Origin of the sequence: Streptomyces sp. NPDC057565, assembly GCF_042801455.1 — a bacterium.
Taxonomy (GTDB): Bacteria; Actinomycetota; Actinomycetes; order Streptomycetales; family Streptomycetaceae; genus Streptomyces; species Streptomyces yanii.
This window is the reverse complement of sequence record NZ_JBHVFU010000001.1, coordinates 1-57671: the sequence shown is the minus strand read 5'-3', so window position 1 is coordinate 57671 and position 57671 is coordinate 1. Positions and strand designations below refer to the sequence as shown.

Here is a 57671-nt window from a genome sequence, read left to right as displayed (position 1 = left end):
CCAGCTATACGTATCTGTCGCGCCTGCGGTACTGAGCGGACCGGCGCGCGCAGCGGCCCCGGGGAGCATTCCGCCTCCCCGGGGCCGCTGCGTGCTCAGTGGGCGGCGAGCAACTGCCCGTACCGGGTGAGGGTCGTGTCCACGGTGGCCGGGAGAGGTTTGTCGGAGGTCGTAGGCCTGCTCGACGCCGGCGTTCGCTCTCACCCGGATCGTCGAGGACATGGGCATCTCGGTCCCGGCGCTCCGCCGCTGCTTCGCCGGCCGCGACGACTTGCTCAACGACCTGATCAGGGACGCGTACGACGGTGCTGCGAGGGCCATGGCGGAAACGGTGGCCCACTCCGCGGCCGCATCGGAGAGCCCCCGTGCACGCCTGCGCTCCCTGGGAGGAGCTCACAAAATGAGCGCTCGGCACGCGACGCCCGGCACGGCACCTCGCTGCGTTGTCGCCTCACCCGAGTACGTCCGGTACGAGGGCGATCCTCCGCCTTGCGATGCACCGCACCGGCCCCCGACACGCTGGAGCGGCCCGAGCGGTACTCGGGCCGCTCCTGCCGGTCTTCACCGACGGGTCAGCAGGGCCGGGGGCGGCCGGCTGGGTGGCCGCCCATGTACCGGCCGCCGCCGGCGACGCCGGGATGTCGCGGCGGGCGCCGGCAGGTACGGTGCTCGCCCGGGCGCAGCTGCACGGCTCGGCCGATCGTGAGGCGGCCGGTCAGTTCGCGGGCATGGGGCACACCGGCAACCCGCTGCCGGCCACGCAGACCGAGATGCCGGCGGACGCGTTCGCGCCGGTGTGACGCCGGGGCCCGCACCGGGCGCCTTGCCGTGCGGGCCCCGGCACCCTCGCGTGGTGACGGGGCGGACCGCCCCGATCAGTCGTGGGCGGACGCCGCGCCGAGCAGATCGCGGATGTGGGCCGCCGCGTCCCGGAATTCCGGGCGGCCCACCGTCTCGCCGTACTCCCGTTCCGCTTCCAGCCCCACCTCGATGATCTCGGTGATGGTGCCGGGCCGTGGGCTCATCACCACCACCCGGTCGGCCAGATAGACCGCCTCCGAGATCGAGTGGGTGACCAGCAGCACGGTGGTGCCGGTCTCCCGCCAGATGCGGTTCAGTTCCATGTTCATCTGCTCACGCGTGAGGGCGTCGAGCGCACCGAACGGCTCGTCCATCAGCAGCACCGGCGGTTCGTGCAGCAACGCGCGGCACAGCGCGACCCGTTGCTGCATCCCGCCGGACAGCTCGTGCGGATACGCGTCCTCGAAGCCGCCGAGCCCGGTCATCCGGATCAGCGCGTCGGCCCGGTCGCGCGCCCTGGCCGCCGGCATCTTCCGGATCTCCGCCTGCAGAAGGATGTTGCGGCGCGCGGAACGCCACTCCAGGAGGGCGGCGCGCTGGAACACGTAACCGATGTCGTGCCGTGGGCCCGTGACCCGTTCGCCGCCGAGCCGCACCTCGCCCGAGGACGGCTTCAGCAGTCCGGCGACCAGCTTCAGCAGCGTCGACTTGCCGCATCCGGACGGTCCGACCAGGGCGACGAACTCGCCCGGAGCCACATCGAGCGAGACCTCGCTCAGGGCGGTGACATCGCGGTTCTTGCCACGGAACCGGACCGAGACGTCCGACACGCCGACGGCCGGGGTGACGGCGCCACGGCCGCTCGCACCGAGCGGGTCCCGGGGCTTCGCGTCCTGCTTCGGCATCGTCATCCCTTCAGCGCCGTCTTCGCGTCCCAGTACTCCGCCACGGACTTGGGCTTGCTGACCATTCCGGCCTCGGCGAAGACGTCGATGGTCTGCTGCCAGTCCGCCTCGTCGTTGACGCCGGGCGCCTTGCCCTCGGTCGACGTGGTGTGCAGCAGCGTGAGCGTCGTCTTGAACTGCTCTGCCAGCACGGTCTTCGGCGGCAGTTGCTCCGACGCCCCGTCCATGGCCGCGACCGCAGGCTCGGGCGCCTTCGCCGCGGCGGCCCATGCCTCGCTGACCGCCTGCGCCATGCGACCCGCCAGCTCGGACTTGGAGGCGAGAAGCTTCTGCCCGGCGAGCAGACCGTTGGAGTAGAAGTTCAGCCCGTTCTCGGAGAAGCGCAGATACGAGACGGGCTTCTTGGCCTTCTCCTGCATGGTCGGGCCCTGGTCGCTCGCGTAGCCGAGCAGTCCGTCCGTCTTCCCGGAGATCACCGCGGCGATCTTGCCCGCCGGGTCGGTGTTCTGGACCTTCACCTCCGACTCGTCGATGTTGTTCTTCTTCAGGAAGATCGGGAACGTCTTGGAGAGCGCGTCACCGGCCGTCCCGGCGATCGTCTTGCCCTTCAGATCGGCGGGCGACCCGATGCCCTTGGCGTCGAAGGACTGCACGGACGCGGGGGTCGTCTGCAGGAAGACGCCGAGGCTCTTGACCTGCACCCCCTGGTCGACCGCGGCCAGCAGCGCCGGGGTGTCGGCCCAGCCGAAGTCGGTCTGCCCGGCGGCGGTCGCCTGCACCGTCTTCTGCGAGCCCTGGCCGGCCTGGATCGTCAGGTCGATGCCGTGCTTCTCGAAGATCTTCTGCTGCTTGCCGTAGTAGAACGGCGCGTGTTCGCCGTACGGATACCAGTTGAGCGTCAGCGTGACCTTGTCCAGCTTCTTGCCCGAGTCATCGGTGGATTTCGACGCGTCGTTCCCGCCGCAGGCCGTGGCCAGCAGGACAAGAGGTACGACACCGATCAGGAGTCTGCGCGCGTGCATGGGCTGGCCCTTCTGGCGACGGGGTCCGTGACAGCAATCAATGGGTGGCGCTCGGTACGGGACAAAGTGGCGATCAGTACGAGGTGGTGGCCGGCGCATCGCGGCGGCTGGCGTGCCAGGGGAGCAGGAGCCGCTCGGCGATCTCGACCACAACGAAGAGGACGACGCCGATCAGAGACATCACCAGCAGCCCGGCGAAGAGCATCGGGGTGTCGAGGTTGCCGTTGGCCTGCAGGATCACATAGCCCAGCCCCTCGTTGGCACCCACGAACTCGCCGACGACGGCACCGGTCACGGCCAGGGTGACCGCGACCTTGAGACCGGAGAAGAGATGTGGAAGGGACGCAGGGAAACGGATCTTCAGGAAGGTCTGCCAGGGCTTGGCACCCATCGTCGCCGACAGCTGAAGCATCTCCGGGTCGACCGCTTTGAGTCCCGTGACCATGGAGATCACCACCGGGAAGAAGGCGATCAGAACGGCGATGAGGATCTTCGGCGCGATACCGAAGCCGAGCCAGACCACGAACAGCGGCGCGATCGCGATCTTCGGTACGACCTGCGCGAACAGCAGAATGGGGTAGAGCGTGCGCTCGACGGTGGAGGAGTACACCATGACCACGGCCGCCAGCACGCCGACGGCCACGGCGATCACGAAACCGAGCAGCGTCTCGTACGTGGTCACCCAGCTGTGCTGCCAGAGATAACTCGTCTTCCCCGTGAGGACATCGAGTGTCGCACCGGGCGACGGCACGAGATACGACTCCACCAGCTCGGCCGCCGAGATCACCCACCAGACGACGAAGCAGGCCAGCAGCAGGGCCACCGGGCGCCAGCTCTGCTCGGCCGCCCGCGCCAGCCGCTCCCCCGCGGACGGCCCAGCCCGCCGGGCAACTCCCGCCACTTCGGCGGGACTTCTGGTCAAGGCACTCTGGCTCACGGTGAACTCCCTGCACTTCGGGGGCCAGTTGTCGAGAGTTGTGCGATCCTGCAATGACGGAGAAGGCGCTTTCAGAAAGCGCTTTCTGGTAAGGTGCCGCCACGCTAATGACTGCCTGCATGCACGGTCAATAGGTCGTCCTGAAGTTTCGGAAGCCTGCCGCCACCGCGCCCTTGGGGGTCGAGTTGAGTGAACGCGTGACCAGCGGACGGACGACGCGGGACCGTCCGGGAGCACGCCGCGCCGTCGCGGCCACGGCCCATGTCACGCTCGACGCCGTGGCCCGGGAGGCCGGGGTCTCACCGGCCACCGCTTCACGGGCGCTCAACGGTACGGCCACGGTCCGCGACAATCTGCGACAACGGGTGCACGCGGCGGCGGAACGGCTCGGCTACATCCCCAACGCACATGCCCAGGCGCTCGCCAGTGCCGCCAACAACCGCACGGTGGGGGTCATCTGTCATGACGTCAGCGATCCTTACTTCGCGGCGATCTCCAGCGGTGTGATGCGGGCGGCTGCGGAACGGGGGCTGCTCGTCATGCTGGCCTCCACGTTCCGGGAGCCGGCGCGGGAGATCAGTTACGTCTCCATGCTGCGGGCTCAGCGCGCGCGGGCGATCCTGCTGATCGGCTCGGGCTTCCAGGACCGCGCATGGGAGCGGGCCATGGATACCGAACTGGAGCCGTATGTCAGGGCCGGCGGGCGGGTGGCGGTCGTCAGCCGACACCGCAGCCTGCGGGTGGACACCGTACAACCGGAGAACCAGGCGGGGGCGGCTGCGCTGGCCCGGGCACTGGTGGGGCTGGGCCATCGGAGGTTCGCGGTACTCAGCGGGCCGCCCGAGCTGACGACGGTCTCCGACCGGTTGGCCGGGTTCCGGGAGGGGCTCGCCGAGGCGGGCATCGGGCTCGACCAGGTGGTGGAGGGGGCGTTCACCCGTGACGGCGGGTACGAGGCGGCGCGGCGCCTGCTGCTCTCCGCGGCGCGGTCGCCGTCCCGGGCCCGGCCCACGTGTGTCTTCGCGGTGACCGATGTGATGGCGGTCGGGGCGCTGGCGGCGCTGCGGGAGGCGGGGTCGCGGGTGCCGGAGGATGTGTCGCTGGCCGGGTTCGACGACATCCCGCTGGTACGGGAGTTGTCGCCGCCGCTCACGACGGTGGCGCTGCCCCTGACATCGATGGGCGAGAACGCGATCGCGCTGGCGCTGCAGGAGGTGGGGGCCGGGAGGCGGGCCCGGGTGGTGCGGGTGGAGGGTGAGGTGGTGTTGCGGGGCAGTACGGGAGTGCCGGGACGTGGGTTGCGGTGACCGGGCGCGTCGGGGGCCGCTCCGTTCCCCTTCACCGGACGGGCTTGATCGTGCCGTACTGGCGCAGGGCTCTTGTTCCGTTGCTGCGGTATTCGTGGGTTGCCGGGGCCGGGCGGGCTTGCCGGAGGTCCTGGGCGGGAGGGCCTGCTCCGTGTCAAAGTGCTGTGATGACCACAGTGACGGTGGAGCCTTTCCTGCCGAGGCGCGCGGATGCCGCTGACCTTGCCGGTTGGTGTGCGGTGTTCAGTGACGGCCAAAGGGATCTGTCCGGCAGCTCGGTCACGCGGTCCGCTCTGGCCGGGCGGCTCCTGGCCGAGGAGCCACCGGCGATGCGCTGGGCCGCTCGCAGCGGTTCCGGCGAGGCGGTCATCGGGGTCGCGGAGCTGCGGCCGCAGCCGCACCGGCCTCCAGGTACCGGTTTCCTCCGCCTGTTCGTTGCGCCACCGAATCGGCGCGGCGGCGTCGGCTCCGCGCTGCTCTTCGAGATCATGCGGAGTGCCGGTGAGGTCGGGATGGACCGGCTGCAGGGCACGGTGCTGGCCGGCCCGCCCGGAGAGTCCTTCGCTCGCACCGTTCCCGGTTTACGCGTTGTGCTGCGCCTGGAACTTCAGGAACAGCGGCTCGACCGGGATTGGGTGGTGGCCCGGTGCCGGGAACTGGCGGCGTGCTCGCCTTCCGCCTACCGCCTGGTTCACTGGATCGGGCCGGCCCCCGAGCAGCTGACTGCCTCTCTGGGGCGGGTGATGGGCCATGTGCTGGATGCCCCGGGCGCCGCGCTGCAGATGCCGCCCCGGACGTGGGACTCCGCTGCGGTACGCGTATGGGAGGCGAAGATGACCGCTGGTGGTGACCAGTTGATGGTGAGCACCGCGGTGCACACGCCTTCTGGCGAGGTCGTCGCTGCCACCGTCGCCACCGTCCCGGCGGGCGGCGGCCCCGTGGCCGACCAGCATGACACCGCGGTCCTCCCCGAGCATCGACGCCGAGGACTGGCTCGATGGATCAAGGCTGAACAAGCCATCCGGCTCCGTGGACACTTCCCCGCAGTGCGCGCCGTCACCTCGACCGTCAACCAGGAGAACCTGCCCATGACGACGGTGAATCGATCGCTGGGATACCGGCCGATTCACGGAAGACTGCTGGTGGAGGCGCCGGTGGTGGCCGGGCATGCCGGCCCGTAACACTGGCGCAGAGCACATGCTCCGTGGGTGCTGCGTGCCGGAGGTCAGGCGTCTTGACTGTCTCCTTGCGACGGCTGCAATACGGCCCGTTCGACGGGCTTGAACTCCCGCGCGTCACGCTGCGGACAGCGCCGGCCCCGGACCGTCCGGCGGTCGCGGGCCGGGGGCAACCACCAGGAGTCCATCAGGACCGGGGAGAACGCAGGCATGAAGATGCCGGACGGGCCAGGGCCCGTCCGGCGGGGTGGATCACCTGCGGTGAATCGCAGGCCTACGGGTGGATCAGGACCTGGGACAGAGCCACGCGGCCCGTTCCCGACAGGGCGATCTTCACCGTACGGGTCCTGCTGTCCACGTTCAGGACCGTCGGGCGCAGTGCCTTGCCGCTGACGTGGACCGTGCCGTCGTCCGTGATGACGTCGAAGTCAGCTGTCGTGGTCGACGAGTTGTTCCAGATCTCGATCTGGCGGACATGCTTCGTCGCGCCCAGGTCGACCTGCCACCAGGCACCCGCCTCGGACAGCGTCCGGGTATCCGTGTTGGTGTCGGCGTCGAGGGCGAGCGCCGCACCCGCCGTGCCCTCGGTCGAGGACTGGGTTGCGGTGCCCGTGCGTGCCAGGTCGGTGCGGAGCTGTTCGACGGGGCCGCCGTGGGCGCCGGCCCGGGCGGCGACGGCGAGGGCGTCGGCCGGCAGCCGGTCCAGGCCGGTCCAGTTGTCCGTCATGACGGACCCCGTTCCACCGAGCGTGGGCGCCGCGGTGTCGGTCCAGTTGCCGCGGGCGGTGTTCTGGATGCCGTAGTCCGCCCAGTTGGAGACCCACTTGTAGCCGATACGGGTGATGACGTTGTTCTCGACGGTGATGTACGAGGACTGCTCGTCGAGGTAGATGCCGTTGCCGTCGCGCTCGGTGTTGCCGAAGGCGGAGCGGTTGATGTAGTTGCCGGAAACGACGGTGCCGGGCTGGGCGCCCTGGGTGTAGATCGCGCCGCCGTCGTGCTGCTGGTGGGCGACCTCCATGACGTTCGTGATCCGGTTGTTCGTCACCTTGTTGTCGCGCAGCACGGACTTCCGCGACTCGGGCTGGTTCCAGCCCCAGCCGACCGAGATCCCGGAGTACGGCAGGTGGTCGATGCTGTTGTGGTCGACGGTCAGCTCGGCCTCGTAACCGGCCCAGATGCCGACCGCGTCGGTGTACTCGACTCCGGAGCGGGTGATCGTGTTGTACGCGATCGTGTTCCGCTCCCCCGCGAGTGCCGCCGAGGGCATCGGCTCGGTGTCTCCCACGTACACCGCACCCGAGGAGAGGTCGGTGAACGTGGAACGGGTCAGGGAGCTGTCCTTGGTGCCTGCTTCGAGCGTCGCGCCCGCCCCGCCGAGGTGGCTGAATCGCGCGTTCTCGATGGAGATGTGCTGTCCGCCGCGGACGGTGACCGCGGCGGACGGCTTGGTGTAGAAGCGGCCCGCATGGTCGACGGGGCCGGTGGCTCCGGTCAGGGTGAGACCGGCCTGCATGCCCGCGTAGCCCTCGTCGGTGCCGGGCTGGCGGTACGCCGCATACGCGAAGCCGATCCCGCTGACGGTGACGTCGTGGGCACCGTCGACGACGAGCAGCTGTTCGGTGTGCGGAGTGATGGCCTGCGCGCGGCGCATGTCCTCGCCCTTGCGCGGCAGGTAGGTGACGGTGCGGGCCTCCGAGTTCCAGACGAACTCGCCCGGTTGGTCGAGGAGTTCGGGGGCGTTCTCGAAGAAGGCGACGCCGCTGTAACGAGTGGAGTCGACCGTCGTGGTGTCCCAGGCGGGTCCGGTGCGGTTGGTACCGCTCGCGGAGTTCGTCCAGCAGGGCTGGGCGAAGGTGAGCAGGTCGCCGCTGACGCCCGCGATCCGGCAGTGGTAGTTGCGCCAGCGGACCCGGATGACGGCCTCGGCGTCCGTGGGGCGCTGCCAGTCGGCGATGCCGGTGGCCTTCGCACCTGTCATGCCGGTCTTCGTGGCGTCACAGACGCTCGCCGCGCAGGCCTCGCCCCGGGCGCGGGTGGCACGCTTGCCGTCGACGAAGAGCTGACGCGGGGTGACACCGGCCGGGACTTCGGCGGTCCAGGTGCCGTCGGTGTTCTGCGTCCATCCGGTGAGGGTGCGGCCGCCGGACAGGATGGGGCGCGCGTCGGGCGCCGCGGTCCAGGTGACGGTGTGTCCGTCCGTGCCGGAGTCGTCGGCGCCCAGCCGCAGCGGGGCGTCGAGGTGGTACGTGCCGCCCTTGAGGAGAATGCGGATGTCACGGCCGGTCTCGGTGCGTGCCTGGTCGCGGGCACCTTCCGGTGAACACGGGCGGGCGACGGTGCACGAGGTGCCGTGGCCGTCGGGTGCCGCGTACAGGGTGCGGACACCGGGTGCGGCCTGGGCGGTCGGGGCGGCGACGAGGGCGGCGAGAGCCGCGGCGGTGATGGCTGCGGCGGTTCCTCGTATGGCGTTCATCGGGCGGTTCATGCGGCGGCCTTCCAGTCGGGGTGTCCGGGCATGGGCGGGTTCACGGCTCCGAAGAGCCAGTCGCGCAGGAACGGGTCGAGGGACGCGTCGCCGGTGATCTTGACGGTGTGGGCGATGAACTCCTCGCTGGTGTAGGTGGAGTCCTTGAACCGCTTGACCCACTCCCGCATGACCTGGTCGAACTTCTGCTGACCGATGTGGAGGTTGAGGGCGTACAGGACGAGCGCGCCGCCGTCGTAGATGTTGGTGCCGCCGAGCGCTTTGGGCCGTCCGGGCGGGCCGTCGGCGGCGCGGACCGCGTCGAGCTTCTCGTACGTGGTCTTCATCTTGTCCGCGAAGACCGACCAGCCGCGCTCCTCGCCGTACAGCCCGGCGTAGTACACGGCGGGGCCCTCGTTGAGCCATGCCTGCTGCCAGTCGTTCGGAGTGACGGAGTCGCCGAACCACTGGTGGGTGAGCTCGTGGACCATGGTGGTCTCGTAGCCCGGCTGGCCGTTGGCGTTGAGCTTGAACCAGTTGGTGGAGAAGAGGGAGAGGGTCTGGTTCTCCAGGGCGTCGGTGTAGCCGTCGTAGATGTGGAGGCCGTACACGGAGAAGGGATAGCGGCCGAACTTCTCCTCCAGCCAGGCCAGATGGTCGGCGGTACGGGCGACGATCGGGCCGTACTTCTCCTCCTGCCCCTGCGGGACGATGTGCCGCAGCGGCAGTCCACGGTGGCTGGTGCCGTACAGATAGGTGCCCTTGACGACGGCGATGCCGATGAGTTCGGTCGCCATCCGCTCGCGCAGGGCGAAGTGCCAGACGGTGGAGCCGTCGGCGCGCGAGGTCCTGTCGAGCAGTTCGCCGTTGGCGGTCGCGACATAGCCCTGCGGCGCGCTGATGTGGAAGGTCCAGGTGGCCTTGTCGGACGGGGTGTCGTTGCAGGGCAGGAACGTGTCGGCGCGGGAGGACTGGGCGGCCGAGGCGAAACCGCCGTCGGTGCCGAACTTCCAGCCGGTGAGGCCGAGTCGGGTTGCCTTGCCGTTGCCGTGGTACCGGATCTCGACGGTGAACGGCTGCCCGTCGTGCAACGCTTGGGCGGGGGTGACGGTGAGTTCCTGGCCGCTCTTGCCGGCCGACAGCGCCCAGGTCGCGGTGCGCCCGGCGACGGTGACGGAGTCGATGGTGTGCCCGTCGGTGTCCAGGTTGAACGCGGACAGGTCCTGGGTCGCCCTGGCATTGATCTTCACGACGGCGGTGAAGTCGTACGTCACCGGGGTGAAATCGAAGGTCAGGTCGTAGTGGACGACCTGGTAGCCGCCGTTGCCGAGGGTCGGGAAGAGCGGGTCGCCGACGCCGTCGGAGCCGGGGGCGGGATCGAAGCCGAGGCTGCGGGCACTGGCGGGCGAGCCGAGGACGGGTACGGCGACCGCTGCCGCGACGGCCGCGCCGCCGAGCCGGAGCGCAGACCGCCTGCTGGTGGGAGAGCTCATCACTTCTTGCCCTTCTGGAAGGCCTCTTCGAATTCGCCACGGGCCTGCTCGCCGCCCTTGGCCAGGTAGTCCTTGACCAGCTGGTCGTAGGCCGACATCGGCTTGCGACCGGCGATGATGTCCTTCAGGGCGTCGCCCTTCAGCGTGCCGAGGCTGCCGGAGCCCTTGGAATCCCACGTGGGCGAGGAGTACTGGAGGGTCGGGTCCGGCACCATCATCGGGATCATCTTGGTGAACGCGTCGTGGACGTGGCGGACGCCCTGCTCGGAATCGGCGCTGAAGATCGCGGGGACGGCGGAGGCCGCGAACTTCCAGGGCACGGTGACATCCTGGGTGCCCTGCTTGGTGAGGGCCGGGTTGCCCTTGTCGTCACGGGTGAAGTCGGTGCCCTCGACGCCGTAGTTGATCAGCGTGTACTCCTCGCTGCCGAACGGGGAGGCGGCGAAGTCGGCGAAGGCGAGGATCTGCTTGACGCGGTCCCCGGACGCCTTCTTGATGTGCGTGTTCTGCAGGGCGACGTTGTCCATCCACGTGACGGCGTCCTTGCCGAACGGGACGAACGGGCGTGGGTCGTACGTCGTGTCGATCGCCTTCATCGCGGCGATGTAGCCGACGCCGGGCGCCAGATAGGTGGGCATGCCGTCATAGACGTACGCGCCCTTGCCGTTCTTGAACATGTCCGTGTACTGGGCCTTCTGTGCCCCGGACATCTGGAGGGTGCCGGGGTAGTAACAGCCCGCCTTGTACAGGTTCCGGGCGGTTTCGACGGCCTGCCGGTACTCGGGAGTCTCCAGGTCCACGGTGAACTTGCCGGTCTTGGCGTCCAGCCGCCAGCCGCCCGGCGCGCCCGCGGACATCGCGAGCATCGTGGTGGCACCCGCGATGATCGCGTACTGGTCCTTCTTGGGCCGGGTGAGCTCCTTGCAGAGCTCGATGAACCGGTCGAGGTCCGTGATCTGATCCAGGTCCGTGACGCCCGCCTCCGCGAAGAGGTCGTGGCGGTAGAAGCCGGCGCCGCCGGTGCCGGTACGGGCGATCGGCAGACCGTAGAGCTTGCCGCCGAAGATGGCGGCCTGCCAGGCACCCTTCGGGATCGCGGCCAGGTTCGGGTAGTCCTTGATCTTGTCCCCGGCGAGGAAGGGCGTCAGGTCGGCACATGTGGCCTGGAGGAAGGCGGCCTTGTTGTCGACGCCACCGGACTCCGGGTACATGAACAGGTCCGGCAGGCTGTCGCTCGCGACCATTGTGGAGAACTTGGTGCCGTAGTCGTCGGCGGGGACGGCGGTGATGTCCACCCGGCCGCCGAGGAGCTTCTCGATCTGCTGCCAGGCGGCGTTCTTGCCGCGTGCGGGCGGCGGTGGGGAGAACGTCTCCATCGTCGCGCTGATCGGCTTGGCCCCCTTCAGCGGGGTGCCCTTCGTGGCCCGCAACGGCTTGGCCGGGTAGCTGAAGAAGCCCTGCGGGACACCGGTGGTGGTGCCCTGGAGGTCGGGCTTGAGGCCGATGTTGCGGACCGCGGAGTTCGGGAGCAGCGAGGCGCTCTTGGCCTCCGCCTTGGCGGCCGTGCCACCGTCGCCGCAGGCGGCGAGCAGCGGAGCGGCGGCCAGACCGAGACCGACGCCCGCACCCAGGCGGAACAGCGATCTGCGGTTGATGGGGGTGGAGCTCGACACCTGGAATCTCCTTGGGAGAGAGGGGAAGGGAAGTGCAGGGGGTGGCGGAGTGGCGGTCAGCCCTTGATGGCGCCGGTGAGCACGCCCTTGGTGAAGTAGCGCTGGAGGAACGGGTAGACGCAGAGGATCGGTACGACAGCGATCACCAGGACCGCCATCTGGACGGCCTGCTGCGGGGCGAGGACCTCGCCGGCCGAGGCGGCGTTCAGGCTCTGGCCCTGAAGGACATAGGTGCGCAGGACCATGGGCAGCGGCCACTTGTCGGAGTCGCCCAGGTACAGGAGCGAGTTGAAGAAGGCGTTCCAGTACGTCACCGCGTAGAAGAGGCTGATCACGGCGAGGACGGCCTTGGAGAGTGGCAGGACGATCCGTACGAGGACGCGGAAGTCGCCGGCCCCGTCGACCTTCGCCGCGTCGTACAGCTCTTCGGGCAGGTTCATGAAGAAGGACCGCAGGACGACCAGGTTGAAGGCGCTGACCAGGGTGGGCATGACGAGCGCCGCGTACGTGTCGTACAGCCCGAGTCCTTTGACCAGGAGGAAGTTGGGGATGATGCCCGCGTTGAAGAGCATGGTGAACAGGGCCGTCATCAGGATGAAGCGGGATCCGGTGACATCGCGGCGGGAGAGGCCGTACGCCATGCCCACGGTGACGAGCAGGCTGGCGAGGGTGCCGAACACCGTGATGCCGAGGCTGACCACGAGCGCCCGGGTGACGACTCCACCGGTGAAGATGGTGCGGTAGGCGTCCAGGGTGGGGTGATCGGGCCACAGGACCAGTCCGGAACTGCGGATGATGTCGGTCTGCGAGGCGAAGCTCGTGCCGATGACGCCGAGCAGCGGATAGGCGACGGCGGCGACCACGACGACAATGGCGAGGCCCTTGGCGGCCTGCCCGACGCGGGTCGGCTTCTCCATCCACGGCGGACGGCCGTCGGACTGCTTCTTGCTACGGGGAGTCTTCTTCGCCGGCGCCGTGCTGGGTGCGGACGTGGCGGGCGGCTTCTCAACGGTCAGCACCGCGGTACACCCCTTCGTGGCCGAGGCGGTGGGCGAACTTGTTCGCGCCCAGGACGAGTGCGGTGCCGATGACCGCCTTGACGAGTCCGACGGCGGCGGCGACGCCCCAGTCGTTGTCCTTGATGCCGTGGTAGTAGACGTATGTGTCGAGGACCTCACCGGCGTCCGGGCCGACCGCGTCGCGCTGGAGCAGGATCTGCTCGAAACCGACGGAGAGGATCTGCCCGAGGTTGAGGATCAGGAGAAGGATCAGGACCGGTGCGATGCCGGGAAGAGTGACGTGCCACAGGCGGCGCCTGGGACCGGCGCCGTCGATCGCCGCGGCCTCGTACTGGCCCTTGTCGATGCCGAGCAGCGCCGCGAGGATGATGATCGTGCCCCAGCCGGCGTCCTTCCAGGCCACCTGAAGGGTCAGCAGCCAGGGGAAGGCGTCGGGGTCGCTCATCATGTCGTAGCGCGGCAGCCCCATGCCCCCGAGGACATCGGGCAACAGCCCGGCCCCGCCCAGGATCTGTTGGAAGATCGAGACGATGATGACCCAGCCGATGAAGTGCGGCAGGTAGACGACGCTCTGCACGAAGCGCCGGATCCGTTCGCTGACGATGCTGTTGAGCAGCAGGGCGAGGGCCACCGGGATCGGGAAGAAGAACACCAGCTGGATGAGGGCGATCTCCAGGGTGTTGAGGGTCGCGGACCAGAAGGCCGGCTCGCCGAACGCGGTGGTGAAGTTGGCGAAGCCCACCCAGGCGCTGTGCATGTAGCCGAGGTACGGCTGGTAGTCCTGGAACGCCACGACATAGCCGAGCAGCGGAACGTAGTGGAAGACGATGAAGTACAGCAGGCCCGGAAGGGTCAGCAGCAGCATCACACGGTCCCGCTTGATCCGCTGCCAGACGGTCAGCCTGCTCTGCGGGAGAACGGCACGGGTCGACGAAGACGACGACGTCGCCGTCATCTGTTGCCGTTTTGACCGCTTTTCCCGAGGCAGCGGGGGTGCTGTTTCAGCCATGGTGCGTCCTGTTCGGCCGGTTGGCGCGTGGTGAGCCTTCTGCGGCGGCAAGTTAGTAAGCGGTTAATCCCAGCGTCAAGAGATCCGGAGAAACGGCTGCATTACGTGGAGCCTTCACGATCAAATCCTGGGGGATGAACCGGCAAATCAACCACGAAACGGGATAGTTGACCGACGGTCATGCTTGACGGTCGGGCCTCGATGTACCTAGCGTGCCGGTCATTCCATAGAACACGCTTACTGTCCGGAGGCAGGGTGCGAACCACCGAAGAGGCACCGGCTCATTCCGCTACCGTCGCTGCGGAACTGCCCCCGAGGCGGCCGCGCACGGTCCTGGTCATGAGCCCCGGACTGCTCGACGACGTCTTCCCACCGCCCGTACGGACCCAGCTGGAGGAAGCCGCTGATCTCCTCGTCCCGTCCGCGGTCAGAGATTTCGACACGCCGGAGGCCGCCGCGGCGCTGGCCTCGGCCGAGGTCCTGCTCACCGGCTGGGGCTGCCCGCCCGTCGACACGGCCCTGCTGGGCCGGGCCCCACAGCTCCGCGCCGTGATCCACGCGGCCGGCACGGTGAAGACATTTCTGTCGCAGACGGCGTTCGACCGCGGGATCGTGGTCTCCTCGGCCGCGGCGGCCAACGCCGTACCGGTCGCCGAGTACACCCTGGCCGCGATCATCATGGGCGCGAAGCGGGTGTTCCCGCTGGCCGATCTCTTCCGCACCCGCCGGACCCACCGCACCGGCGCCGACCTCGACCGGCAGCACTGGCTCGGTACACACGGACTGACCATCGGCGTCATCGGCGCGTCCCGGATCGGCCGCCGGGTCATCGAACTGCTCGGGATCCTCGATGCCGAGGTACTGCTCTACGACCCGTACGTCGACGCCGACGAGGCCGGACGGCTCGGGGTCACCCCGACCGATCTGGACACCCTGGTGGCGACCAGCGATGTCGTCACCGTGCACGCGCCCGACACCCCCGAGACCCGCGGGCTGCTCGACGCGCGCAGGATCGGCCTGATGCGCCCCGGCACCCTGCTCGTCAACACCGCGCGCGGCCCCCTCGTGGACACCGAGGCACTGACCGAGCACCTGGTCAGCGGGCGGCTGGACGCGGTTCTGGACGTCACATTCCCCGAGCCCCTGCCGGACGGTCACCCCCTGTGGGACCTGCCGAACGTCTTCCTCACCCCACACCTGGCGGGCGCGCAGGGCAATGAGGTGGGGCGGCTCGGCGCGCTCGCCGTCGACGAGCTGGTGCGGTACGCACAGGGCACGCCGTTCACCCATCCGGTCCACCGGGCCGACCTGGGGAGGATCGCGTGAACCCCACCCGCGCCCAGGCTCTAGGCTCGGCGTCACACAACAGTCACCAGGGGGTGAGCCGGATGCGCCGGCAGAGCACGGCCGCGGACGGACCGCGCAGGGCGACCGTCACGGATGTGGCCCGGCGGGCGGGCGTCTCCACCGCCACGGTCTCGCGCGTCATGAACCGCAACTACCCGGTCGCGGAGGCGACCAGGGAGCGGGTCGAGGCCGCGATGCGCGAGCTCGGCTATGTCGTGAACGCGCACGCCCGCGCCCTTGCCGGTGCCTCCGGCCGCACCGTCGGCATCATCGTCAACGAGCTCATCGACCCGTTCTACGCGTACATCGCCCGCGGTGTGGAGCGGGAGGCCGCGCTCGGCGGGCGGCTCTGCCTGGTGTGCTGCGCCCAGGGCGACCCCCAGCGCGAACTGGCCTTCGTCGAGCTGATGCACGAGCGCAGGGCCGACGCGGTGATCGTGGTGGGCGGCAGCGTCGCCGACCGCGGCTACACCTCGGAGCTGGCCCGCCGGGCCCGCGAGCTGGACGCCGGCGGATCGAAGCTCGTGCTGTGCGGCAGGCCGCCGCTGGGCGAGCAGGCACCGACGGCCGCGGTCGAGTACGACAACGAGGGCGGCGCCTTCGCCATCACCGACCATCTGCTGATGCAGGGGCACGAACGGATCCTCTACCTGGGCGGCCCGCCGAAGCTCTCCACCACCCGAGACCGGCTGGCCGGGCACCGGCGGGCCCTGGAGCTGCGCGGGGTGACACCGGACCCGGAGCTGGCCCAGCCCGGCACCTTCAGCCGGAACTTCGGCTACCGGAGGATGGCGGAACTGCTGCGGGACGGGCCGGACTTCACCGCCGTCTTCGCCGCCAACGACATCGTGGCGGCGGGCGCCGCCCAGGCTCTGGAGGAGGCCGGGGTGCGGGTACCCGAGGACATCTCCCTGGTGGGGTACGACGACATTCCGGTCGCCCAGGAGCTACGACCGCGGCTGACCACCGTTCATGTGCCGCTGGAGGAGATGGGACGGCAGGCCGTGCGGCTGGCCGTCGGCGGTGGGGACGAGGACGACTGGCGGGAGCCGACCACGGGCGCCCTGCGGCTCGGCACGCACATCGTGGTACGCGATTCCGTCGCGCCCCGGTCCGGTCGGTCCACCCGGATGTGACCGGTTACTGCGCCACTGCCCGTAGTTGACCATAGTAAATAACAGTAACTTCCTGAGCCCTCTTGCGGCTTGATAGCAACCGCTTACATGCTGACGGCGAGCTTCACCCGTTCCGCACGCTTCCGCCCCTCAATTGTTTCTGCAGGGAGAGTTCCGCATGCGTCAGTCCCCTTTCTCCGCCGTCACGCCTCCGGCCGTCGCCTCCGCCCCCGTCGGCCGCCGTTCGGTTCTCGCCGCCGCGGCCGGCGTGGGAGCAGCGGTCGCGCTCGGCACCACCGCCCCCTCCGCCCGGGCAGCCGGTACCGCTGCCGCGGACACCGCACAGCCCGTCAAGGTGAGCGTGAGCGCGCGGCCCGCCGCCGAGGCGGAGCGGCTGCGGCTCGGACAGGCCCTGCGCGGCTCCGAGTTCCAGCCCACCGGCCTGTACGTCCCGGCCGCCACCCCGCTCTCGTTCACCGTCCAGCCGAACGACGGCCTGGTACCCACGCTCTGGATCGGTGCGTGGGACTACTACGGCGAGATCACCGAGCCCCGCAGCTACCCGCTGACGGCCGGCGCGAACACCGTGACCGACCCGCACGGCGGCCCCGTCTATCTGACCCTGACGGGGGACGGCGAGCGTGCCGGTGTGGTCTTCCGCTCCGGCGCCGTCCCGATGCCGGTCTTCACACTGGGCCGCACCTCCGAGGCCGACTACCAGCACCAGCTCGACACGCTTACCGCCTCACCGTACGTCGAACTCCACGCCCCGCACACGATCATGACGCTCACCCGCGACGGCGCGCTTCTGTACCGCAGTGAGGACCATGCGGCGCTGCTCGAACTGGTCGAGACGATCATCGACTCGCACGCCCGGATCAGCGGGCTCGACGGTTCGAAGCCGGTACACCGGCGCAAGGCGGGGCCGTACCACTTCACCGAGGTCAGCAAGGTGCCGACCGGCGTCGGCGCCTACGCCACGCACGGCTACAACGGCTTCCCCCGCGCCTATCTCGACCGGGCCACCACGGTGGAGGGGCTGCGGACCCGCGGCTGGGGGCTGTATCACGAACTCGGCCATCTTCACCAGCAGATGGCGTACAAGCCCGGTGGTCTGACCGAGGTCACGGTCAACATCTACTCGCTTGCCGCGCAGCGCACCCTGAAGCAGCCGTCCAACCTCCTCACGGTCGATCCGAAGACCGGGCTCACCTATTTCCGGTCCGCGCAGCTCAAGTTCGGCACGGCGGGGCTGACGTACGAGAAGTCCTTCGGCGCGTACGAGAAGCTCGTCCCGCTCCGCCAGCTGGAACTCGCCTTCGGTGACGACTTCTGGCCGCGCATGCACAAGCTGGTGCGCGAGGAGAACCCGCAGTCGGACTACACGGAGACCGACAAGCGCTACCGGGCGCTCGCCACGTATTCCAGCCGGGTCTCCGGCTACGACCTCACGGACTTCTTCGTGAACACCTGGGCGTTCCCGATCGACGCCGTCGGCAAGGCGGAACTGGCCGCGCTGAACCTGCCGAAGCCGCCCGTCGACCCGAGCACGCTCACGGACTGACCGCAGCGAAAGGAGACACCATGAACCTCAGCAGACGCACCCTGCTCGCCGCGACGGGCGCCACCGCGGCCGTCGCGGCCACCTCCGCCACGACACTCGTCGCCACGGCCGGCGCCGCGCAGGCGCAGCCCGTGGTGGCCGGCGAGACCGCCGGCACCGTGGGTTTCGACGAACTCCTCCAGCGCGCCGAAACCCTCCTGACCGGCGGCGCGTTCGACCCGTCCGACCCCGACGTCGTCGCGGCGGTCGCCGCTCTGGACACCACGGCGAAGGGGCTCTGGGAGACCCTCGACCGCAGCGCCGGGCGGACCGCCCTCTGGCCGGATCTCTCCCCGGTCACCGACCCGGGCAACTTCGGCCAGAGCTACACCCGGCTCCGTACGCTCGCGACCGCCTGGGCCACCCCCGGCACCTCACTGGCCGGCAGCGCCGAAACGGCGGACGCCCTCGTCGCCGCGCTGCGCTTCACGTACGACACCGCGTACAACCCGGCCAAGCGTGAGACCGGCAACTGGTGGTTCTGGGAGATCGGCGCCCCACGGGCGCTGATGGACTGCTCCGTCCTGCTGCGTGGGCGCCTGCCCGCCACCGATCTGACGGACTATCTGGCAGTGGTCGACCGGTTCTGCCCGAACGCGGACCGTCGCACCAACTCCCCCACGCTCGCCGAGACCGGCGCCAACCGCACCGACAAGGCCGTCATCGTCGCGCTGCGCGGACTGCTGGGACAGGACGCGGCCAAGCTGGCATCGGCCCGTGACGCGCTCTCCGACGTGCGCGACTCCGGACGCAACAGCCTGTTCCGGTACACGGGTTCGGGTGACGGCTTCTACGAGGACGGGTCGTTCGTCCAGCACGACGTGGTCGCGTACACGGGTACGTACGGCACGGTTCTGCTCGGCGGCACCGCCTATCTGCTGTCCCTGCTCGCCGGCTCCGAGTGGGCGGTCGCCGACCCCCAGGTCTCCGTGATGTACGAGGCGGTCGAGCGAACCTTCTCGCCGGTGGTCTTCGACGGGCTGATGATGGACGCGGTACGTGGCCGGGCGATATCCCGGGAGCGCGCCGGTGACCACCGGGACGGTGCGGCGACCGTCGCAGCGATCCTGCTCCTGGCGACCGGCGCACCCGCCGCGTACGCGGACCGCTGGCGCGCGCTGGCCAAGGGCTGGCTGACCCGCAACCGCACCACCCCGTTCACGGCTCTCGCCACCCTTCCCCAACTGGCCCTCGCCAAGGCCGTGCTGAGTGACCGGAGCATTCCCGCCGGGGCGCGCACGACCGGTCACTTCGTCTTCGCCGACATGGACCGGGTGGTGCACCGCCAGCCCCGCTGGGCCTGCACACTGTCGTTGTCGTCGAAGCGGATCTCGGCCTACGAGGCCGGCAACGGCGAGAATCTGCACGGCTGGTACACCGGCGACGGCATGACATATCTGTACGACGGCGACGACCTGGGGCAGTTCAACAACGGCTTCTGGCCGACCGTCGACCCGTACCGGCTGCCCGGCACCACGGTCGACACCAGGAAGCGCACCGATCTCGGCACGGGCGCCGGCACATCCACCTACCGTCCGACGAACGCCGTCGCGGGCGGAGCGGTGCTCCACGACCGGTACGGTGCTTCGGCGATGGAGCTCATCGGTCCCTCGGGCAGCACCCTGCGGGCCAGAAAATCCTGGTTCCTGCTCGACAATGCGGTGATCGCGCTCGGCGCGGGTATCACCGCGAGCGACGGGCGCACGATCGAAACGGTCGTCGAGAACCGCAATCTCGGCACCGACGGGGCTCAGCGGCTGACGGTCGACGGCGTCCGACAGCCGGCGGACCAGGGCTGGACCAAGGAGTTCGACCACGCCCGGTGGGCGCATGTCGACGGCGTCGGCGGCTATGTCTTCCCCGACCCCACTGCCCTCCAGGCGCTGCGCGAGGAGCGGACCGGAACCTGGCGGGCGCTCAACACCGGGGCGGACACCGGCGGCAGCACCGATCCGGTCACCCGCCGCTATGTGACACTCTGGGTCGATCACGGTGTCTCCCCCACCGATGCGGGCTACGCCTATGTCCTGCTGCCCGGCGCGTCCGCGGCCGCGACAGCCGTCTGGTCGCAGTCGCGTCCGGTCCGCATCGTCGCCAACGACGCCACCGCGCAGGCCGTGGAGGTTCGCAGGCAGGGGCTGACCGCGGTGAACTTCTGGGCAGCGGCCACCGCCGCCGGGATCACCGCATCCGGACCGGCCTCGGTGCTGGTCCAGCGCAGGGACGAGCAACTCACCGTCGCCGTCGCCGACCCGAGCCGCACGCAGACCACGGTCACGGTGGAACTGCCCTTCCCGGTGAGCAGGGTGGTCACGGCCGACCCGACCGTGTCCGTGACACCCGGCCGTCGCCCCGTCCTCACCGTCACGGTCGGTGGATCGCGCGGTCACACGCACACCGCCACCCTCTCCTGAACAGGCACCTGCGACCGGTCTTCCCCTCCTTCCTCAGGGAGTACGCATGCACGCTTCCCCCGCCTCGTCCCCGTTCAGCCGCCGCAGCGCCCTCGCCGTCCTGGCGGGCGCGGGTGCCGCGACCCTGCTGGGCTCCGGAACCGCCTCGGCCCGCCCCGGTACCACCACCGTCCGCGCCACGGCATTCCCCTCGGCGGAGACCGAGCGGCTGCGCCTGGCCACCACGTACCGCGGCAGCGACTTCATCACGACCAAGCGGTACGCCCCGGCCGGCGCCACCCTCACCGTCAAGGTGCGGGCACCGCACGGGGTCCTGCCGACCCTGCACATCGGCACATACGACAACCACCACGACGTGGTGGCACAACGGGCCCCGCGCGACCACACCCTGACTCCGGGCATCAACACGCTCACCGACCCCTACGGCGGACCCGTCTATCTCCGCTTCGCCGGACAGGGTGAGCGCGCCGAAGTGACCTTCCTCTCCGGTGCCGTGAACCTGCCGACGTTCACCCTCGGCGAGACCACGGAGTCCGAGTTCCAGGCGCTGGTGGACGCGGCCAACGACTCCGGATACGTCGAACTGACCTCGCCGCACGCGATCATCACCGTCACCCGGGACAGCTTCCTCGCCCACCGAAACGAGGACCATGACGCGCTGATGCGTCTCGTCGAGAGCCTGGTCGCCTCGCATGCGAAGGTCAGCGGGCTCGACGGCTCCCGCCCACTGCACCGCCGCAAGGCGGGCCCCTACCAGTTCAACGAGGTGTCGAAGGTTCCCGCCGGTGTCGGGGCCTATGCCACCCATTACTACAACGCCTTCCCCGCCGCGTATCTCGACCGGCTGATCACCGTCGAAGGCGTCAAGAACCGGGGCTGGGGCTTCTACCACGAACTCGGACATCTGCACCAGCAGTTCGCCTACCGGCCGGCCGGCCTGACCGAGGTCTCGGTCAACATCTACTCGCTGGCCGCGCAGCGTATCTTCGGCCAGACCTCCAATCTGCTGACCGTCAACACCACCACCGGGCTCAACTGGTTCCAGACGGCGCTGCCCAAACTCGGCACCCCCGGCCTGAGCTTCGCCACCTCCTTCGGCGCGTACGAGAAACTCGTCTCGCTGCGCCAGCTCGAACTCGCCTTCGGCACCGACATCTGGCCGCGACTGCACAGGCTGATCCGGGAGGAGAACCCGCAGTCCGACTGGCAGACCCAGGACGCCCTGCGCTGGTCGAACTTCGCCACGTACACGAGCCGGATCACTGGTTACGATCTCACCGACTTCTACGTCGACAAGTGGGCGTACCCGATCGACGCGGACGGCAAGGCCGCCCTCGCCGCGCTCAACCTGCCCACACCGCCCGTAGACCCGTCGACCCTGACGGACTGAGGAGCACCGCCCGCATGACCCCGCCCTTCCTGCACCTCCCCCCGACCGACCGGCTGCTGTCCTCGCGGACCGGGTGGACGCGCGCACACTGGGAGGCCTCGGCCGACCGCATGCTCGACGCGCTCGTCCCGTACGCCACACCGGGCTTCGCGCAGTACCGGCTGCCCGGCCGGGCCAGCTGGTCGGGCGTGGTGTCGGACGGGCTCGAAGGATACGCACGCTCCTTCCTGATGGCGGCCTTCCGTATCGCCGGAGCCCGCGGGGACGTCGAGCCGAATCTGATCGAACGCTACGCGCAGGGTCTGGCTACGGGCACGGACCCGGCCTCCACCGAGGCCTGGCCCAGGCTCACCGACTGCTCGCAGCAGATGGTCGAAGCCGCCTCGATCGCCGTCGGTCTGCATGAGACCCGCCCCTGGATCTGGGACAAGCTGGACACCCGGGTCCAGGAGCGGGTCGTCGACTGGTTCTCCGGCTTCGTCGGCGGCCGCACCTGGGACAACAACTGGCGTCTCTTCCAGGTGGTGTCCGAGCAGTTCCTCGCCTCGGTGGGCGCCCCCTACAGCCGCTCCGACATCGAGAGCAATCTGGACAGAATCGAGGACTGGTACGTCGGGGACGGCTGGTACACCGACGGGGACGGCCGGAACTTCGACTACTACATCGGCTGGGCCATGCATCTCTATCCGCTGCTCTGGTCGCGGATGGCGGGCCCGGACGACGACGGCGGCAGGACCGAGGTCTACCGGCAGCGGCTCTCCCGATTCCTGCAGGACTATCCGCACTTCTTCGGCTCCGACGGTGCGCCGGTCCACCAGGGACGCTCACTGACGTATCGGTTCGCGGCGCTCGCACCGGTCTGGATGGGGGCGCTGGCCGACGGCACACCGCTCGCACCCGGACTCACACGCAGGCTCGCGTCGGGCACCCTGCGGCACTTCGTGGAGCGCGGCGTCCCGGACGAGCGGGGGCTGTTGACCCTCGGCTGGTACGACACGTTCCTGCCGAGCACCCAGCCGTACTCCGGTCCCGCTTCCCCGTACTGGGCGAGCAAGGGCTTCCTCGGGCTGCTGCTCCCGGCGGACCACCCGGTGTGGACGGAGCGGGAACTCCCGCTCCCCATCGAGGAGTCCGACCAGTACACCGCGCTGCCCGCACCGGGATGGCTGCTGCACGCCACACGGCACGACGGCATCGTCCGGCTGATCAACCACGGCAGCGACCACAACCCGCCCGCCGCCACCGACGACACCACGGACGCGGACACGGGCGAGGAGGACCCGCACTACGCGAAGCTCGCCTATTCGACAGCGACCGCGCCCGAGTCCGCGCCGCACGCCGTGGCACGCGCCGTCGACGGCCATCTGGCACTCCTCGCTCCGGACGGCACGCCGTCACGGCGGCGCAGGATCCATCCGCTGCGTTGTGAGGACCGCGTCGCCTCGTCCTGGTACGCGGCCCGGCTCCCCCGCGACGACCGCGCGTACCGTATCGAGACCACAAGTGTGCTGCACGGCCCGTGGGAGATCCGGGTGCACCGGGTCGAGGCACCGGAGGGTGCGGTGGTCCGGGAGGGCGGACATGCGGTCGCGCACGCCGAGCGGCCGTTCTCCTCGTCGGGACCCGGCTGGGCGCTGACGCGTACCGCCGATGGTCTGACCAGTGCCGTGGTCGCCCTGTACGGCTGGGACGCCGCGGCGGACGGGACGCCCGAGGAGGCAGCGGAAGGGGCCGGCGTCGCACGGGACGTGCAGTCCAACGCGTACGGTCCGCACTCCGCGATCCCGTATCTTCGGAGCGACCGTCATCCGGGCGGGCGGAGCATCCATGTCTCGCTGGTCGCGCTGTCCCGCGACACCGTCCATCCGCAGGCACTGCGTGAATCGGTGGCGGTGCGGGCCGATGACGAGTCGGTGGTGCTGACCTTCCTGGACGGCACGACGGTCGAGGTCTGAGCGCGGGCGGTTCCGGGCTGGGGCGGCGGCTCGCACACGTGAGAGACGCGGGCGGCACGACAGATCAGAGCGCGATGGTGCCGTTGTCCTCCCGTCGGTGGATGTGGCCGATGAGTTCCTGCGCCAGGGACTTGATCGTGTCGGGACCGGCCCGCCCCCAGGGGCGGGGCACGGTGAAGAACTGCCGGTTCCCGTCGATGAAGTTGATCATAGAGAAAGGAACATGGCTATTTCGGCCACCTTGTCCGCGAACGCGTCGAAGCTGTGGAACGATCCACCGGCCCGTTCCCCGAGCCCGAGCGTCCGAAGCCGCTGGGCGCGGACGGAGGCATCGCGGTCGACGGGGATCAGCAGTCGGCCGCCGGTGCGTCCGTTCACGGGTGGGCTCCCAGGGTGGAGAGCGGGGCGGGTTCGGAGGTGGCGTTGATCAGATGCTGGACCAGAGTGACCAGCGCTCCGGTGGCCGAGTTCGCGATCCTGGCGTCACAGGGGATGACCGGCACCTCGGGCGGAAGGTCGAGCGCGGCCCGTACCTCGTCGGGGCCGTAGCGATAGGCACCGTCGAACTCGTTGACCGCGACGATGAATCCGAGACCGCGCCGCTCGAAGAAATCGACTGCCGGGAAGCACTCCTCGAGCCGCCGGGTGTCGGCGAGCACGACCGCTCCCAGCGCACCCTGGGACAGCTCGTCCCACATGAACCAGAAGCGCTCCTGGCCTGGGGTGCCGAACAGATAGAGCACGTGCTGCTCGTCGAGGGTGATGCGGCCGAAGTCCATGGCGACCGTCGTGGCGGTCTTCGACTCGATACCCTCCAGGCTGTCGGTCGCCGCACTGACTTGGGTCAGCAGCTCCTCCGTGCTCAGCGGTGCGATCTCGCTGACGGCGCCCACGAACGTCGTCTTGCCGACGCCGAAACCGCCCGCCACCAGGACCTTGAGCGCGACGGGGAAGCACTCGGGGCCCCCGGGGGCGTCGCCTCCGTCCGAGATGCCGAAGCCGTCAGAGCTGTCGTCGTAAGCCATCGAGCACTGCCTCCAGCAGAGATCGGTCGGTGGGCATGTCATGGAAGGCGGGCGGATGCGCGGTGACTGCGCCGCAGTCGACCAGATCGGAGACGAGCACCTTGGTGACGACTGCGGGCAGTCGCAGATGTGCGGCGATCTCGGCCACCGACGTGGGTCCGCCGCACAGCCCGAGCGCCACGGAGTGCTCGGGGCCGAGATGCGTCTGCGGATCGGTGCCGGTGGCCCTCACCAGGGAGAGCAGATCGAGCACTGTGGTCGGACGGGTACGACCGTTGCTCACGGTGTACGGACGGATGAGCCGGCCCGCCGCGTCGTCGAGCAACGGCCGGTCGTGCGGGGCCGACACTCTCACAGCCCCGTGGTGCTCGGGGTCCCGGCCACTTGTCTGGCCGGGGTGTGCAGAGTCGGCCGGACGCTCTTGACCAGCATCGTCATCTCGTAGCCGAGCACCGCGGCATCTGCCTCGCGTCCGGCGAGGACAGCGAGGCAGGTGCCGGAACCGGCGGTGGAGACGAAGAGCAACGTCGAGTCGAGCTCCACCACCACCTGCCGGACCTCCCCGTTGTCCCCGAAGCGCGCCCCGGCGCTGCGGCCGAGGGAGTACAGACCTGCGGCCAGCGCCGCCATGTGGTCGGCGCTGTCCGCGTCCATGCCGTGGAGGGACTTCACCAGCCCGTCGGCGGAGAGCAGGACCGCGCTGCGCGTGTACGGCACACGCTGTACCAGCCCGCTCAGCAGCCAGTCGAGGTCCGCGACCTGACCGGACGGCGTATCGGTCGTCATCGTGCATCTACTCCTTCAAGGTATTCGTATCGAGGGGGTCCGGTTCGGGAGGAAGCGGGGAGGCGGTCGCGTTGGTTCCCCGGACGGGCAGCGGTTCGAGGGGCTGCCGGGCCGGCGGTACGGACGCGTCGGGGGCGTCGTCCGGGGCCTGTGCGGTGTCGGCGTCCGCTTCGCTCCGGGCCTCTGCGAGCTCGATGCCCCGCCGGAATGACGCCATCAACCCCGGGTCGTGCAGGGGAGTTTCTTCGTCCTCGGCACGGGGGGCGGGAGCTTCGCGCAGCTGCGGGACCAGGTGTTCCTGGTGGGCGCGCCTGGGGAGTTGGGGCCGGCCCATGGTGCCGCGCACGGTTCCGGGCTCCGGCTGGAGAGCCGAGAGCGCGTCGTCCGGGCTCTGGATGCCGGGTCGGGCGTCGGAGGGGGTGGGCCGGGTGACACGCTCGGCGCGCAGTGGCAGCGGCGGCCCCTCGCCCTGGCTTCGCGACGGCTGGGGCGATTGGTGCAGGCGGAGCGACTGACTGGGCACCTGGGCCTGCCGGTTCGGGACCGGGCTCAGATTCCGCTGCTGCGCGGTGTCGTCCTGGGCCGGTGGGCGGTGTACGGTCCCGGGCGGCGGGACCGGGACGGCGTCGGCCGTGGCGGGTGCGTCGGGGTAGACGCCGAGCAGGGACTGCGGGAGTACCAGTACGGCCTGGGTGCCGCCGTAGATGTTGCTCTGCAGCCGGACCGCGATGCCGTGCCTGCGGGCCAGCGAAGCGACGACGAAGAGCCCGATCCGGCCGTCCTGGAGCAGATGGGCGACATTGACCTGGTCGGGGTCGGCGAGCAGGGTGTTCATCCGCTTCTGCTCGTTGCCCGGCATGCCGAGCCCCCGGTCCTCGACCTCCAGGGCCAGCCCGGCGGTGACGTGCTGGGCCCGCAGCAGCACCTGGGTGTGCGGGGCGGAGAACACGGTGGCGTTCTCGACGAGTTCGGCCAGCAGATGGATCACATCGGCCACGGCGTGACCGCGCAGAGTACCGTCGATCGGCGGCACCAGTTTGACCCGCGGATACTGCTCGACCTCGGCGATCGCCGAGCGCAGCACCTCGGTCGTGGTGACCGGGTTGCTCCACTGGCGCCGGGAAACGGCTCCCCCGAGTACGGCGAGGTTCTCGGCGTGCCTGCGGATGCGGGTGGCGAGGTGATCGACTTGGAAGAGGCCCTTGAGGAGATCGGGGTCCTCGACCTCGTGCTCCAGCTCGTCGAGCAGCTGGATCTCCCGGTGGACGAGGGACTGCAGACGGCGGGCGAGATTGACGAAGACCTCGACCCGCTGTTCCTCGCCGGAGTTGTTGCTGAGCCGGGCTGCCTGGACGACGGCGGCGACGGCCCCTTCGTGCGACCGGCCCATTTCCTGGGCGAGCAGGTCGAAGGCGTCGCTGCCGGGGGCGACGGGCCGCGGGGGGCGCCGCGCGGGCACCGGCCCTCCGTGGCGGAGCTGGTCCACCAGCCGCTGCAGGTCGTCCTGGTCCTGGGCACTGGCACGGCGCAGCGCCAGGCAGCGGCCGAGGACGGTGGTCGTGACCCGGTTGGCGCCGAGGAATGCGGCGACCACGGCGGCGACGGCCAGCGCCCCGGATCCACCCAGCGCCGTCCAGAGCTGGATGGTCGGGCGGGCATCTGTGGAACGGATGGTGAAGATGACGGCTGCGGCACCGCTCAGCACCGCGGCGACGGCCGGGAGCAGGGTGGTACGCAGGATCTGTGGGCGCATACGGGCGTCAGGAGATGGCTGTGCGGCGGGCGGCCTGGCCGCGGCCGAGTGGGAACGGGCAACTGGTCGGCCGTGCCGCGCGCCCTCTCGGCGTTCCGGTCGCGCTTCAGGTGCGCGAAGTTGAGACATCAGCGTCCTCGGTACATGGGGCACCAGAAATCGGCGTTCATGCGGTGGCACCTACGGTGGTCGGTCAGGCTCGGGTCAACGCTCGGGCATGCTCGAACGGCATGAGCCCAGCGTTGATCACCGGCCACACACAGTAGTCACCAATCGGGCTCCTGCGACGGGGAGTTGTCAAACTTGCCCGCTATCCGTCCCGCTCTGGTATGAGCTCTCGCACAAGAGACCGATAACGCCGCATTGACACGGGTCGCCCGGCAGCCTGAGAGCCGGGTGCGACGGACCGACGGACCGACGGACGCACGCGAACGGCCCGGACCGACCGGGCCTGCCGGTCGGTCCGGGCCGTTCGCGTGCGTCAACGCCCGTTGTCCGTTGTCGCCGAGCGCCTGCCGGCTGTTGCCCGTTGCCGGACGTCACCCGGCACCGCTCCATGCGGTCGGAGCCACCTCCGGGTGGCCCGCCCCCGCGGCCGGGTCGGCGTGACTGCGGACGCCCGGTGCGACCGATGTCAGCTCGCGTTGAGCGCCGTGTCGTCGATGACGAACGAGGTCTGGAGCCTGGAGCCCTCGACGCCGGTGAACTTGATGGTCACGGTCTGGCCCGCATAGCTGCTGAGGTCGAAGCTGCGCAGAGTGTAGCCACCGGCGGCGTTGAGGTTGGAGTAGGTGGCGAGGGTGCCGAGCACCGTGCCGGAGCTGTTGAGCACCTGGGCCTTGAGGGTGTCGTAGGCGGTGCTGGTGGTGGTCTCGGCGGTGTCGATGTGGAGGTAGAAGCTGAGGGTGGCGGCGCAGCCGGACGGGATGGTGACGGACTGGGAGAGGGTGTCGGTGGTCGCCGAGCCGTAGCCGCCGAGCCAGGCCTTGTAGGAGCCGGTGCGGGCGGCCTCGCTGCTGCTCGTGGTGATGACGCCGCTGCTCGCGGTCCAGGAGGTGTTGCCGGACTCGAAGCCGGGGTTGGCGAGCAGTTGGGCGGCGGTGCAGGTACCAGTGCCACCGCCGCTGCTGCCGGAGAGCCACTCGGTGGCATTGAGGGCGAGGGCGGCGTTGGTGGCGCCGGAGTCGTTCCAGCCGTCGTACAGGGTGTTGCCGGACTGACCGGTGCCGTCATCGATCGGCGAGCTGTCGCCCCAGAAGGCGACGCGGCCGCTGCCGAAGGTGCTGGTGGCGAAGAAGGCGCCGGTGTTGCCGGAGTACCCGGTGCGGTAGAGCAGGCCCTTGACGCTGGAGTTGTCGGCCGGCTTGAGGGTGGCGGTCGTACCGCTGGCGATGAGGCTCTTGGTCACCGTGCCGAAGGAGCCGTGCAGCACCGCGTCGGTGCCGTCGGCGATCGCCGCCGGGTAGTCGGAGCCGATGCTGAGCGAGTCGACGGAGAAGCCGAACGGGTCGGTGCTGTCGACGGAGTTGTTGGTCATCAGGTCGTTGATGATCTCGACCGCGTCCTCACCGTCGCTGTTGCGGTCGGCGCCGGTGTGGTCGGAGATCAGGAACAGGCCGCCGCCGTTCTTCACGAAGTTCATGACGGCGGTCTTCTCCGCCGCGGTGAGCAGAACGTTCGGCTCGGGCAGCACGAAGGTGTCGAAGTTCATCAGGTCGGTTGCGCCGGTGGTGCCGTAAGTGATCGAGCTGCCCGACGGCAGCGTCTTCAGGCTGTAGTTGCCGGTCCTCTGCAGGGCCACGCCCCAGGAGGAGAGGGCGCCGGTCCAGGAAGTCTCCGAAGTGGGGCTGGAGTTCTGGCCCAGAGGGTCCGGCTGGCTGGTGCTGATGATCCAGTCCGCGTTGCCGGCCGTCTCGGCGTGTGCGTTGTCGAACAGCACGCGATGGGTGGTGGCTGCGGTGGCGCTGGGGGCGGCGTGAACCGCCTGGACGGCGGTGCCTGCGGCGAGGGCGCCCAGGACGGCCATACCGCTGACGAGCCTGCGACAAGGGGACTTACCGAATCCAAGCATCCGTCATACCTCCGGGAGGGGTTGATCTACGAGGGCGCAGGCGCTGGGTACTGAATTCTTCGCGCGTAGAACAATGACCGGGATGCAACCCGGCATGACCATTTAAGCGTACATGACAAAAAAGTCTTCCCGAACGGCACGGTCGAGGAGCGCCACGTAGTCAGCTTGGCCGTTGCTGCCCGTTGACACCATGGCGGTCCAGCGAGCGGATCCTCCCGGAGCGACCAAAGACCGGACCTGGTCCATGAGCGATGCCACCGCCTCGATGGCCGACGCCGGCCGGGCCTTGGGGCTCCGGCGGGGGACGACGCAGGACGGCCCGCCGGTACATCCGGCGGGCCGTCCGCGGCGGGCGTCAGGTCCTACGGTTCGAGCGCCTCGATCAGGACCTCGGAGGCGCCTGCATCGAGCAAGGACTGCCGGACCCGCTCCAAGTCCGCCGTCACCGCCCGTTCGGCCTCGTCCACATCACGACACCCCGGACACCGCGGGCTCCGAACGGTCGTTCGGAGCCCGCGGCTATGAGCAGGCAGAGTCAGCGACCGGCGGGCCCGAGATCACCGCTCGCCCGCAAGGTCGACCTCTTCCTGGTGCACCGGTGCGGTATCCGCCCCCTTGGAGCGACGCCACGGGTGCGCAATAGGCGCGGACACCGCGCGCCACCAGGGGTCCGTGGGGAGCATCCCCGCCGGTTCGAAGGGTTCGCCGGGTCGGGGGAGCGCCACCGCCTGCCCGACCTCCGCAGCAGCATCCTTCGTCCACTCCCCCGGCTCGGCCCACGGGTGCGGGGCCAGATTGAACGTGCCCCAGTGGATCGGCAGCATCGCTCCGAGCGGCTTCCCGCCCTGGAGGTCCAGATGGGCACGCATGCCCTCCGCCGGTGTCATATGGATGTCGGGCCAGTACTCGGAGTAGGCGCCGATCTGGATCATCGTCGCGTCGAACGGGCCGTGCTCGGCGCCGATGTCCTTGAAACCGGGGAAGTAGCCGGTGTCACCGCTGTGGTAGATCCGGTGCTCCGGGCCCGCGACGGCCCAGGACGCCCAGAGGGTGTGCTGCTGGTTGCGCAGGCCGCGCCCGCAGAAGTGCCGGGCGGGGGTCGCGGTCAGGCTGATCCCCGCGATGTGCGTGGTCTCGTTCCAGTCGAGCTCGCGCATCCGGTCGGCGGACACGCCCCAGCGCTCCAGGTGGGCGCCGACACCGAGCGGCACGGCGAAGACCGTGTCCGTGCCCGCCAGGGACCGGATCGTCGGCAGGTCGAGGTGGTCGTAATGGTCGTGGGAGATGACGACCGCATCGACCGGACCGAGCGCGGCGAGGGGCAGCGGAACCGGGTGCAGCCGCTTGGGCCCGGCGAACGCGAAGGGCGAGCATCGCTCGCCCCACACCGGGTCGAAGAGCACCCGGCGGCCGTCGATCTCGGCCAGCACGCTCGAATGACCCATCCAGGTGAGCCGCAGCCCCGTGGCGGGCGGCGCGGCGAGGTCGGCGAGCGTGGTGGCGTGGACGGGTGTCGTGCCGGTCGGCGTCCTGCGGGCCCGCTCCTCCTTGCGGAAGAAGACCTTCGCGAACTCCAGCATGGAGCCGGACGGCCTGGTCCGCGCCCCCATGGGGTTCTGGAAGACGCCGTCGGCGAAGTTGGGTGAGCGCCGGATGCGCTCCATGCGATCGCCGTCGGGGTCGGCGCCGAATGCGGCAGGTCGCAGCGTACGGAGCCGGGTGCGGAGCGGAGGCAGGGAGTCAGCGCCGGTCACAACATCTCCTGAGGGAGTCGGTGTCGTTTCATTATGAGCAGGGGGTGCGACGGTGCGAGTACGGAACAGCCAGGGGAATGACGACCGGACCGCGCCGCCTCAGCCACGCGGCTGCCCGTACACATGCTCCACGTGCAGGCGCAGGACGATCCGCCGGTCGCGGACCATGGCACTGCGGTAGTCGTCCCAGTCGGGATGCTCTCCCTGCACGTCGCGGTAGAGCGTGATCAGCTCCTCCACGGTCGCGTCGTGCGGATCGGCGGCGACCGGCGACAGCTCGGCGGCCCCGTCCGCGACCGTCCAGGCCCAGCGGTCCTTGCTGGTGACGTGGTAGCTCGCCCTGGGATCGCGCCGGAGGTTCCGCGTCTTCGCCCTGCCCTCGGTGATCGAGACGCGGATGATGCGCTCCTCGGGATAGTAGAAGTGATTGACATTGGACAGTTGGGGCCGGCCGTCCCGCTTCAGCGTCACGAGCACCCCGCCGTCCTCCTCGGCGATCAGCCGGAGAAGCGCGTCCTGCTCTGCATCGATTCCCGTCATGCCGGAACCAACGTCCGTGCCCTTCGCAGGATTCCGCGATCGGCCGCTCGCCGATGTCACATCCGGCGGCTCCCGCCCGTCGCATCCGTGACAGCAGCCGCCGCCGGTACCCCCCGGGGGAGTCGCGCGGCGGACTCGGAGCCGAACCGAAGGAGACCCGCCATGACCGCCCGTATCTCGCTCGACCCGCCCCGCAGTCTCCTCTTCCGCGCCGTGTCGTGGTACTCGAACCGTACGTACGGGAAGGTCATCGATCCCGTACGGGCCACCGCCCACCACACCAGGGTGCTGTGGGCCGGACTCCGCTTCGAGCTGGCCGTGGGCCGGTGGAAGACGCTGGACCCGCAGCTCAAGGCCCTTGCGGTGATGACGTCCGCGGCGACCGTGGGCTGCAGCTGGTGCATGGACTTCGGCTACTGGGAGAACCACCGGCACGGGATGGACCCCCGCAAACTGCGCGAGGTGCCGGTATGGCGGGACAGCGAGGCGTACACACCACGGGAGCGTGACGTCATGGAGTACGCGGAGGCGATGAGCCTCACCCCGCCGGAGGTCACGGACGAGCTGGTGGACCGGCTCAGGACCGCGCTCGGCGAGAAGGCCCTGGTGGAGCTGACGACCATGGTCGCCGTGGAGAACATGCGCTCACGGACGAACTCCGCACTGGGTCTGACCAGCCAGGGCTTCAAGGACGAGTGCGAGGTGCCGCGCCCTGCCGCCCCCTGACGGTCGCACCTCAGTCACTGAACAGCGATTCAGTAAAGATCACATTGACAGGGGTACCCCCGCCTCCCAATACTGACTGGCGATTCAGTAAATCGACCGGTTGACGGAGGGAGGCAGTGTGTCCGAGCAGCCGAGGCCGACCTCACTGACCGGCGGCGAAGCCGTGGTTCGCGCACTGGCGGAGCACGGTGTGACGCAGGCGTTCGGGATTCCGGGAACGCACAACCTGGAGATCTACCGGCATCTGGACCCGTACGGAATCGCGCATGTCACCCCGCGTCATGAGCAGGGCGCGGGGTACGCCGCCGATGCGTACGCGCGGGTCACCGGGCGCCCCGGGGTGGCGATCACCACCACCGGTCCGGCGCTGCTCAACATTGCGGCGGCGGTCGGGCAGGCGTACTCGGACAGCGTGCCGATGCTGGTCGTCTCGCCGGGCATGCCACTGCGCCACCCGCGCCAGTCGACCGGTCTGCTGCACGAGATGCGCAGCCAGACCGAGGCGCTGCGGGGGGTCTCGGCATTCAGCCACCGGGCGTCGACGGTCGAGGAGATCTTCTCCGCGGTGGCGCGCGCCTTCACACTGTTCCGCACCGGACGCCCGCGCCCGGCCCACATCGAGGTGCCGCTCGATCTGCTGGAGAAGCCGGAACCGGCGGGTCCTGTGCGGCTCGCCCCGCCGACGCCCGCGCTCTGCCCGTCCCTGCCCGTGCTGCGGGACGCGGCGCGGGTGCTGCGGTCGGCCCGGCAGCCCGCACTGGTCCTCGGTGGCGGCGCCAGGAACGCCGCGACGCAGTGTCTGACGCTGGCCGAGGAGCTGGGTGCGCCGGTGGTCACCACTGCCAACGGCAAGGGGATCGTCGACGAGACGCACCCGCTGTCGCTCGGGGTGTCGCTGCACAGTCCGTCGGTACAACAGTGGCTGGCCGGGTGCGATGCGGTGCTGGCCGTGGGCACGGAACTGGCCGAGTCCGATCTCTGGTCCGCGCCGCCCGCGCTGCGCGCCACCCTGATCCGGGTCGATGTCGACCCGGATCAGATGTACGCGGGGCTGCCCGCGCAACTGCCGCTGGTCGGCGACGCCCGCACGACCCTGGAAGCCCTGCGGCAGCAACTCGCCGAGCCCCACGGCGCACCGGGTTCCGGGGCTCCGGACCGGACCGGTGCCGTACGGGCGCTGCGCGCCGGGCGGGACGCGGAGACCGCTGAGCGCGATGCCCACCGGCTGCCGTATCTGCAGGCCGTGCGAACCGTGCTGGACGCGGACGCGATCCTGACCTCGGACAGTGCGCAGTGCTGTTACTACGGCGCGATCCCGCATCTGCCGGTGGGTCCGACGGGGCGCTATCTCCATCCGACCGGCTTCGGCACGCTCGGCTATGCCCTGCCCGCCGCGATCGGCGCGAAGACCGCGTATCCCGCCCGTCAGGTGGTGGCGCTGAGCGGCGACGGCGGGCTGCAGTTCTCCGTGCAGGAGCTCGCCACCGCCGCCCAGCTGCGACTGCCGCTGCCCGTCGTGGTGTTCGACAACGGCGGATACGGCGAGATCCGCGACGAAATGGCGGCGCGCGGCGACACCCCCACGGCGGTCGATCTGCCGTCCGTCGACCTCCCGGCGCTGGCCCGCGCGTACGGCGGCCACGGTGTCCACGCCGATTCACCCGAGGCGCTCACCCGCGCCCTGTCCCTGGCCCTGACCACCCCCGGGCCCACCCTGATCACTGTGACCGAGGAGACCCCCCGATGACGACGCCGACGACGACCGCGTCCCCGACCACCCCGCCGACTCCGCTGATCTCGCTGACCTGGACGGACCATGTCACCGGACGCCAGGGCCATCTGGTCGTCGACCGGCTGGTGCGCGGTGTGTCCAGCGGCGGGCTGCGGATGCGGGAGGGCTGCACGCTCGACGAGGTGGCCGGACTCGCCCGCGGCATGACGATGAAGGAGGCCCTGCACTTCGACGCCGATGACGCACAGGCCCGCTACATACCGCTCGGCGGCGCCAAGGGCGGCATCGACTGCGACCCGCGCGCCCCGGAGGCGTACGGGGTCCTGGTGCGCTATCTGCGGGCCGTGCGCCCGTACATCGAGAACATCTGGACGACCGGTGAGGACCTCGGGCTGACGCAGGACCTCGTCGACCGGGCGGCCGCCGAGGCCGGGCTCATCTCCTCGATCCAGGCCGTCTATCCCCTGCTCGACGACGAGACGGCGGCGCGGCAGCGGCTCGCCGACGCGTTCGCCGTCGAGGTGGACGGCATCGGGCTCGACGAACTGGTCGGCGGCTGCGGGGTCGCCGAGTCGGCGCTCGCCGCGCTGGACCGGGCGGGCATGGCGTACCCGCAGGCGCGCGTCTGTGTGCAGGGCCTCGGCACGATGGGCGGGGCGACGGCACGGTTCCTGGCGCGGGCCGGGCTGAAGGTCGTCGCCGTCGCGGACATCAAGGGCACCATCGCCAACCCGGCGGGCCTCGACGTCGAGGCACTGCTCGCCGCCAGGGACGCGTACGGAACGGTGGACCGCGGCGCGCTGCGGGACGAGGACCGCGAGCTGCCCGCCGACGCCTGGCTGGCCCAGGAGGTGGAGGTACTCGTCCCGGCAGCGGTCTCGTACGCCATCGACGCCACGAACCAGGCTCTCATCACTGCCCGTTGGGTGGTCGAGGCGGCGAACATGCCGGTGCTGCCGGAGGCGGAGGCGCTGCTCGCCGGACGCGGGATCACCGTGCTGCCCGATGTGGTCGTCAACTCCGGTACGAACGCCTGGTGGTGGTGGACCCTGTTCGGCGACATCGGCGCCGACGCCGAGGAGGCGTTCGGGCACACCCGTCGCTCGATGCGCGCCCTGATCGACCGGATGCTGGCCCGCGCCGAGGCCGACGGCTCCACGCCCCGTGCGGCGGCCCATGCGCTCGTCGCCGAACGGCTCCCGGTGATGGCCGAACGGTTCGGCTGGTACCGGTGACGCGCCGCCGCCCTTCGCTCAACTCCCGCTGATCGAAAGGGTTTACGGCGAATAGCTGCCATGGCAGCTTCCCGCCAGCACCGACCGGACCCACGCCGCCATGCTCCTGACATTCTCGCCTCACCACCCCCTGGGAACACACGAGTTCACGAGGTGAGAATGAGACGGACCAGATGGGCGGCGGCCTGCGCCACAGCGCTCGCCGCCGCCCTTGCCGGTGGATCACTCCCTGCCGCTGCCGACAACGCCCCCGCCTTCGCCGACCCGGCCATGTCCCCGGCCGCAGGTGGCGCAGCCCGCACCGTCACGCTGCTGACCGGCGACGTGGTGACGTACTCCGGCAGCGGGAACGCCGTGCAAGTCAGCTCGATCGTGCCTGGCTCCGGCCGTGAGGGCATGGGCTTCACGCGGTTCCGGGCGGACGGCCACGAGTACGCGGTGCCGATCGACGCCGTCGGACAGATCGCGCAGGGCCGCGTCGACCGACGGCTGTTCGACGTGACCGAGCTGGTCACCTCGGGCTACGCCGACAGCAGAACCGACACCCTGCGGCTCCTGGTCGGCGGCGACACGCCGTCCGCCGCAAGCCCCGACGCGCCGAAGGGTGCCCGTGTCGCCGCGGCCTTCCGCACCGCACGCACCACGGCTCTGAGCGTTCCGAAGAAGTCGGCCGGCACTGTGTGGAAGCAGCTCGGCACGGCGTCCGGGGCCCGCAGCGAAGGCATCGGGAAGGTCTGGCTCGACGGAAGAGTACGGGCGACGCTCGACCGGTCCGTACCGCAGATCGGCGCGGACACGGCTCACCGCGCCGGAATCACCGGCAAGGGCACCAAGGTCGCGGTCCTCGACACCGGCTACGACCGCACCCACCCGGACCTGAAGAATGCCGTCACCGCCTCGCAGGACTTCACCGAGGACGGCGACGTCCAGGACCTCCAGGGCCACGGCACCCATGTCTCCTCGATCATCGCCGGATCCGGTGCCGCCTCCGGGGGCCGGTACGCGGGTGTCGCGCCGGGCGCGGAGCTCGTCGAGGGCAAAGTCCTCGGCAACGACGGCTACGGCTACGACTCCTGGATCCTCGCCGGCATGCAGTGGGCCGTCGACCAGGACGCCCGGATCGTCAACATGAGTCTCGGATCGAACCGGGCCTCCGACGGTACCGACCCGCTGTCCGCCGCGGTCGACAAGCTCTCCGCCGAGCACGGCACACTCTTCGTGATCGCCGCGGGCAACAGCGGCGACCGTACGATCAGCGCGCCGGGCGCCGCCGATGCCGCACTGACGGTCGGCTCGGTCACCAAGTCCGGTGAGATGTCGGCGTTCTCCTCACGCGGACCACGCCAGGGCCGGCCCGCAGTCAAGCCGGAGATCTCCGCACCGGGCAGTGCCATCGTGGCCGCCCGCGCCGCGGGCACGCTGGACGACGCAGCCGTCACCGAGCAGTACGCCTCGCTCTCCGGTACGTCGATGGCCAGCCCGCATGTCGCGGGCGCCGCCGCCCTGCTGGCCCAGCGCCACCCCGACTGGTCGGGGGCGCAGCTGAAGTCCGCACTGGTCGGCAGCGCCGCCCCGGTGGCGGGTGCGACGGTGAGCGACACGGGCGCCGGTCTCACCGACGTACCGGCCGCACTGGACACCACGGTGGTCGCCGAACCCGCCGCGCTGGCCGCCCACGCCACGTACCCGAACGCCTCCGCCGCCCCGCAAAGCGATGACGTGACCTGGACGAACACCACGGACAAGCCCGTGAGGCTGGAGGTGTCCGCCGGGCCCGGCCGGGCGATCAGGCTGGGCGCGGAGACGGTGACCGTGCCCGCTCGGTCGTCCGCGGTCATGGAGGTCGTCCTCGATCCGTCACAGGTCGAGGCGGGGACAACGTACGGCGGAGCGGTCACCGCGACCTGGCCGGGGCGCGGCAGGGCGACGGTGCCCGTTTCCGTCGAGGCCGATCCACAGACGTACACCCTCACCCTGACCGGTCCCGCACCGCGCGAAGGCGCCGAGCGCACCTCGACGGGCGCGGTCCTGCAGAACGAGAGGACGGGCGCATCCCAGCTGATCGGCCTGGACGGCACCAAGCCGAGGACGGTGACGCTGCCGCGCGGCAGCTACCGCGTCCTGGGGCACACGTGGGAGTACGACACCGTGGGCAACACGGTCGTCGGGACCACCGCGATCCATTTCGCCCACCGGGTGATGCTCGATCGGAACAGCACCCTCGCGCTGGACACCAAGGGCGCAGAGCCCGTCAGGATCGGTGTCGACGACGGGTCGGCCCGGGTGTCGCTGCAGTCGGCCACCGGGATCGCGTCACGGGTCGGTTCCGGCACGAATGCCGCGGACACCGGGCTGGTGGCACCGAGCTCCGCCGGTCAGTACCGCGTGGAGGCGGTGCCCTCCACGGGTGGGACGCTGGACGGGCTCACCTTCTTCGGCGGGCTGAGCTGGCAGCAGCGCGAGGTCGATGCCCACGAGCCGGGCTCCTCGGCCGACGCGCTGAGGCTGCTGCTCTCCCAGTACAGCATCTACAGCTGGCTGGGCACGGCCACCGGTGAGGTCGTCGACATCGGCACCGGGGCGGACACCGACCCGGCGGCCATGGACCTCAAGGGCAAAATCGTCCTGTGGACACCGGCCACCAGCCAGACCGCGTTCAACAACGCGCTCTACCAGAAGCTGACGGACGCGGGCACGGCCGCCATCGTGTATGTCGGCTACGGACTCTCGGTCTACAAGCCGACACCGGTGCTCAGGCTGGACGCGGCCAGTGTGCCCGCCCTGCGGGCACGGCTGGCCGAAGGACCGCTGACGCTGACGCTCGACGGCATCAGCACCTCGGCGGACGCCTACTTCCTGCACCACTCGGTCGACGGCAGGGTCCCGGCGGGCGCCGACTGGTTCGACCGGCGATCGAATCTGGCCAGGGTGACGACGGTGGAGCGCACGCACGGCTACCCGAACGACCCCAAGGGCATGTACGCCTGGACGACGTGGCACGGGCTGACGCTCAACCAGCAGTCCACCCGCTACCGGCCGCCGTCGGAGCAGACGCTCTACTACAGCCCGGACGTCGCGTGGACGACGGCGACCTTCCACTACCAGTACGACGTCTCCGACTTCGTCTACCCGTTGGGGACGCTGGTCGGCCCGCCCACCGTGTACCGCGCGGACGGTGACTACCGGGACGACTGGATGTCCGCGCCCTTCAACCCGGCGCTCGGCGAACAGGCCGGGGCGGCGCAGATCACCCGGGACGGCGACAAGCTGAATGTGGCGCTCCCGGTGTTCTCGGACGCGGCCGGGCACCGTGCCGAGACGGCGCCGGGGGCGGACACCGGCAGCACGGTCCTGGCGGACGACGGCGGGAAGGTGCTGGCCCGCAACGACGCACCGGGCCGCGCCACGTTCGACCTGCCGCGCAAGGACGACTGGTACCGGCTGACGGTCGACGCCACCCGTACGTCACCGGACCCGGTGACGTGGATGCTCGGCACCCGGATCACCAGCGAGTGGCGGTTCCGCTCCGGTCACGAGAAGTCGGCTGCCGCGGCCCGGCTGCTGGACCTCGACTACCGGCTGCCGCTGACCGGCGAGAACGCGGCCGACGCGGGGAGGCCGCTCGATTACACGGTCGGACTCACGGCGCAGGGCAGTCGGCGGGCGCTTGCCGTCGCTTCGTTGAAGGTCTGGTACGCGACGGACGGCACCGGCTGGAAGCAGGCCGCGGCAGCACGTACGGCCGACGGCAGGTGGAAGGTGACGGTGCCTGCGATGGGCACCGCCAAGGTCGACCTGCGCACCACCGTCACGGACACCTCAGGTGCCTCGCTGACGGAGACCCTGATCGACGCCTACAACTCCGGCTGCGCCGATATCTGGTGCTGACCTGCGCCGGAGCCTTGAGGTGACAGGTGGTGAGCAGGGGGCGGGGCCGTATGCGGTCCCGCCCCCGACCTGTCCGGGACCGGCGCATTGGTTAGGGTGACGCCGTGGCAAGAGTGCGGTTGAGCGTGGCGGAACGACGCGAGGAGCTGCTCCGCGCTGCCGTCGAACAGATCGAGGTACGAGGTGTCGCAGCGGTACGGATCGCCGATGTGGCGTCCGTGCTCGGCGTGAGCAACGCCCTGGTGCTTTACCACTTCTCGACGAAGGAGAAGCTGGTCGCAGCCGCCTTCGCGCATGCGGCCGAGGCTGACCTCGCCCATCTGCGCAAGCTCCTGAGCCGTCGCACGAGTGCGGTACGGCGGTTGCGCGCCGCCGTCCGCTGGTACGCACCGACCGGGCAGGCCAAGGGCTGGCGGCTGTGGATCGAGGGCTGGGCTGCCTCGCTCCGGGACCCGGCGCTGCGCAATGTGGCCGGCGATCTCGACCAGCAGTGGAAGGCGGAGCTGGCCGAGGTCATCGAAGAGGGCGCCGCCGCGGGTGAGTTCCACTGCGACGACCCGATGTCCGTGGCCTGGCGACTGACCGCCCTGCTGGATGGTCTGGCCGTCCAGATGACGTCGTACGCCGGTCCGCTCTCCCGGGCCACGATGCTGGCGTGGACCGACGAGGCGCTGGCCCGCGAACTGGGCATCGACCAGGCGACGCTGACGGCCTGACCCGGCCGGCCACTCCGCCTCCTTCGCTTCCCTTCCGCCCTGTCGACCGATCAGGTCTGGCGCAGAGGCGTGTACGCGTCTTCGTCCAGCCCGAAGGTCCAGGCGACGCCGCTCTTCGCGGTCCTGATCGAGGGCGGTACCCGCAGCCAGTACGTGCGATGGGTCCCGTCGGGCTCCGGGGTCGAGTTGACCACCTCGACCATCACCACGTCCTCGTCGCCGTCCAGCGCGATCCGCCACAGGATGCCCGTCTCGTCACGGTGCACCGGCTGGGCGCCCGACTCGGTGAGGTAGCGGTCGTAGCCGTAGAACTCCAGCATCACGCGGCGCAGCTCCGCGTTCTCCTCCTCGCGTATCCGCTGGGGGGTCAGGGTCGTCAGTTCCGCGAGGAACTCGGCGGGAACAGGCATGCCGCGCCAGGCGTACAGCGCGAAACCGTCACGGTACGAGAGGGCAGGGCCGTCCCCGCGGTCGAGCCGGCCCGCCTCGTCGCGGTGGAGCGTCTCCGGGCGTTCGCTGATCACCACGGTGCGCTCGTACGGCCACCACCAGCCCGCGTGCCTGGCCACCTCCGCCAGGCCGTCGAGCCGGTCCCCGCGGCCGTCGAACGCGGCGAGCCACGCCGCGTCGTGCTGGCCGAGGACCGCGTCGAGCAGCACCAGGCGTACATCCGACTCGTCCTCGGGGCTCCCGGCGAGGGCCGCGACGACACCGGTCCGTATCCGCTCGGCGAGCGCGGCCGTGGTCTCCCAGAGCTGAGCGCCCGTGGCCGACCAGAGGGAGGACCAGCCGGCCGGACCCAACTCGTCGTACATCCGCCGCCGTTCCTCCGCCCACGGGCGGGTCCGCACCTCGTCGCGCACCGAGCGGCCCGCGTCGACGAGCTTCTCGACCACCTCGACGGCCGCCTTCGGCGAATCGGCCCAGACAATCTGCTCCGGCTCGGCCAGTCCCGCGCTGCGGTAGGCGAGGCGGACCCCGTCCTCGGCCGCTCCCCGGTCCGCCGCACCGGTCGCCGCTGCCACGGCCCGCCATGAGTCCACGTACTGCATCGGTTGTCCCCGTCCCCTGTTCGCTCTCTTGGATCTCTGCTGTTCGCCGCCTGTCCGGCGTGTTCGCCCTGCCGCCCGGTACCGGTCCGCTGCGTCGCCCGCCGCCTGCCCGGACCGGCCGGCTCAGTCCGCGACGATGCGGACCGCGCCCGGTGCGTACTCCCGCTGGCGCACGACGCGGTACCAGCCCTTCGACAGCGGTATCGCCGCATGCTCCTCGTGCACCACCCGCCCGCCGTCGGGGAGATGGAGCAGCATCGGGCCGAAGGCGCCCGCCTCGCGCATCAGCCGGCCGGGCCCTTGGACTGCATGCGCATGACCGGTGACCTCGCCCAGCGCGAGCACCATCCGCCCGCGGGCGTCCCTCGGCTCCCCCGGCGCGTCCGCCAGGTGCGCGGGCACCTCGGACTCGTCCAACGCCACGATCAGTACATCGCCCTGCCGGTACACAGACGTCTCCCCTCCAGGGTGGCACCCGCTGTGCCGACCCTGGAGAAAACGCTAAGGGGAGGGTCTGACAATCGGTCACAACCGCTCCCCCGCCCGCCGCATTGTCAGTGGGGCTTGATAAACCTTGCCGACATCAGCCGTCCCCCAGTCTCAGGAGCTCAGGGTCATGTCCGGTGTGGATCACCTGCACGAGTTGCTCGGCCTGCCGGCCGTCGACTTCCGGCACGCGACGAACGAGGCGCCGGCGCAGGCCGCCGATGCCGTGGCCTGGCGTATCACGGTCGACCCGTACGACGACGAGTCCGAGATGACCTGGGAGCAGGCGTTCCAGGCATTTCTCGCTGCTGTCGACCCGGCGGGCGTGCGGGCCCTGATCATCGGCCAGTGGGGCGAGTCGTACGAGGAGACGTCGTCGTACCCGATCGATCTCGTGATCGCCGCCGCCGACCGGCTGACCTCGCTGGAAGCCGTCTTCGTCGGTGACATGACGGCCGAGGAGAACGAGATCTCCTGGATCGAGCAGTCCGACGTCACCGCGCTGCTGAGGGCGTTCCCCGACCTGCTGGAACTGGGCGTGCGCGGCGGCACGGACCTGGAGTTCTCCCCGTCGAAGCACGAGCGGCTGCGTTCGCTGACCATCGAGACGGGCGGGCTGCCGGCCGGAGTGATCCGCGGCATTCTGGACAGCGAGCTGCCCGCGCTGGAGCGGCTCGATCTCTGGCTCGGTGTCTCCGAGTACGGCGGCGACGCCGATGTCGCGGACCTGGCCCCACTGCTCTCCGGCTCGCGCTTCCCCCGCCTGCACCACCTCGGTCTGCGCAACAGCGAAGTGCAGAACGAGATCGCGACGGCCGTCGCGGGCGCCCCGGTCGTCGCCCAGCTGCGCACCCTCGATCTGTCGCACGGGACGCTGGGCGACGAGGGCGCGGCCGCGCTGCTCGAAGGCCAGCCGCTGACCCATCTCGAACGGCTCGATCTGCACCATCACTTCCTCACCGCGCCGATGGAGCGCCGGATCAAGGAGGCGCTGGAACCGCACGGAGTGCAGGTCGATGTGTCCGAACGCGAGGAACCCTGGGACGATCGCGGGGCCGAGGGCCGCTACACCGCGGTTTCGGAGTGACACCCCATGACTGACATCGACCACCCCGAGACGTTCCACGGCCTGCCGGTCCTCACGCTGCCCGGCCCCGGGCAGCCGCACACCGGTCCGCTTCCCGCGGCGGACGCGGTCGCCTGGCGGCTGGAGAGCGCCTGGCAGGGCAGCCTGACATTCGCCGTCCTGTGGGAGCACTTCCTCGACACGGTCGACACCACGCAGGTGCGAGCCCTGCTGATCGGTCCGTGGTGGCAGGAGGAGTACGAGCCGTTCGCCCCCGTCGTCGACCTGCTGGCGGGCCATGCGGACCGGTTCCCGTCCCTGCGGGCGCTCTTCCTCGCCGATGTCGTCAGCGAGGAGTGCGAGCTCTCATGGCTGGAGATGGCCGACATCACCCCGGTGCTCGAGGCGTTCGGGCAGGTGCAGGAGCTGACGGTGCGCGGCTCCGGCGATCCGATCGCCGGCAAGCAGACCCTTGATCTGCGGCCGCTGCGGCACGAGGCACTCACCTCGCTGCGGTTCGAGTCCGGCGGGCTTCCGTCGGCCGTCGTGCGCGCGGTCGGGGCGTCGGAGCTGCCCGCGCTGGAGCACCTCGAACTCTGGCTCGGCGTCGCCGAGTACGGCGGGGACGCGACGGTCGAGGACCTTGCGCCGCTGCTCTCCGGTGCCGCGTTGCCGAACCTGCGCCATCTGGGTCTGCAGAACAGTGAGATCCAGGACGAGATCGCGGCCGCGGTGGCGTCCGCCCCGGTTGTCGCCCAGCTGGAGTCGCTCTCCCTGGCGATGGGCACGCTCGGGGACCTCGGAGCCGAGGCGCTGCTCACGGGCCAGCCGCTCACCCACCTGAGCTCGCTGGATCTGCATCACCACTACATCAGTGACCCATGGTTGGACCGCCTCAGGGGACTGCTCGGTGCCGACCGGGTGAACGGTGAACCGGACGAGGTGGAGTACTGGGATCCGGATGAAGACGACGAGCGCTATGTCGCAGTCAGCGAGTAGGGCGGGCGGCCCGGCGGTGCGCTTCGCCGTCGTGGGAGTTCCCGGCAACCGCCGGGTCACACTCTTCCGGGACGCCGTACGCGCCGCCGGGCTGCCGGCCGCGCGTGTGGTGCCCTGGCTGGACGTCCTGGGCGGCAAGGCCGTTTTCCGGCGGGGCGAGACCGTACGGATGGACTCGCCCGGTGAGGACGCCGAGGTCGAGCGGTTGCTGCGGTCGGTGGACGATCCGACGAGGGTCGAGGGCACCGCCCTCTGGTACACCCGGTTCACCGGAGCGGTGCGGACGGTCGCACGGGCGGCCGACGCGGCCGGAGCAGTCCTGCTCGACGCCCCGGGCGATGTCGCCGTGCTGTTCGACAAGCGGCTGTGCCATGCCGTGCTGGACGGCGCCGGGGTCCCTGTACCGGCTTCGCCGACCTCCGGCGCTGCGGCGCCCGTGGTGCGCGACTGGGCGGATGTGCGCGAGCGGATGGCTCAGCACCGGATGCCACGGGCCTTCGTGAAGCTCGCGCACGGCTCGTCCGCCTCGGGGGTGCTGGCCGTGGAGACGGCAGGTCCGGGCCGGGTGCGGGCGACCACGTCGGTGGAGCGCGACACGTCCGGACGGCTCTTCAACTCACTGCGGGTGCGCCGCTGTACGACGGAGCGCGAGGTGGCGGCGATCGTCGACGCGCTCGCACCGGACGGGCTGCACATCGAGCGCTGGCTGCCCAAGGCATCACAGCGTGGGCGCTCGGCCGACCTGCGGGTCCTGGTGGTGGCGGGCCGCGCCACCCATGCCGTCGTACGGACCAGCCACTCCCCCATGACCAATCTTCACCTCGGCGGCGAGCGCGGAAGCCTCGACGAGGTCCGCGCGGCCGTCGAGTCGGCGGGCGGCAGCTGGGCCGAGGCCCTGGCCGTGTGCGAGCGCGCCGCTGCCTGCTTCCCGGACACGCTGTGTGTGGCCGTCGACCTGCTGCCCGCGACCGGCTGGCGGCGGTTCGCCGTCGGCGAGGTCAACGCCTTCGGCGACCTGCTGCCACGCCTGACCGGGCTGCCCGGCAGCGGATTCGAGGGCCTGGACACCTACGCGACGCAGGTCGTCGCCGTACTGAACAGAGCAAGGAACCACCGTGCAAGCGCCACCCCCTGACGCCGGACAGGCCGTCGCCGACATCCGCGACGCGGACGCCGCTCCCTCGGAACACGCCGGGAATCCGGACATGAGCGAGATCGTGGGCAGTCACGATCTGCTGCTCATCACCCTCGACACCCTGCGCTACGACGTGGCGGCGGAGCTGGCCGCCGCCGGACGCATCCCGCATCTGGCCCGCCATCTCCCGGGCGGCATCTGGGAGAAGCGGCATGCCCCGGGCAGCTTCACCTATGCCTCGCACCAGGCGATCTTCGCGGGATTCCTGCCGACGCCCGCCGCCCCCGGCCCGCACCCCCGGCTGTTCGCGGCACGCTTCGCGGGCAGTGAGACCACCGCTTCCCGGACCTTCGTCTTCGACACCCCGGACCTGGTGTCCGCTCTCGCCGGGGCCGGCTACCGCACGGTGTGCATCGGAGGCGTCGGCTTCTTCAACCGGCAGGGCCCGCTCGGTTCCGTGCTGCCGGGCATGTTCCAGGAGAGCCACTGGGAACCCGAGTTCGGCGTCGCATCACCCACCTCCTTCGAGGCCCAGGTGGCACGGGCCGAGCAGGTCGTCGCGGGGCTCCCCGCCGAACAACGGCTGTTCCTCTTCGTCAACGTGTCGGCGCTGCACCAGCCCAACTGGTTCCACCAACCGGGCGCCACCCGCGAGTCGGGTGACTCCCGCGCCACGCACGCCGCAGCCCTGGAGTACGTCGACGCACACATCGGCCGCCTCCTTGCCGCCGCGAGCAGCCGGCGACGCTGCTTCGCCATCGTCTGCTCCGACCACGGCACGGCGTACGGGGACGACGGCTACACCGGTCACCGGCTCGGCCACGAGTCCGTCTGGACCGTTCCGTACGCGCACTTCTTCCTGGAACCGGGGGCCACCGCACGATGACCAGTTCGCACACCGTCCGCCCGTACCAGAGCTACGTCTACGCCTATCCGCACAAGACGGCGTACCGCCCGCTCACCGGCCACCCCGTCGGCCGGCCCGCGCTGCGCGAGCTGTGGGCGGGAGAGCGCAAGGACGCGCTCTCGCTCTATCTCCACATACCCTTCTGCGAGGTCCGCTGCGGTTTCTGCAACCTCTTCACCCGGATCGGCGCCCCCGACGAGCTGACGACCCGCTATCTCGACGCACTGGACCGGCAGGCCACCGCCGTCCGCGACGCACTGGGTGACGACGAGCCGGTGCGGTTCGCCGCGGCGGCGTTCGGCGGCGGCACCCCCACCTTCCTGACGGCAGCCGAGCTGGAGCGGCTCTGCGACATCGCGGAGAAGCGGATGGGCGCCGACCTGCGCTCCGTGCCGCTGTCGGTCGAGACCTCGCCGTCGACCGCAACAGCCGACCGGCTGGCCGTCCTCGCCGACCGCGGGACCACCCGGATCAGCATCGGCGTACAGAGTTTCGTCGACGCCGAGGCACGCGCGGCGGTCCGCCCCCAGCGCCGCGCCGAAGTGGAGGCGGCGCTCGAACGGATCCGCGACGCACGCATCCCGGTCCTCAACATCGACCTGATCTACGGCATCGACGGACAGACCGAGGACAGCTGGCGTTCCTCCCTGGACGCGGCCCTCGCCTGGCAGCCGGAGGAGCTGTATCTCTATCCGCTGTACGTGCGCCCGCTGACCGGCCTGGGCCGGGTCGGCGCCGAAGCAGCGGCGGACGCGGCCTGGGACGAGGAGCGGCTGCGGCTGTACCGGGGGGGCCGGGACCATCTCCTCGCCCACGGCTACGAGCAGGTGTCGATGCGGATGTTCCGTCGGGGCGACGCCCCGCGGCAGGGTCCCGACGACTACGCGTGCCAGACGGACGGCATGATCGGGCTGGGCTGCGGCGCACGCTCGTACACCAGTCGGCTGCACTACTCCTTCGACTACGCGGTGGAGATGCGGGAAGTGCGGGCGATCATCGACGGCTACACCGCCACCGAGGACTTCTCCCGTGCGGAAGTGGGGCGGTATGTGGACGGCGACGAGGCGCGCAGGCGCCACCTCCTGCAGTCGCTCCTCCAGGCCGAGGGGCTGCAGCTGGCGGAATACCACGAGCGGTTCGGCGCCGCTCCCGGTGACGACTTCCCAAGTGAGCTGGGCCTGTTCGAAGCACGCGGCTGGCTGGACGGGTCCGCCGTGGCGTCCGGGCTGCTGCGGCTCTCGCCCGAGGGGCTCGCCCACTCCGACGCGCTGGGTCCCGAACTGTTCTCCCCCGCTGTACGGGCCGCGATGGCCGCGTACGAACTGAAGTGAGCACTCCCATGGATCTGACGATCCTCTATCGGGGCCCCCTGGCATCGTGCGACTACGACTGCCCGTACTGCCCGTTCGCCAAGCGGCGCGACAGCCCGGAGCAGCTCCGTGCCGACCGCGCCGCGCTGGAGCGGTTCACCGCGTGGGCCGCGGCGCAGACCAGGGACAGGATCTCGGTGCTGTTCACGCCGTGGGGCGAGGGGCTGGTCCGTTCCTGGTACCGCCGCGCGTTGGTGGGACTGGCGCAGCTGCCGCACATCGGCCGGGTCGCGATCCAGACCAATCTCAGCGGTCGTACACGGTGGCTGGCCGAGGCCGGTGGAGCCGGCCGCGACAAGATCGCGCTGTGGTGCACGTACCACCCCGGGCAGACACCGTACGACCGTTTCCTCGCCAGGTGCCGGGAGCTGTCCGCTCTGGATGTCCGGTACAGCGTCGGTGTCGTCGGTCTCGAGGACCATTTCGACGAGGCGCGACGGCTCCGTACCGACCTGCCCGACGAGGTCTACCTCTGGGTCAATGCCGCTGAGGGGCAGAGCTACACGGACGAGGAGGCGGACCGCTGGACGGTCCTCGACCCGCTCTTCCCGTACAGCCGCCACCCGCACCGCTCGGCCGGCCTGCCGTGCCGGACCGGCGAGTCCGTCATCTCGGTGGACGGTGACGGCACGGTGCGCCGCTGCCACTTCGTCCCGGCCGAGCTGGGCAACCTGTACGACGGCAGCTACCGGAGTGCGCTCGGTCCGCGGGCCTGTCCGCTCGCCGTCTGCGACTGCCACATCGGCTATGTGCATCTGGAGACGTTGCCGTTGTACGACGTCTTCGCGGGCGGCGTCCTGGAGCGCGTACCGGCCCGACGCCCGGGCATACCTGCGCCCTCGGGACGCCGGTTCCTGCCGCTGTCCCCCGTCGCCGGACAGGCTTGAAGCCCCCGGGAGTCAGAAAGGGAGCGGGCCCGTCCGGCAGACGAGGCGAAGACAGGTGCTGAGCCCTTCTAAAGCGGCAGGAGGTCCGGCCGCTTCGCCTCGACGTGGTCGCCGGAGGACTCGCCGCGCAGCCGCCGCCCTATCCACGGCACCAGGTATTCGCGCGCCCAGTGGATGTCGTCGCGCCGGACCTCCAGCGTGCCGCGCTGCGCCTGCGGGGGCCACTCCTGGTCGGGGTCGGCCGGGACGTCGAGGCCGAGGACCTGGGCGGCGCGCAGCGCGACCCGGGTGTGCCCCTCGGGCGACAGGTGGAGCCGGTCGTCGTCCCAGGCGCGCCGGTCCTGCACGGACTTCAGCGACCACAGGTCCAGGACGGGGCAGTCGTAGCGGTCGGCGATGGAGCGCACATGGGCGGTGTACGTGGCGATCTTGCCGCGCAGATGGCGCAGTACGGGAACGCCGCGGGTGTCGAAGCCGGTGGTCACCAGGACGGTGCCGACCGAGTCGGTCAGCTCGGCGACCGCGCGCTCGAAGCGCTCGGCCACGTCGTCCGGGTCGGTGCCGGGCCGGATGATGTCATTGCCGCCCGCGCAGAAGCTCACCAGATCAGGTGCGAGCTCCTTGGCGCGCGGCACCTGCTCCTCGACGATCTGGTCGAGGAGGCGTCCGCGTACGGCGAGATTGGCGTACCGGAAGTTTCCGTGCGCGGAGCCCTCGGGGCTCGTCGCCGCATCGGTGTCCGGGAGCTGGTCCGCGAGAAGTACCGCGAATCGGTCCGCCCAGCCGACGAAGGTTCCGTCCGGGCCGGGGTCTCCGACTCCCTCGGTGAAGCTGTCGCCAATCGCTGCGTACGACCCGATGGCGCCATGCCGGTTGATGACGCCACGTTGATTGTTTCTCGAATCGTCTGCCACAAGCGCATATCCTGCACCGCCGAATGTGACCTACGCGACCGTAATAAAGGGTTGACGGGTGGTGAGATAGACCACCCGGTCAGGTTTTGGTAAAGGGGGAATAAGTGAAGGGGCGGTGCGCCGCCGCGCACCGCCCCTTCACCGAGCCGACCGGATCAGCCGTGGATCAGACGTAGATCCCGTGCGAGGCCAGGTAGGCGATCGGGTCGATGTCCGACCCGTACGCCGGGCCGGTGCGGACCTCGAAGTGCAGGTGCGGGCCGGTGGCGTTGCCGGTCGCGCCGGAGAGGCCGACCTGCTGGCCGGCGGTCACGGTCTGGCCCGCCGAGACGGAGAGCGAGGACATGTGGCCGTACTGCGAGTAGCGGCCGTCGGCGTGCTTGATGACGACCTGGTTGCCGTACGCGCCACCCCAGCCGGCGGTGACGACGGTGCCGGAGGTGATCGCCTTCACACTGGTGCCGGTGGCGACCGGGAAGTCGATACCCGTGTGGCTGCCGCTGGACCAGTTGGCGCCGGAGGCACGGTAGGCGGTGGTGTGCTTGCCCGGGACCGGGTGCACGTAGCCGGAGTTGGTGCTCTGGACCGCCGCGGCGGAGGTCTTGGCGGACTCCGAAGCCTTGGACTGCGACGTGGACTTGTCGGCCGAGGAGGTCGACGGAGCCGGGGCGGACTGCGTGTCCGCCGCGGCGGAGCCGGCCGGCTTGCCGCCGAGCGTCAGCTTCATGCCCGGGAGGATCAGGCTCGGGTTCTCGCCGACGACCTCGCGGTTGTCCTGGTACAGCTTCTGCCAGCCGCCCTTGACCTGCTGCTCGGCGGCGATCTTCGACAGGTAGTCACCGGCGACGACGGAGTACGTCCGGGTCTCGACCTGCTTCTTCACGACCGGCGCGGCCTCGACGGCGACGTGCGTGGCTGCCGACTGCGCGGTGGGCGCGGCCTGCTCCGCGGCGTGGGCACCGGTGGCGCCGAGCAGCGGAAGGGCGATGACGGCCCCACCGGCGCCGACGGCGGCGACGCCACGGGCGATCGTGCTGGACTTGGTACGGCGATGCTTACCCGATGTGGGCATGAAGAATTTCCTCTCCGGCGCCTACGAGGTGAGCTGTCGGGTTCGGGCTGGAGATGCCCGGTCGCGGTTCGCGACTTCACCCCGAGCCGGCCGGATCTCTCCGGGCGGCGGCTTACCTGGTTCCCCCGCTCCTGCCACACGTGGGTGGGTGCGAATTCCGGGCGGCGGCAGGATTGGGCGGTCCGTCCGGATTGAGGGTGACCGTAGGCGAGCGAGGACGGCGGAAACAAGCCATCGATTACTCAAGGGAATCCACGAAGGGAAATCGGCGCGGAATTCCGGTCACCCTCCGTGGATTACGGATCTTGGCTTTCCGCGCGACGTCCGGAATACCCATCCGTGGCGCCACCACACACCGTCACGGATATGATCCCGCTCACGGATAGGGCATCATCTCCCGCAGAAGTAGGCCATGTTCCACTAAATGCCGCAATACGGACATGTCATGGACGTCCGCCACGTCGGAGCCTCAGCACCTTCGCGTCCAGATCCCCCCGCAGCCCGGTGTGCAGACCCTGATGCAGCAGCACGGCACCGTGGTGGACCGCCCCGGTGTCCAGGTCCGTGTAGGTCGCCGCAGGGTCGAGCCCGCGCAGCCGCAGGGCCGGCGGCCGCTCCCCGTACCGCTGCGCCTCCAGCCACATCAGCACGACGGCCTCGTCGCCGTGCACGTACTGCACGGCGCTGAGCCCACCGCGCGGGGCACGCAGCCGGTACAGCGCGCCGCGCTGCACCGCGGGACGGATCTCCTTGTAGAGATCCACCCAGCTCCGCGCCTCGGCCAGCTCCTCGTCACTCCACTCGGTGAGATCCCCGCCGACCCCGAGCACCCCGGCCATCGCGCTGACGAAGCGGAAACGCAGCGAACTGGTTCTGCTGTTGAGCTGGACATTCGGACTGTCGGTGACCCAGGCGGCCATCACTCGCGCCGGATGGATCTGCCCGAAGCCCTCCTGGATGGCGAGCCGGTCGAGCGGGTCGGTGTTGTCGGAGGTCCACACCTGGTCGGTACGGGCGAGGATTCCCAGGTCGATCCGGCCGCCGCCGCCCGAGCAGGACTCGAAGGCGACGCCGGGGTGGGCGGCCCGCAGTCGGTCGATCAGCGCGTAGAGCGCGTCCACATGCGCGATCCAGAGCTTCTGCGGATAGTCCTCGCCCGGCCAGCCCGCATCGGTGAAGCAGCGGTTGAAGTCCCATTTCACATAGTCGATCGGGGCGCTGGAGAGCAGCGTGTCGAGCTGCTCCCACAGATGATTCTGCACATCGGTCCGGGCCAGATTGAGCACCAGCTGATGACGGAATTCGGTCCGGGTCCGCCCGGGGAAGTGCTGCACCCAGTCGGGGTGCGCGCGATACAGATCACTGTCGGCGTTCACCATCTCCGGCTCGACCCAAATGCCGAACTGCATGCCGAGTCCGTGCACTTCGTCGGCGAGCGGCTTCAGCCCGCCGGGAAATCGCTCGGGGTTGGGGGTCCAGTCGCCTGGTCCGGCCCGGTCGCTGGTGCGCTGCCCGAACCACGCGTCGTCCACGACGAACAACTCGACGCCCATCGCGGCGGCACGCTCGGCGAGGGCGCGCTGCTGGTCCTCCACGATGTCGAAGCCGGTCGCCTCCCAGGAGTTGTAGAGCACCGGCCGCAGGCTCTCGGCGTCCGGGACGACATGGGCCAGTTGCCAGGCGTGCCAGGCCCGGCTCGCCCCGCCGAACCCTTCGGCGCTCCACAGACCGGCGAACACCGGTGTGGTGTACGTCTCCCCCTGTGCCAGCCGAAGCAGCCCGGAGTCGTCGTATCCGGCGCCTCCGGTGATCTGCACGAGCCCGTCGGGGAGCTGCTGCACCGCGATCCGCCACGAGCCGGACCAGCCGAGCGCGCAGCCGTACACCTCGCCGTCCTCCTCGGTGGCGGCGCCGTCCGCGTCGAGCGCGACCCATGGCAGGAACTGGTGTCCGGTGTGGCCGCGCCGACTGGAGAGGACCTTCTCGCCGTACGTCAGCTCCGACCGCACGAGCTGTGTCTCAGCCGCCCAGCGGCCGTGCAGCTGGCTCAGCCGCCAGCTGTCGCGGGCGGGCAGCGCCCAGGCCGCCGCGTCGGCGCGCAGCAGCTCCAGCGGCGGACCGTCAGGACCGGTGTGGGTGACGGTGGCCCAGCGCTCGATGACATCGGAGTCGTCCCGCATCCGGTAGTGCAGGGTGAGCGCGAGCCACTGCACGGAGTCAGAGAACGCGATACGGAGTTCGTCGCCGTCCACGGCGGCCCCGGCGAACACCCATTCGGTGCCACGGACTTCGGGGGTGCGTACGGAGAGAGCCGGCCGGACGAAGCGGGGGCCGCCCTCGACCGGGTACTCCTCGCGGCCGTCCAGCTGCGACTCGAAGCCCCGGAAGGGCGGCTCGGGCGCGGCGGCGAGGGCCTCGGCGGCCGCGAGGGAGATCCGTGGCCCCCAGTGCAGATGCAGCAGTTGGTCCCGGTCGGTGAGGTGCAGCGCGTAGCTGCCGCTCGCCCCGGTCAGCAGCCAGGTCCGACCCCGGTCACCCGTCTCGATCATGCCATCCCCACATTCCCACAGTTCCGCACATCATCGACCGCCGGCCGACGGCCGGGCAACGCCCGTGCGAGGGGAATTCCGTGGGGAGTTCAGCAGGAAACGGCCGAGATGATTGCCCGAGGAATCAATGTCGTATCGTCGCAGGAACTGACCTCGCCGGCGAGCCGCGCCGACGCCAGACACTCCAGGAGACACCGTGACGCAGCAGGTGCCGCAGGTCCCGTCGACGGAACCCGAGCTGGCAGGTGTGCGCAACTTCCGCGATGTGGGTGGCCTGCCCACCACGGACGGCCGCCGGGTGCGGTACGGACGGCTCTTCCGCAGCGGTCACCTCGCGCACGCCACCGACGAGGACGCCGCGTTCCTCGGCGGCCTCGGGCTGCACACGATCTTCGACTTCCGCAATGCGGCGGACCACAGGCTCGACGGCCTGGACGTGGACCTGCCGGGCGTACGCAATGTGAACATTCCGCTCTCCGACCCGGCCGACGGCGCCGAATTCTGGCGGATGGTCCGCGACGGCGACATCGAGCAGCTGCGCTCGATCCTTGCCGACGGCAAGGGAGTCGCGCGGATGACCGCCTCGTACAAGTCGATCATCAGGGACCGTACCGCCGAGCACAGCCGGGTGCTGCACGCCCTGGCCGAGGACAGCGTTCCCGCGCTGATGCACTGCGCGGCCGGCAAGGACCGCGCCGGTCTCTCGATCGCGGTTTCGCTGCTGGCGGTCGGCGTCGAGCGCGAGGCCATCGAGGCCGACTACCTGAAGTCCAACGATCCGCACCGCCGGTACAAGGTCCGGCGCACCGACACCTCGGCGACCGGGATGTCGCCCGAGGTGATGGAGCTGCTCAGCCCGCTCTTCGACGCCCGCGCCGAGTACCTCGCCCAGGCCTTCAGCACCATCGAGGAGACCTGGGGCAGCACGGACCGCTATCTCGCCGAGGGCCTGAAGCTGACTCCGGAGATCCTGGAGCGGCTGCGCGGACGACTCCTCGACGAGGCGTAGTCGGACCGCGCAGGTCAGCCCTTTCCGGCGACCGCGAAGAGCAGGTAGAGGAAGGCCGCGAAGATGTGTCCCGCGATGAGATAGGCGAACAGCCTGATCACCACGCCGCGCGGAAACTTCCGCTCCTGCGCCTCGTAGTTCTTCCGGGACCTCGGGGTGAGCGGATCGAAGTGCTCTGAATCGGACATGACAGTCCTCTCTGGTGACCGGCCGGGCCGGTCTCAGCGACGGTGGATACCGCTGCCGAGGCACAGCTCGGCAGCGGGGCTCTGCAACAGGGTGTGGACGAAGAGCAGCTCGGATCCGTCTCGGTCCACGGCGGCGATCCGGTGCGGGGTGAGCGAGTCGAAGTGGGCGCTGTCGCCCGGGTCGAGATCGTGCACGGTGTCGCCGAGGCTCACCCGGAGCCGCCCGGCAAGGACGTACAACCACTCCTCGCCGGGATGGACCCGCACGAGATCGCCCTGGGCCCCGTACGGGACCCGGACGCGCAGGGCCTGCATGGCCCGGCCGGACCCGCCGGCCTGCCGGTACATCCAGCCGTCGGCCTCGGCCCCCTCGAACCGGCCACCGCGGACGATCGCGTCACGTTCGGGGGCGATCTCGCCGAGCAGCTCGGAGACCGTCGTACCGTAGATCCTGGCAAGCCCGAGGAGCATGGGCAGCGACGGCTGCCTCCGGCCCGTTTCGAGCCGGGACAGATGGGCCGGGGAGAGCCCGGCGTGCTGGGCGGCGGCCTCCAGGGTCAGACCACGGCGGCGGCGCAGATCGCGCAGGCGTGGCGCGACCCCGGGCAGCTCGTCGGCCACCCCTCCATGGGGAGAGTTCATATACCTATTGGGCCAGGATCATGCCTCTGAGGCAAGTATCTTGCCTCAGAGGCAAAACCGCGCTCAGCGGTTGGCGACGGCCTGTTTGACCAGCGTTTTCCCGAAATCCCACAGCAGCCCCCCGCCGCTGTGTGCGTCGTCCATCACCGCTGTGAACGCGGTCACGAACCGGTCCACCTCCGGCTCCCCGATGACCAGCGGCGGAATCAGCTTGATCACTTCCAGATGGTCGCCGGAGACCTGGGTGAGGATCCGGTGTTTCTGCAGCAGCGGCACGACGACCATCTGCGCGAAGAGACCCTTGCGGGCCGCCTGCAGCATGGTCCAGCGGCTGCGCAGCTTCAGCGAGCTCGGTCGGCCGAACTCGATGCCGATCATCAGCCCGCGGCCACGGACCTCATGCAGCAGTTCGTAGCGCCCGGTGAGCGCGGCGAGCCGCTCGCGCAGCAGATCACCGGTGCGGCGGGCGTTCGCGACGGTCTCCTCGTCCTCCATCACCGCCAGGACCGCGAGGCCCGCCGCCATTGCCTGGGCATTGGAGCCGAAGCTCGCCGAGTGGACCAGAACCCGGTCCATCGACGAATAGACGCGTCTGAAGATCCAGTCCTTCCCGAGGGTCGCCCCGACCGGCACATAGCCGCCGGAGAGCGCCTTGGCGACACAGACCAGGTCGGGTTCGACGCCTTCCTCGTGCTGGTACGCGTAGAAGTCCCCGGTCCTGCCGAGACCGGTCTGCACCTCGTCGGCGATGAGCAGGGCCTTGTGCCGGTGCAGCAGCTCCTGTGCGGCGCGCAGGTAGCCGGGCGGCGCCTCGTGGACGCCCTTCCCCTGGATCGGCTCGACGACGAGCGCCGCCACATCGCCCCGTCCCAGTTCGCGCCGCAGTGCGTCGAGGTCGCCGAGCTCGACGGCGGTGTCGGGGAGCAGCGGTGCGAAGCCGTCCCGGAAGCCCGATTCCCCGTTGACCGAGAGCGAGCCGACGGTCAGGCCGTGGAAGGCGTGGGTGCAGTAGAGAATGCGGGACTTCCCGGTGGCGTACCGGGCGAACTTCAGCGCGGTCTCGACGGCTTCCGTACCACTGTTGCCGAAGAAGACCCGGTCCAGATGTGGACTGTGCGTGAGCAGCTTCTCGGCCAGCAGTCCGGGCAGCGGCTGGCAGTCGAAGCGGGTGAGGTCGGCGAGCGAGGCGTCCATGACGTCGTGGAGTGCCTTGCGGACGACCGGGTGGTGGCGGCCCAGACCCATCACGCCGAAGCCGGCGAGCATGTCGAGGTAGTCGTTGCCGTCCGCGTCCCAGAAGTGGGCTCCCTCGGCCCGCTCGTACACCCTGTCGAAGCCGATGGTGTGCAGCATCCGCGGGAGCTGGTGGTTGAGGTATTTCGTGTGCAGCTCGTATCGCTCGGCGCCGCGTTCCGCGAGGAGCTGCGCCAGATCGAAGCCCTTGGGCCCGTCGTCCTTCATTCCCCGCTCTCCTCAATCCCCCGGGCCGCTTCCTTGGCGGCCAGCGCGCCACTGATCCGGCCGGCGATCTCGACCGGAGTGAGCCCGATGTCGGCCAGCACCTCCGCACGCTTGCCGTGCGCGAGGAACTGCTCGGGGATACCGAAGGTCCGCAGCGGTACGTCGACACCGGCGTCGCGCAACGCCTGCCCGACCGCCGAACCGACGCCTCCCGCCCGGCTGTTGTCCTCGACGACGGCCACCATCCGGTGGCGTGCGGCAAGCGGGGCGAGCTGCTCGTCGACCGGCTTCACCCAGCGCGGGTCGACGACCGTGCAGCGGATTCCGCCGCCCGAGAGCAGGTCGGCGGCCTGCAGGCAGACGGAGGCGAGCGCACCGACCGCCACGATGAGGACGTGGGGGTCGTCGGCGCGGTGCAGTACGTCCATGGAACCGACGCGGCCTGTCGCCGGTACCGGCTCCCCCACCGCCTCCTTGGGGAAACGCAGCACGGTCGGTGCGTCGTCGACGGCAACGGCCTCGCGCAGCTCCTCCCGGAGCCGTTCCGCGTCACGCGGGGCGGCGATCCGCAGCCCGGGCACGACCTGGAGCACGGACATGTCCCACATGCCGTTGTGCGAGGCGCCGTCGGGGCCGGTGACCCCCGCCCGGTCGAGGACGAACGTCACCCCGCACCGGTGCAGGGCGACGTCCATCAGCAGCTGGTCGAAGGCGCGGTTCAGAAAGGTGGCGTAGACGGCGACGACCGGGTGCAGCCCTCCGGTGGCGAGCCCCGCCGCGGAGACCGTCGCGTGCTGCTCCGCGATACCGACGTCCCAGACCCGGTCGGGGAATGCCTCGGCGAACCTCGTCAGCCCGACGGGGTGCAGCATCGCCGCGGTGATGGCGACGACATCCGGCCGCTCGGCGCCGATCGCGGCGATCTCGTCCCCGAACACCGAGGTCCACGACGGGCTCACCATCGGCGCGAGCGGCGCGCAGGTCAGCGGGTCCATCGCGCCGACGGTGTGGAACCGGTCGGCCTCGTCGCGCAGTGCGGGCGCGTAGCCGCGTCCCTTCTCGGTGAGGCAGTGCACCAGCACCGGGCCGTGGAAGCGTTTCGCGCGGCTCAGTGCGGATTCGACGGCTGCGATGTCGTGCCCGTCTATCGGCCCGACGTACTTGAGCCCCAGGTCCTCGAACATGCCCTGCGGGGCGAAGGTGTCCTTGAACCCCTTCTTCGCGCCGTGCAGCGACCCGTACAGCGGCTGTCCGACGACCGGGGTGCGCTGCAGGACGTCCTTGCCCCACGTCAGGAAGCGCTCGTACCCGTCGGTGGTACGGAGGGTGGCCAGGTGGTCCGCGAGCCCGCCGATCGTCGGGGCGTACGAGCGCTCGTTGTCGTTCACCACGATGATGAGCGGCCGGTCCCGCACCGCCGCGATGTTGTTGAGCGCCTCCCAGGCCATGCCGCCGGTGAGCGCCCCGTCCCCGATGACGGCGACGACGTGGTCGGGGCGGCCGAACACCTCGTTCGCCTTGGCCAAGCCGTCCGCCCAGCCGAGCACGGTCGAGGCGTGCGAGTTCTCGATGATGTCGTGCACGGACTCCTCGCGGGAGGGGTAGCCGGACAGGCCGCCCTTGCCGCGCAGCTTGGAGAAGTCCTGCCGCCCGGTGAGCAGTTTGTGCACGTAGCTCTGGTGCCCGGTGTCCCACAGAATGCGATCCACCGGTGAGTCGAAGACCCGGTGCAGGGCGATGGACAGCTCCACCACCCCGAGGTTGGGCCCCAGATGTCCGCCGGTCCTGGCCACCGCCTCGACCAGGAACTTCCTGATGTCCTCGGCGAGTTCGTCGAGTTCCGGTCCGCTCAGCGCCTTCAGGTCGTGCGGTCCCCGGATGGTCTCCAGAATGGTCACGCTCGGGCCCCCTCTCCGGTCCTGTCTCAGCTCACGGTGACGGCGGGAACTCCTGACGGTGTCCCCGCGTCGTCCATGTCCTCGGCGATCTTCAGGGCTTCCTCGATGAGCGTCTCGACGATCTTCGACTCGGGAACCGTCTTGATGACCTCGCCCTTGACGAAGATCTGCCCCT

Annotated in this window: 46 protein-coding genes, 3 pseudogenes and 1 riboswitch (1 of these 50 running past the window's edge); of the genes and pseudogenes, 23 read left to right on the top strand and 26 right to left on the bottom strand. The window is 70.2% G+C overall.

The genetic code is table 11. The features are described from left to right. Together ACFU8W_RS00245 and ACFU8W_RS00240 are read left to right on the top strand one after the other, a co-directional pair. Positions 1 to 35: the 3' portion of a sugar phosphate isomerase/epimerase family protein gene (locus ACFU8W_RS00245; protein WP_384030806.1), read on the top strand. The gene continues 823 nt to the left of window position 1, outside the view; the window shows 35 of its 858 coding nt (coding positions 824-858); the start codon falls outside the window, past its left edge; it ends in the stop codon at positions 33 to 35. A gap of 459 nt (positions 36 to 494) precedes the next feature. Continuing rightward, positions 495 to 800 (top strand): hypothetical protein, encoded by a 306-nt coding sequence (locus ACFU8W_RS00240; protein WP_384030804.1) that lies wholly within the window; start codon positions 495 to 497, stop codon positions 798 to 800. A gap of 75 nt (positions 801 to 875) precedes the next feature. Here the strand turns inward: ACFU8W_RS00240 and ACFU8W_RS00235 are convergent, their stop codons facing one another. The 3 genes from ACFU8W_RS00235 to ACFU8W_RS00225 all read right to left on the bottom strand — a co-directional run bounded on the left by ACFU8W_RS00235 (position 876) and on the right by ACFU8W_RS00225 (position 3665). Continuing rightward, a complete protein-coding gene (locus ACFU8W_RS00235) occupies positions 876 to 1712 on the bottom strand; it encodes an ABC transporter ATP-binding protein (protein WP_345516437.1) in 837 nt (278 codons plus the stop codon). Continuing rightward, positions 1709 to 2728: an ABC transporter substrate-binding protein gene (locus ACFU8W_RS00230; RefSeq protein WP_384030803.1), complete on the bottom strand. Its 1020-nt coding sequence runs from the start codon at positions 2726 to 2728 to the stop codon at positions 1709 to 1711. Before ACFU8W_RS00230 ends, ACFU8W_RS00235 begins: the two co-directional genes overlap by 4 nt. A 73-nt stretch (positions 2729 to 2801) precedes the next feature. Beyond that, complete coding sequence (locus tag ACFU8W_RS00225) at positions 2802 to 3665, bottom strand: ABC transporter permease (protein ID WP_345516433.1); 864 nt, start codon at positions 3663 to 3665, stop codon at positions 2802 to 2804. Positions 3666 to 3943: 278 nt separating this feature from the next. On the opposite strand from ACFU8W_RS00225, the gene ACFU8W_RS00220 reads away from it, so the two are divergent. The 3 genes and pseudogenes from ACFU8W_RS00220 to ACFU8W_RS00210 all read left to right on the top strand — a co-directional run bounded on the left by ACFU8W_RS00220 (position 3944) and on the right by ACFU8W_RS00210 (position 6153). Continuing rightward, the gene (locus ACFU8W_RS00220; RefSeq protein WP_384032013.1) at positions 3944 to 4972 is read left to right on the top strand and encodes a LacI family DNA-binding transcriptional regulator; all 1029 of its coding nucleotides are present in this window, start codon (positions 3944 to 3946) and stop codon (positions 4970 to 4972) included. 167 nt (positions 4973 to 5139) lie between these two features. Continuing rightward, a pseudogene (locus tag ACFU8W_RS00215) lies at positions 5140 to 5484 on the top strand (GNAT family N-acetyltransferase); the annotation flags it as partial. Then, positions 5485 to 6153 (top strand): GNAT family N-acetyltransferase, encoded by a 669-nt coding sequence (locus ACFU8W_RS00210; protein WP_384032068.1) that lies wholly within the window; start codon positions 5485 to 5487, stop codon positions 6151 to 6153. Between the two features lie 271 nt (positions 6154 to 6424). Here the strand turns inward: ACFU8W_RS00210 and ACFU8W_RS00205 are convergent, their stop codons facing one another. The 5 genes from ACFU8W_RS00205 to ACFU8W_RS00185 all read right to left on the bottom strand — a co-directional run bounded on the left by ACFU8W_RS00205 (position 6425) and on the right by ACFU8W_RS00185 (position 13811). Beyond that, positions 6425 to 8638 (bottom strand): right-handed parallel beta-helix repeat-containing protein, encoded by a 2214-nt coding sequence (locus tag ACFU8W_RS00205; protein ID WP_384030801.1) that lies wholly within the window; start codon positions 8636 to 8638, stop codon positions 6425 to 6427. Continuing rightward, on the bottom strand, positions 8635 to 10110 hold the full coding sequence (locus ACFU8W_RS00200; protein ID WP_384030799.1) for a M1 family metallopeptidase: 1476 nt from the start codon (positions 10108 to 10110) through the stop codon (positions 8635 to 8637). Before ACFU8W_RS00200 ends, ACFU8W_RS00205 begins: the two co-directional genes overlap by 4 nt. Then, entirely contained in the window at positions 10110 to 11783 is a 1674-nt protein-coding gene (locus tag ACFU8W_RS00195; protein ID WP_384030796.1) for an extracellular solute-binding protein, read from the bottom strand. The genes ACFU8W_RS00200 and ACFU8W_RS00195 overlap by 1 nt, the downstream gene beginning before the upstream one ends. Before the next feature lie 56 nt (positions 11784 to 11839). Then, positions 11840 to 12700 carry a carbohydrate ABC transporter permease gene (locus ACFU8W_RS00190; protein ID WP_266990298.1) on the bottom strand — a complete coding sequence of 287 codons (861 nt, stop codon included), beginning with the start codon at positions 12698 to 12700 and terminating at the stop codon, positions 11840 to 11842. 88 nt (positions 12701 to 12788) lie between these two features. Next, a complete protein-coding gene (locus ACFU8W_RS00185) occupies positions 12789 to 13811 on the bottom strand; it encodes an ABC transporter permease (protein WP_384030794.1) in 1023 nt (340 codons plus the stop codon). Between the two features lie 339 nt (positions 13812 to 14150). Here ACFU8W_RS00185 and ACFU8W_RS00180 point away from each other — a divergent pair, with 339 nt between their 5' ends. From ACFU8W_RS00180 to ACFU8W_RS00155, 6 genes are all read left to right on the top strand, one after another. Then, positions 14151 to 15137 carry a hydroxyacid dehydrogenase gene (locus ACFU8W_RS00180; protein WP_384030792.1) on the top strand — a complete coding sequence of 329 codons (987 nt, stop codon included), beginning with the start codon at positions 14151 to 14153 and terminating at the stop codon, positions 15135 to 15137. Positions 15138 to 15199: 62 nt separating this feature from the next. Beyond that, complete coding sequence (locus tag ACFU8W_RS00175) at positions 15200 to 16294, top strand: LacI family DNA-binding transcriptional regulator (RefSeq protein ID WP_327243034.1); 1095 nt, start codon at positions 15200 to 15202, stop codon at positions 16292 to 16294. Between the two features lie 157 nt (positions 16295 to 16451). Next, a complete protein-coding gene (locus ACFU8W_RS00170; protein WP_384030789.1) occupies positions 16452 to 17837 on the top strand; it encodes a M60 family metallopeptidase in 1386 nt (461 codons plus the stop codon). 20 nt (positions 17838 to 17857) lie between these two features. Further along, a complete protein-coding gene (locus ACFU8W_RS00165) occupies positions 17858 to 20290 on the top strand; it encodes a polysaccharide lyase 8 family protein (protein WP_384030787.1) in 2433 nt (810 codons plus the stop codon). 46 nt (positions 20291 to 20336) lie between these two features. Beyond that, positions 20337 to 21680: a M60 family metallopeptidase gene (locus ACFU8W_RS00160; RefSeq protein WP_384030785.1), complete on the top strand. Its 1344-nt coding sequence runs from the start codon at positions 20337 to 20339 to the stop codon at positions 21678 to 21680. A 14-nt stretch (positions 21681 to 21694) separates the two neighbouring features. Beyond that, positions 21695 to 23635, top strand: a complete 1941-nt coding sequence (locus tag ACFU8W_RS00155) for a DUF2264 domain-containing protein (protein WP_384030783.1) — start codon at positions 21695 to 21697, stop codon at positions 23633 to 23635. Between the two features lie 64 nt (positions 23636 to 23699). Here the strand turns inward: ACFU8W_RS00155 and ACFU8W_RS00150 are convergent. From ACFU8W_RS00150 to ACFU8W_RS00115, 8 genes and pseudogenes are all read right to left on the bottom strand, one after another. Further along, positions 23700 to 24013, bottom strand: a pseudogene (locus tag ACFU8W_RS00150) (hypothetical protein). Next, on the bottom strand, positions 24010 to 24660 hold the full coding sequence (locus ACFU8W_RS00145) for an ATP/GTP-binding protein (protein ID WP_384030781.1): 651 nt from the start codon (positions 24658 to 24660) through the stop codon (positions 24010 to 24012). The pseudogene ACFU8W_RS00150 and the gene ACFU8W_RS00145 overlap by 4 nt, the downstream one beginning before the upstream one ends. After that, on the bottom strand, positions 24638 to 25009 hold the full coding sequence (locus ACFU8W_RS00140; RefSeq protein ID WP_345516517.1) for a DUF742 domain-containing protein: 372 nt from the start codon (positions 25007 to 25009) through the stop codon (positions 24638 to 24640). Before ACFU8W_RS00140 ends, ACFU8W_RS00145 begins: the two co-directional genes overlap by 23 nt. A gap of 2 nt (positions 25010 to 25011) precedes the next feature. Then, a complete protein-coding gene (locus tag ACFU8W_RS00135; RefSeq protein ID WP_345516413.1) occupies positions 25012 to 25446 on the bottom strand; it encodes a roadblock/LC7 domain-containing protein in 435 nt (144 codons plus the stop codon). Positions 25447 to 25453: 7 nt separating this feature from the next. Beyond that, positions 25454 to 27328 (bottom strand): ATP-binding protein, encoded by a 1875-nt coding sequence (locus ACFU8W_RS00130; RefSeq protein ID WP_384030779.1) that lies wholly within the window; start codon positions 27326 to 27328, stop codon positions 25454 to 25456. A gap of 505 nt (positions 27329 to 27833) precedes the next feature. Further along, a complete protein-coding gene (locus ACFU8W_RS00125) occupies positions 27834 to 29270 on the bottom strand; it encodes a hydrolase (RefSeq protein WP_384030776.1) in 1437 nt (478 codons plus the stop codon). A 557-nt stretch (positions 29271 to 29827) separates the two neighbouring features. Beyond that, positions 29828 to 31024 (bottom strand): MBL fold metallo-hydrolase, encoded by a 1197-nt coding sequence (locus ACFU8W_RS00120; RefSeq protein ID WP_384030773.1) that lies wholly within the window; start codon positions 31022 to 31024, stop codon positions 29828 to 29830. 99 nt (positions 31025 to 31123) lie between these two features. Continuing rightward, a complete protein-coding gene (locus ACFU8W_RS00115; protein ID WP_384030770.1) occupies positions 31124 to 31564 on the bottom strand; it encodes a PPOX class F420-dependent oxidoreductase in 441 nt (146 codons plus the stop codon). A gap of 162 nt (positions 31565 to 31726) precedes the next feature. Here ACFU8W_RS00115 and ACFU8W_RS00110 point away from each other — a divergent pair, with 162 nt between their 5' ends. From ACFU8W_RS00110 to ACFU8W_RS00090, 5 genes are all read left to right on the top strand, one after another. Further along, entirely contained in the window at positions 31727 to 32290 is a 564-nt protein-coding gene (locus ACFU8W_RS00110; RefSeq protein WP_384030767.1) for a carboxymuconolactone decarboxylase family protein, read from the top strand. Between the two features lie 118 nt (positions 32291 to 32408). After that, the gene (locus ACFU8W_RS00105; protein WP_384030765.1) at positions 32409 to 34037 is read left to right on the top strand and encodes a thiamine pyrophosphate-binding protein; all 1629 of its coding nucleotides are present in this window, start codon (positions 32409 to 32411) and stop codon (positions 34035 to 34037) included. Further along, on the top strand, positions 34034 to 35257 hold the full coding sequence (locus ACFU8W_RS00100; protein WP_384030762.1) for a Glu/Leu/Phe/Val dehydrogenase dimerization domain-containing protein: 1224 nt from the start codon (positions 34034 to 34036) through the stop codon (positions 35255 to 35257). The genes ACFU8W_RS00105 and ACFU8W_RS00100 overlap by 4 nt, the downstream gene beginning before the upstream one ends. A 159-nt stretch (positions 35258 to 35416) precedes the next feature. Further along, positions 35417 to 39145 carry a S8 family serine peptidase gene (locus ACFU8W_RS00095; protein WP_384030759.1) on the top strand — a complete coding sequence of 1243 codons (3729 nt, stop codon included), beginning with the start codon at positions 35417 to 35419 and terminating at the stop codon, positions 39143 to 39145. Between the two features lie 104 nt (positions 39146 to 39249). Beyond that, complete coding sequence (locus ACFU8W_RS00090) at positions 39250 to 39861, top strand: TetR/AcrR family transcriptional regulator (RefSeq protein WP_345516401.1); 612 nt, start codon at positions 39250 to 39252, stop codon at positions 39859 to 39861. Positions 39862 to 39911: 50 nt separating this feature from the next. On the opposite strand, the gene ACFU8W_RS00085 is transcribed toward ACFU8W_RS00090, so the two are convergent. Together ACFU8W_RS00085 and ACFU8W_RS00080 are read right to left on the bottom strand one after the other, a co-directional pair. Then, positions 39912 to 40913, bottom strand: coding sequence for a DUF6745 domain-containing protein (locus tag ACFU8W_RS00085; RefSeq protein ID WP_384030756.1), 1002 nt, complete (start codon positions 40911 to 40913; stop codon positions 39912 to 39914). A gap of 123 nt (positions 40914 to 41036) precedes the next feature. Then, positions 41037 to 41363 carry a hypothetical protein gene (locus ACFU8W_RS00080; protein ID WP_266978962.1) on the bottom strand — a complete coding sequence of 109 codons (327 nt, stop codon included), beginning with the start codon at positions 41361 to 41363 and terminating at the stop codon, positions 41037 to 41039. Between the two features lie 166 nt (positions 41364 to 41529). Between ACFU8W_RS00080 and ACFU8W_RS00075 the strand changes: the two genes are divergently transcribed. The 6 genes from ACFU8W_RS00075 (at position 41530) to ACFU8W_RS00050 (ending at position 47763) form a co-directional block, all read left to right on the top strand. Beyond that, positions 41530 to 42486, top strand: coding sequence for an STM4015 family protein (locus ACFU8W_RS00075; RefSeq protein WP_345516389.1), 957 nt, complete (start codon positions 41530 to 41532; stop codon positions 42484 to 42486). 6 nt (positions 42487 to 42492) lie between these two features. Beyond that, positions 42493 to 43464, top strand: a complete 972-nt coding sequence (locus ACFU8W_RS00070) for an STM4015 family protein (RefSeq protein WP_384030751.1) — start codon at positions 42493 to 42495, stop codon at positions 43462 to 43464. Beyond that, positions 43445 to 44599, top strand: coding sequence for an STM4014 family protein (locus ACFU8W_RS00065; protein ID WP_345516387.1), 1155 nt, complete (start codon positions 43445 to 43447; stop codon positions 44597 to 44599). The genes ACFU8W_RS00070 and ACFU8W_RS00065 overlap by 20 nt, the downstream gene beginning before the upstream one ends. A gap of 70 nt (positions 44600 to 44669) precedes the next feature. Next, complete coding sequence (locus tag ACFU8W_RS00060; protein WP_266990302.1) at positions 44670 to 45485, top strand: STM4013/SEN3800 family hydrolase; 816 nt, start codon at positions 44670 to 44672, stop codon at positions 45483 to 45485. Then, entirely contained in the window at positions 45482 to 46837 is a 1356-nt protein-coding gene (locus tag ACFU8W_RS00055) for an STM4012 family radical SAM protein (protein ID WP_384030748.1), read from the top strand. Before ACFU8W_RS00060 ends, ACFU8W_RS00055 begins: the two co-directional genes overlap by 4 nt. A gap of 8 nt (positions 46838 to 46845) precedes the next feature. Next, positions 46846 to 47763 (top strand): STM4011 family radical SAM protein, encoded by a 918-nt coding sequence (locus ACFU8W_RS00050; RefSeq protein ID WP_384030745.1) that lies wholly within the window; start codon positions 46846 to 46848, stop codon positions 47761 to 47763. A gap of 68 nt (positions 47764 to 47831) precedes the next feature. On the opposite strand, the gene ACFU8W_RS00045 is transcribed toward ACFU8W_RS00050, so the two are convergent. The 3 genes from ACFU8W_RS00045 to ACFU8W_RS00035 all read right to left on the bottom strand — a co-directional run bounded on the left by ACFU8W_RS00045 (position 47832) and on the right by ACFU8W_RS00035 (position 52298). Then, positions 47832 to 48677 carry an SGNH/GDSL hydrolase family protein gene (locus ACFU8W_RS00045; RefSeq protein WP_384030742.1) on the bottom strand — a complete coding sequence of 282 codons (846 nt, stop codon included), beginning with the start codon at positions 48675 to 48677 and terminating at the stop codon, positions 47832 to 47834. Between the two features lie 166 nt (positions 48678 to 48843). Beyond that, a complete protein-coding gene (locus ACFU8W_RS00040) occupies positions 48844 to 49749 on the bottom strand; it encodes a peptidoglycan DD-metalloendopeptidase family protein (RefSeq protein WP_384030739.1) in 906 nt (301 codons plus the stop codon). Between the two features lie 3 nt (positions 49750 to 49752). Then, positions 49753 to 49906, bottom strand: a riboswitch (cyclic di-AMP (ydaO/yuaA leader). A 286-nt stretch (positions 49907 to 50192) separates the two neighbouring features. Next, positions 50193 to 52298 carry an alpha-galactosidase gene (locus ACFU8W_RS00035; protein ID WP_384030736.1) on the bottom strand — a complete coding sequence of 702 codons (2106 nt, stop codon included), beginning with the start codon at positions 52296 to 52298 and terminating at the stop codon, positions 50193 to 50195. 196 nt (positions 52299 to 52494) lie between these two features. Between ACFU8W_RS00035 and ACFU8W_RS00030 the strand changes: the two genes are divergently transcribed. Beyond that, on the top strand, positions 52495 to 53307 hold the full coding sequence (locus ACFU8W_RS00030; protein WP_384030733.1) for a tyrosine-protein phosphatase: 813 nt from the start codon (positions 52495 to 52497) through the stop codon (positions 53305 to 53307). A 14-nt stretch (positions 53308 to 53321) separates the two neighbouring features. On the opposite strand, the gene ACFU8W_RS00025 is transcribed toward ACFU8W_RS00030, so the two are convergent. The 5 genes and pseudogenes from ACFU8W_RS00025 to ACFU8W_RS00005 form a co-directional block, all read right to left on the bottom strand. Then, a complete protein-coding gene (locus tag ACFU8W_RS00025) occupies positions 53322 to 53495 on the bottom strand; it encodes a DUF6126 family protein (protein WP_266978982.1) in 174 nt (57 codons plus the stop codon). 33 nt (positions 53496 to 53528) lie between these two features. Further along, the gene (locus ACFU8W_RS00020) at positions 53529 to 54137 is read right to left on the bottom strand and encodes an XRE family transcriptional regulator (protein ID WP_345516377.1); all 609 of its coding nucleotides are present in this window, start codon (positions 54135 to 54137) and stop codon (positions 53529 to 53531) included. A gap of 63 nt (positions 54138 to 54200) precedes the next feature. Beyond that, a complete protein-coding gene (locus ACFU8W_RS00015) occupies positions 54201 to 55598 on the bottom strand; it encodes an aspartate aminotransferase family protein (RefSeq protein WP_384030728.1) in 1398 nt (465 codons plus the stop codon). Next, positions 55595 to 57496, bottom strand: a complete 1902-nt coding sequence (dxs, locus tag ACFU8W_RS00010; RefSeq protein ID WP_384030725.1) for a 1-deoxy-D-xylulose-5-phosphate synthase — start codon at positions 57494 to 57496, stop codon at positions 55595 to 55597. Before dxs ends, ACFU8W_RS00015 begins: the two co-directional genes overlap by 4 nt. 26 nt (positions 57497 to 57522) lie before the next feature. Beyond that, positions 57523 to 57671, bottom strand: a pseudogene (locus ACFU8W_RS00005) (4-hydroxy-3-methylbut-2-en-1-yl diphosphate synthase); the annotation flags it as partial.

Coding starts and splice junctions, on each gene's coding strand:
- ACFU8W_RS00200 (WP_384030799.1), bottom strand. CDS start 10,110: ATGAGCTCTCCCACCAGCAGGCGGTCTGCGCTCCGGCTCGGCGGCGCG.
- ACFU8W_RS00085 (WP_384030756.1), bottom strand. CDS start 40,913: ATGCAGTACGTGGACTCATGGCGGGCCGTGGCAGCGGCGACCGGTGCG.
- ACFU8W_RS00100 (WP_384030762.1), top strand. CDS start 34,034: ATGACGACGCCGACGACGACCGCGTCCCCGACCACCCCGCCGACTCCG.
- ACFU8W_RS00135 (WP_345516413.1), bottom strand. CDS start 25,446: ATGACGACCGATACGCCGTCCGGTCAGGTCGCGGACCTCGACTGGCTG.
- ACFU8W_RS00130 (WP_384030779.1), bottom strand. CDS start 27,328: ATGTCTCAACTTCGCGCACCTGAAGCGCGACCGGAACGCCGAGAGGGC.
- ACFU8W_RS00065 (WP_345516387.1), top strand. CDS start 43,445: ATGTCGCAGTCAGCGAGTAGGGCGGGCGGCCCGGCGGTGCGCTTCGCC.
- ACFU8W_RS00055 (WP_384030748.1), top strand. CDS start 45,482: ATGACCAGTTCGCACACCGTCCGCCCGTACCAGAGCTACGTCTACGCC.
- ACFU8W_RS00015 (WP_384030728.1), bottom strand. CDS start 55,598: ATGAAGGACGACGGGCCCAAGGGCTTCGATCTGGCGCAGCTCCTCGCG.
- ACFU8W_RS00165 (WP_384030787.1), top strand. CDS start 17,858: ATGAACCTCAGCAGACGCACCCTGCTCGCCGCGACGGGCGCCACCGCG.
- ACFU8W_RS00025 (WP_266978982.1), bottom strand. CDS start 53,495: ATGTCCGATTCAGAGCACTTCGATCCGCTCACCCCGAGGTCCCGGAAG.
- ACFU8W_RS00190 (WP_266990298.1), bottom strand. CDS start 12,700: ATGGAGAAGCCGACCCGCGTCGGGCAGGCCGCCAAGGGCCTCGCCATT.
- ACFU8W_RS00170 (WP_384030789.1), top strand. CDS start 16,452: ATGCGTCAGTCCCCTTTCTCCGCCGTCACGCCTCCGGCCGTCGCCTCC.
- ACFU8W_RS00060 (WP_266990302.1), top strand. CDS start 44,670: ATGAGCGAGATCGTGGGCAGTCACGATCTGCTGCTCATCACCCTCGAC.
- ACFU8W_RS00020 (WP_345516377.1), bottom strand. CDS start 54,137: ATGAACTCTCCCCATGGAGGGGTGGCCGACGAGCTGCCCGGGGTCGCG.
- ACFU8W_RS00160 (WP_384030785.1), top strand. CDS start 20,337: ATGCACGCTTCCCCCGCCTCGTCCCCGTTCAGCCGCCGCAGCGCCCTC.
- ACFU8W_RS00075 (WP_345516389.1), top strand. CDS start 41,530: ATGTCCGGTGTGGATCACCTGCACGAGTTGCTCGGCCTGCCGGCCGTC.
- ACFU8W_RS00180 (WP_384030792.1), top strand. CDS start 14,151: ATGAGCCCCGGACTGCTCGACGACGTCTTCCCACCGCCCGTACGGACC.
- ACFU8W_RS00230 (WP_384030803.1), bottom strand. CDS start 2,728: ATGCACGCGCGCAGACTCCTGATCGGTGTCGTACCTCTTGTCCTGCTG.
- ACFU8W_RS00040 (WP_384030739.1), bottom strand. CDS start 49,749: ATGCCCACATCGGGTAAGCATCGCCGTACCAAGTCCAGCACGATCGCC.
- ACFU8W_RS00145 (WP_384030781.1), bottom strand. CDS start 24,660: ATGGCTTACGACGACAGCTCTGACGGCTTCGGCATCTCGGACGGAGGC.
- ACFU8W_RS00070 (WP_384030751.1), top strand. CDS start 42,493: ATGACTGACATCGACCACCCCGAGACGTTCCACGGCCTGCCGGTCCTC.
- ACFU8W_RS00240 (WP_384030804.1), top strand. CDS start 495: ATGCACCGCACCGGCCCCCGACACGCTGGAGCGGCCCGAGCGGTACTC.
- ACFU8W_RS00035 (WP_384030736.1), bottom strand. CDS start 52,298: ATGATCGAGACGGGTGACCGGGGTCGGACCTGGCTGCTGACCGGGGCG.
- ACFU8W_RS00185 (WP_384030794.1), bottom strand. CDS start 13,811: ATGGCTGAAACAGCACCCCCGCTGCCTCGGGAAAAGCGGTCAAAACGG.
- ACFU8W_RS00175 (WP_327243034.1), top strand. CDS start 15,200: ATGCGCCGGCAGAGCACGGCCGCGGACGGACCGCGCAGGGCGACCGTC.
- ACFU8W_RS00125 (WP_384030776.1), bottom strand. CDS start 29,270: ATGCTTGGATTCGGTAAGTCCCCTTGTCGCAGGCTCGTCAGCGGTATG.
- ACFU8W_RS00210 (WP_384032068.1), top strand. CDS start 5,485: ATGGACCGGCTGCAGGGCACGGTGCTGGCCGGCCCGCCCGGAGAGTCC.
- ACFU8W_RS00115 (WP_384030770.1), bottom strand. CDS start 31,564: ATGACGGGAATCGATGCAGAGCAGGACGCGCTTCTCCGGCTGATCGCC.
- ACFU8W_RS00050 (WP_384030745.1), top strand. CDS start 46,846: ATGGATCTGACGATCCTCTATCGGGGCCCCCTGGCATCGTGCGACTAC.
- ACFU8W_RS00110 (WP_384030767.1), top strand. CDS start 31,727: ATGACCGCCCGTATCTCGCTCGACCCGCCCCGCAGTCTCCTCTTCCGC.
- ACFU8W_RS00235 (WP_345516437.1), bottom strand. CDS start 1,712: ATGACGATGCCGAAGCAGGACGCGAAGCCCCGGGACCCGCTCGGTGCG.
- ACFU8W_RS00205 (WP_384030801.1), bottom strand. CDS start 8,638: ATGAACCGCCCGATGAACGCCATACGAGGAACCGCCGCAGCCATCACC.
- ACFU8W_RS00155 (WP_384030783.1), top strand. CDS start 21,695: ATGACCCCGCCCTTCCTGCACCTCCCCCCGACCGACCGGCTGCTGTCC.
- ACFU8W_RS00095 (WP_384030759.1), top strand. CDS start 35,417: ATGAGACGGACCAGATGGGCGGCGGCCTGCGCCACAGCGCTCGCCGCC.